Source organism: Nocardia sp. 348MFTsu5.1 (assembly GCF_000383535.1).
Taxonomy (GTDB): Bacteria; Actinomycetota; Actinomycetes; order Mycobacteriales; family Mycobacteriaceae; genus Williamsia; species Williamsia faeni.
The window spans coordinates 57,210-114,880 of sequence record NZ_KB911523.1 but is presented as its reverse complement, the minus strand read 5'-3'; the positions used below and the strand labels follow the sequence as shown (position 1 = coordinate 114,880).

Sequence of the window (57,671 nt, the reverse complement as noted above, 5' to 3'; positions counted from 1 at the left end):
GTCGGTGATCTCGGTCGGTGGAGAGCTGGTCGACATCGATCGCACTGCCGGTGGCGGGCAGGTCTATGACGTCAACAGTTATGCGATCGCAGCTGCCGCACGTGATGCCGGCGCCGACGTGAACCGCGTCGGTATCGCCGACAAAGAACCGACCCAGCTGCGCGAAATCGTTGAAGGACAACTCATTCGGTCCGAGATCGTGGTGATCACCGGTCCCGTCGGCGGGGCTGCGTCCGAAACGATCAAGGAAGCGCTCGCCGAACTCGGTGACCTCGAGATCACCCGAATCGCGATGTACCCGGCGTCCGTTCAGGGTTTCGGACAGCTCGGCCGTGATGAGGTGCCGACATTCTTGTTGCCGTCGAATCCGGTCAGCGCCCTTGTTGCCTTCGAGGTGATGGTGCGCCCGCTCATCCGGATCGCGATGGGCAAACGCCAGCCGATGCGCCGAGTGGTGCGCGCGCGGACCGTCGGTGCGATCACGTCGGTCGAAGGTCGTCGGGGATATCTCCGCGGACAGTTGATGCGCGACGAGCAGACCGGCGAGTATCTCGCACAAGTGATTTCAGCCCCTGACGGTGGCTCACATCTGCTGGCCGGCTTGGCCGAGGCCAACTGTCTGGTGATCATCGAACCCGAGGACGTGGAGTTGCGGCCCGGCGACGAGGTTGATGTGGCGTTCCTGGCGCAGCGCGGGTAAGACTGCAACTGTGCGTGCCTGGAGCAGAGGGGATACGTCTCGGCGGGGGTGGCCCGCGAAGTTGGGTCCGATCGGTGTCGAGGGTGGCACACTCACGGTTCGGGCTGTTCGGTTGCGTGATGCGCGCGCGTGGAGTCGACTGCGGATCGAGAACCAGAACTCGCTGATGCCATGGGAACCGACCGGTTCGGGATTGTGGTCGGCCCGGCACAATCCCGCGGCCTGGCCCGGATTGCACTCTGTGCTCCGCGCCGAGGCCAAGGCGGGGAACATGCTGCCGATGGTCATCGAACTCGACGGCGAATACTGCGGACAACTCACCGTCGGCAACATCCAGCGGGGTGCGCTGCGCAATGCGTGGATCGGCTACTGGGTCGATTCCGCGGTCACCGGTCGCGGAGTGGCCACCGGCGCACTGGCTCTCGGTGTCGACCACTGCTTCTCCACTGTCGGCCTCCATCGGCTCGAAGCGACAGTCCAGCCCGAGAACGCGGCGTCGTTGTCGGTGCTCCACAAAGTGGGGTTCCGCGACGAAGGGCTGCTCAAGTGGTACATGGATGTCAACGGAGCGTGGCGTGACCACCTGCTCCTGGCATTGACCGTCGAAGAAAATTCCGGGACCGCCGTCGAAAGGCTTGTGCGAGCGGGCCGGGCAACGTTCTGAGTTCGGTTGGCTGCGAGTCGGGTCAGTCGAGAAAGTTGGTTGTTTCCTGGCTGTACGTGGACACAAGGTTGCCGCCCGAGAAGGTAAGGACATCCTCGAGAGTGAACGTAGTGGGGTTGAAAGTCATGTCGAACGCGGGCCGTCCGCTGCCGGCAACCACCGGATAGGTCTTGACCACCAATAGGTCTATCTGCGGAATCAGCTGGCCGGCGAGGTTTCCGCCCCCGGCGAGGTAGATGTCGAGGTCGGAGTCCTCGTGTTTGAGCCTGTCGACAGCAGCGGCGGGATCGTCTCGGATCACCGTGATCGCCGGATCATCGACACTTAGCTCCCGGGACACCACGTATTGGTCGAGATGTGGGTACGGACTCGTGATGTCCTGGGCCAACGCCGGTTCGTAGGTCCGGCGACCCATCACGATGCTGTCGAACTTTGACAGCGGTGCATCAGCGATTCCGGCCTGTGCACGAACATGACCCGGTAGAGCGTCGCCGAACTCGTCCATCATCCACTGCATGTAGTCGTCGGAGATCGGGTAGAAATCCACCTCATCAGCGGGCCCGGCAATGTAGCCATCGATCGTAATTCCGATGTAGTACACAAGTTTTCGCATCAGCTCCGCCTATGTTTGGTCCGGTCGCTGCCGAGGGTAGCGGGTGAAGGGGTGGTGAACGAGGCGATTGTCGCGCGTGGCGTGGACCGTGCGCGGTGTGTCCGGGTCGACAAATCGCCGACTTGTCGGCGCGTCTGCGCTGTTGGGGCGGGCTCTGGCAATAGCCTGGCTTGGAGCGCTTGTTACGGGAGTGACGAACGCGCACTCGGCTGAACGGTCGAGCGAGGTTGCCGAAGGGAAGGAGCTGCCCATGCCGAATTCGCTGTTGTGGGTGTGTCTGGTGGCGATCTGGCTTTTTGTTTTGGTGCCGATGGTCGTGAAGTCGCGACCGACCGTGCGCAAGACAAGTGACGCAGCGCTGTCGACGCGTGTGCTCCACCGTGGCGGACGGAACATTGCAAAGACCAAACGACGCATGGCCTCTGGCCGGCACCCACACGACGCCGAGTGGGAACCGCCGGTCCGCGAGTACCGCAAGGTTGTTGTGACCGGTGGAACCGCAACGGCGGTCAAGGAAGCCGACGTTGATGTTGATGAGGTCGACGACGTTGATGTCGTGGACGCCGAGACGACGGATGCACCAGAGGCCGACAAGACTCCCGTGATGAAAAAGGTTGCAGTCGAAGCAGACTCCGCAGCTGATGACGACTCCGACGAGGTCGAGGGCGACAGCGACACTGACATCGAGGCAGAGGCGGACGACAAGGCAGACGTTGACGTTGTCGACGGCGCTGATGATCTCGAAGACGCCGAATCAGACGATGACGACGCCGTCGCCGAGAGCGAAGACGAACTCGACGAAGACTCCGAAGATGCTGAACTCGAAGATGCTGAGTACGACGACGACCTCGAAGACGACGACTACGAGGATGACGCCGAATACGACGACCTCGAAGACGATGCTGACGAAGACGACGCCGACGAGGAAGTGGTCGAAGACAATTCGGCCCGACGCACCCGTCGTGGCGGCTTCGATCCCGAGGCCGAACGCGAACGCAGCGACAAGCGCTACCGGTTCCGCCAGCGTGTGATGGTCCTGCTGGGTGTGCTCGCACTGCTCAGCGTTGGAGCGGGCGTCCTGCTCGGTACGGTCGGGTGGATCGCCACTGCGGTGTTGGTCGTCGGACTGGTCGGCTACATGTTCTTCCTGCGCCGCGCAGTACGCAATGAGCAGCGGATCTTCCAGCAGCGGATGCGTCGTCTCGCCCGTGCACGCCGTGAGGAAGAAGAGCGTCGCGCGCATCCGGAAGTCGACCCCCGCGCCGACATCCCGGCCCGCCTGCGCCGCCCCGGAGCGATCGTTCTGGAGATCGACGACGAAGACCCGATCTTCGATCATCTGCCCAGCTACGAGCACGTTGCACGCATCGACGACATCGATCGCGAACATTCCTACCGACGGGTTGTGGGCCAATAACCGGCCAGTGTTAACCTGTTCAAGTTGCTCGCGAGGGCAACGAAGGGGCTATAGCGCAGTTGGTAGCGCGTCTCGTTCGCATCGAGAAGGTCAGGGGTTCGATTCCCCTTAGCTCCACTCCAAATTCCCGGTCAGAGGCATATTTGCCTACTGGTGTTACTTCATCCTTTGGCTTACTGTCCGCAGGAATTGTGTCAGCACCCTTTTGGTCTCATTTGGCATCAAGCACATGCTGACCTCTTGGCGGTGGATGTCGGCGGACGCCTACGCGATTGCCGGTTGTCAGAGATCGTGTGGTGCGCCCAGCGGAACCGGCGTTGACCCCTCTCGTGTTCCGCTGAGGGGTCGGCACAGCACCGAACGCCATCAGTGATGTTAACCGCGTAGCAGTCCGTCGCGGCTGTTGGTGAACACGAACTCGCCCCCCGCCACTTGGGTGAACCTTCGTCGTAGAGCTTGTCGGTGGGCCGCGTTATCCTGGGAACATACTTTCGAAGAGTTGATCCGGGGGGGTCGATGTCGGATACACCAGCAGCCACGTCGGTTCCGGACGCGGTCAGTGCGGCCGCCGAGGTCGAGGCGGCGATCGAGCGGCTCCTGGCTGCCGATCTGTCGGTGTTGTCCGATGAGCAGAGCGCCCGGCTGGTGGAGAAGATTGAGGTCGGATCACGGAAGTTGTCGTATGCCGGGCTGACTGCCGCGGCCGGGATCGATGCCCGCCGGGCGTACGCGAAAGCCGGGTATCCCTCGACGTACGGGTTTTTGAAAGGTCAACTGCGCCTGGGTGATGGTGCTGTCAAACGCCGGATCGCGGCGATGAACAATCTCGTTACCCGGATCACTCCGACTGGTGATGTTCTCGATCCGGTGTGTCCGGCCACCTCAGAGTTGCTGCGGCGGGGGGTGATTGATCTCGACCACATCCACGCAGTCTTGGGCACTCTCGACGAGATCCCGTCGAATATTGCGGCTGAGGAACGCGAGAGCGCGGAGCGGACGATGGCAGGGTTTGCTGCCGACTTCACCCCGACCCGGCTGTCTGCGCTGGGTGATCGGCTGATCGCGCATCTCAATCCGGACGGGTCGTTGACCGACGAGGGTGATCGGGTCCGCAAACGCAGCCTGCACCGTGGGCGGCAGGATAAAGATCTGATGGGCAAGATCACTGGTCGTCTCGATCCCACGACGCTGGCGTTGTTCGATGTGTTGCTGGCTATTTGGGCTGCGCCCGGTATGAACGATCCGGGCAACCCTGACTCGCCGTCGGGTGCTGCTGATGATCCGGGGATCGATGCCGAGGTGCTGCGGGCGGCGGCGCAACTGGACTGCCGTAGCCAGGATCAGCGCAACCACGATGCCCTCTCGGCGATGCTGAAGTATCTGATTTCCTCTGGTCAGCTCGGTAACACTCACAATGGTCTGCCGGCGCAGTTGATCATCTCGTTGAGCAAGGCTGACCTGGAGGCCGCAGCGGGTGTGGCGCACACCGCGACAGGGGTGGACATTCCGGTCGAGGACTTGGTGGATCTGGCCGCTGACTGCGATCCGAATCTGGCGGTGTTCAAAGACGGTTCCAGTGAGGTCCTTTATTACGGGCGGGCGCGCCGGGGTGCTTCGATGTGGCAGCGGATGGCGATGGTCGCCGCCCAGCGCGGTTGTACCCACCCGGGTTGTGATCAACCTGCGGCGTGGTCTCAGGCCCACCATGGCGCACAGGATTGGGCTGATGGCGGGTTGACCGATATCGACAGTCTGGCCTGGGCGTGTGGGCCGCACAACCGGATGGTCGGGGACGGACCCGGTCAATGGCGAACGTTTGTTGTTCCTGATGGACCCGATGCGGGCAAGATCGCTTGGGTTCCACCGGAATACATCGACCCTGAACGTAAACCCAGAATCAACCGAGTCCACCATCCCGATGAAGCATTGCAGCGGGCGCGCGAGGCGATCCTGGCCGAACGCCGCGAGGCGGCTGCCGCGCGAGAACGAGAGCTCCGCGGAGAAGCGCCCGGCGAGTGCGACTCCGATCCCGACCCACCCGAGGTGGATGATCCATCGCCACACTAGGTACCGCGAATGGTCACTCGGCATCGTCGCGCTGGTGGGTGCGACGCCAGGAGGTTGTCGGCGGTGCAGGGTGCACACGTGTCCTGCGCGAATATGGTGTCCCAGTCAAACTCGAACTGACACCATTCGATTTTGAACTCGTGGTCGCTGATGGCTGCCGATCGTTGGCGCTGTTGAGGGGCTACGGATCATGTAGTGGAGGAGCATGATTCGTGTTTGCGGCGTTGCGCCAGATTGGGCGGTTGCGGTGCAACTGCGTACCCCCTACGTACCCAAATGGTCACTGAGCAGTCCGGCCGTCAAGCCGGTCAGCCGGGGTTGCGGGTCTTGGTAGGGCCAGTTGTTCTTCCCCCGGACGTTGTGAACAGTGACGTGTCCGAGGCTGCACGAGTTCGGCCAGACCGATCAGGCTGGATCTGGTGAGGGCCGCGATAGGCTGGGGATGCAGTTGATATCCGCGCTCTTAGTCGATCGAGGCAGGCCATGGCCGAGAACGATCCACAGACGACCCAGCGCGATGTCGTCGTCGACATTGCTGGGGAGCTGGTCGCTGCGGGTTTCGGTGACCCGGATCTGATCGGTCAGGGTGGCTTCGGCGCGGTCTATCGCTGTTCGCAGCCGGGGCTGGATCGGGTGGTGGCGGTGAAGGTTCTTGCCGATCATCTGGATGAGGGCAATCTTGAGCGGTTCGTGCGCGAGCAGCGCGCGATGGGCCGGCTGTCCGGGCATCCCAATATCGTCAACGTACTCGAGGTGGGCAGCACCCCGGGAGGCCATCCGTTCATCGTGATGCAGTATCACCCGCACGATTCCCTTGATGCGCTTATCCGCAATCACGGGCCCCTGAACTGGCCAGAGGTGCTGCGTCTGGGCGTCAAGGTGGCCGGCGCCCTGGAGACAGCGCACCGCACCGGCACGCTGCATCGTGATGTGAAACCGGGAAACATCCTGCTCACCGAGTACGGCGAGCCGCAGCTGACGGACTTCGGTATCGCCCGCATCATCGATGGTTTCGAAACCAGTGCTGACATCGTCACCGGATCTCCGGCGTTCACCGCTCCGGAGTTGCTGACCGGCGCAGACCCGTCGGTCGCCTCAGATATCTATGGCCTGGGTGCCACGTTGTTCTGCGCTCTGACCGGTCACGCGGCGTTCGAGCGGCGCAGTGGGGAGCAGGTGGTCGCCCATTTCCTGCGGATCGCCGCCGAACCACTTCCCGACTTGAAGGAAACCGGTATCCCGCACCAGGTGGCCAGGGCCATCGAACAGGCGATGGCCCGCGAGCCCGACGACCGCCCGGCGTCGGTCGCCGCATACGGCGAACTGTTGCGCGAGGCGCAGCGAGAGCTGGGAGTCGCAGTGGATGAGATGGCGCTGCCGTCGGGCCGCTCGGCGGATCCGATCGCGGTGGGGACCGGTATGGGGACAGAGCGGCGGGTGCGTTCGGGGATCATCACCTCGCCGCCGACACCGTCGACGAAGTTTCGTCCGCCGCTGCGACTGCGTGCTCAGGTTCCCCGAGTGCATCTGATGGAGACCCTGCGTGCCGGAGCGTGGCGACGATTGGTTTTGATCCATGCGCCCGTGGGTTATGGGAAAACAACGGTCGCCGTTCAGTGGGCGGAGGAACTCGCAGGTTCCGGTGTCCCGGTGGCGTGGTTGACGGTCGACGACGATGACAACGATCCGGGTCGATTCCTGGCCAACCTCGTGGAAGCGCTGCGGCGCGCGAAACCCGAGATCGTGGGTGATCTCGCCGAGGTCGTAGAGGAGCACGGCGGAGAGGCCGAGCAATATGTGCTGACCTCGCTGATCAACGAGATTCATGAGCGTGGTGAGCGGATCTCGGTCATCGTCGATGACTGGCATCGGGTCACCGACTCGCGGTCCATCGGTGCGTTGGCTTTTTTGCTCGAACACAGTTGTCATCACCTGCAGGTGATCATCACCAGCCGTACTCGATCTGGCCTACCGATCAGCCGGATGCGGGTCAACGACGAACTCGTCGAGCTCGACATCGCCGGGTTGTGTTTCGACGCCGACGAAGCGCGATCCTTTCTGTTGGATGTGTCCGGGTTGGATCTTCGCAACGATGAGGTGGCGCAGCTGTGCGATTCGACGGACGGGTGGGCGGCGGCACTGCAGCTTGCAACGTTGTCCCTGCGTGGCTCGAAGACGCCGTCGGATCTGATCAGTCGTATTTCGGGCCGGCATCACGCAATCGGCGACTTCCTCGCTGAGAATGTGTTGTCCACCTTGGAACCGGAGATGGTGGACTTTCTTCTCGCGGTGTCGGTACCGGAACGCATCTGCGCGGGTTTGGCGTCTGCGTTGAGTGCGCAACCATCTGGGCAGGCGTTGCTGGAGGACGTCGAGGCGCGAGATCTGTTCCTGCAGAGGCTGGATGAGGACGGGGACTGGTTCCGGTTCCATCCGTTGTTCGGTGAGTTCCTGCGCCGTCGTCTCGAACGCGATCGACCGGATTCGGTCTCGTCGTTGCACCGCAAGGCATCTGAGTGGTTTGCCGAGCACGCGATGGTGGTCGAGGCCGTCGAGCATGCGCTGGCCGCCGGCGACACCGAGCGTGCCATCACGCTGCTGGAGGTCGACGGTCGAACGTTGATCGAGCAGTCGCATATGGTGACGGTGCTCGCGATGGTGGACAAGCTGCCGCCCGCTGCGGTCGCCGCGAGTCCGCGGATTCAGTTGTGGCTCGGCTGGGCCCGCACGCTGCTCCGCCATTCCGATCTCGCCGACGCGGCACTGGCACGAGTGGACACCGCGCTCGCGCAGATGCCCGAGTCAGATAGCGCGGTGACCGAGATGAGGTGGGAAGCGGCCGTCATCGCAGCGTGCAACGGCGCCAACGCCGATCGCTTCGAGCGCTTCGACCGCCTCGATGACCTGATTGCCGATCCGGCCTCGGAACCGGAAAACTTGCCACCGTTTGTGGCTTCCCTCATGGCGAACATCCGGACAATGAGCGCGACACTTCGGTTCGACTTCGACGAAGCGCACCGATGGCAGCAGTGGGCGACCCCGTATCACGAACAGCTCGCTGGCCGTTCCACAGTGATGTACGGCTCGGCACTCGACGGAATCGTCTACTCCGAACAGCTCGACCTGGCCGGGGCGGAGCGATGTTTCCGGCGAGCGTTCCAGATTGCCTCGAGAAACGGGCTGTCCACACAGTCACACTTGGCCCGCATTGCGAGCGCACTCCTCGCGCAGGTTCGGTACGAACGCGGAGATACGGCGGAGGCCGGTGCACTGCTCGATGCGAGCTTCAAACTCGACTCCGAAGAAGGCGTGGTCGACATGATCCAGGCGCGGTACGTGATCGGCGCGAAGGTGGCGCTGATACGCGGAGACAAAGGTGCGGCAGTGGAGCTTCTCGATCAGGCGGTGGATATCGCCGAACGCCTCGATGTGCCACGGTTGCGGGCGTTTGTCGAGGCTGAGCAAGTCACGCTCAATCTCCCGTCCCGGCGCGGGATCAGGTCTCGTGTGGATCATGCCCGCCGTGCCGGATCACCGGCGGGTGTGGCCGCCATCGTTGCGCAGCTCGACGAGGAGGTCGCTATTCGGTTGTTACTCAACGAGTCCGGCGATCACGGCGTGACCGACGACCGCGCCCTGGCGTGCACGTGGGCGCAAGAATGGGTCGATCGGCTAGATGGAAGCGGCCGGCAGCGCGCGGCGTTGCGTGCCGAGCGGCTGTTGGCCACCTGCCTGTCGGTGGCAGGTCGATCCGACGAGGCACAGCGTCATTCCACCGCGGTACTGGCGACCTGTGCCCAGGCCGGGATGATCCGATTTCCGCTCGACGGTGGTGAGACGTTTCGCAGGCTGGTACTGCAGATCAAATCGGATCTGGACGAAGACCGTCAGGCGACCACGCCCGAAGTGCCGCTGTCGTTCCTGGAGACCGTCCTTGCGCACTCAGAACCCGCGCCCTAGGACCGCCTGCAACGGGCATTCCTCATAGGGGTTCCGCTTCATAGGGGTCCGCTTCAACGTCTGCTTCCGGTGCGTGGGCGAGGAGGTGTAACGCGACTGCGCAACGGTTACTCAGTTGGCGGAAGTTGGGTGTGTGGATGATGCATGGTAGCAGCGGTTTTGTCCGCAGTTTGTCCGCAGGATTTTCACGCGAGAGCTGGATTGCGACGTCTAGGGCACCTGCTACAGCGTCGAGATCTGAGTCAAACAGGTCGCTGTAGACGTCCAAAGTCATGGACGCTTTCGCGTGCTCGAGCATGCGTTGGACGCCGAGGACGTTGGCGCCGGCGGACACCGCCAGGCTTGCTGCAGTGTGTCGGAGATCGTGCGGAGTGATTGTCGGAAATGTCGGGTCGTCCTTCTGGCACGCGGCGACAGCGACTGCGAAGTAGCGGGGGCGGTAGTTCGAGACGCGTAGAAGTCCGCCTCGGCTGTTGGTGAACACGAGGTCGTCTCGGCCCTTGTGGGCCATGAGCGCCTCCAGATCGTCGATGAGGGCGACGGGGAAGGGCACTGAGCGGCGTTCATGATCCTTCGGGTTGCCCCACACCAAGCCGTTGGCCTCGGTCACCGCACGGTTGATGTCGACTCGTCGACGGGGCATATCGAAGTCGCGTGGGCGTAGTGCGGCCATCTCGCCCCATCGGAGTCCGGTGTAGGAGAGGAACCACGATGGGCATCCACTCGATGGCGTCGGCGAGTTGCTGCACCTTTTCATGGCTGAGGTAGCTGCGGTTGGAATGTGTGCGTCGGGGGGAGCTTGACACCTTCACAGGGGTTGCTCGGCAGGCGGCGTGCTTCGACTGCGGAGGCTAGGACCATGCGAAGTACGCCGTAGCCTGGGCGTCGATCTTCCGGTCGCAGTTTTCCGGCGGATCTCTCAACGCCATCTGCATCGACATACCTTGCGCGCCAGCGCTTTCCCTGGCCATAGAGCGTCGAGGGAGTCTTGTCGGTCCTGAGCCAGCGATCCTCGACACCTGCCCGTCGGTTGCGCCGCGCACCGCTTCGGTTCGTCGTCACGTATCCCACGATATGGGAATTGGTGCAAACGCTCGGCAGCGTTTCGTCCGAATACCGGGCCATCCAGCGCGTTGATGTTGGCCAATGAGGCGGAAGCCTCGGAAGGCGCGGCGCAGATGCTTTAGATCCGCTGTGCTGGTTACGAGTTCAGGTCCCTCCGAACATTCCTGGTGACCAGGGCGCGGCGTTGGCATCACCCCCAGCGTCCGCACTCAGAACGCCATTGGCTATAGCTGCTGTCTTCCTACTGCGTACCGCTTGTTCCGTGCATCGCATATTCCGCTCTGGGTGCGATTCTGTGCCGGTCAGACTCGAACTGACACACCGGTCGGGTTGGTCCATTCGGAGGTGATGTCGACGGGTTGATCGGCCTTCAGACCCAGCGCTGCAATGTCTTCGGGGGTTGATCAGGATGACCCGGCGGCCTCCGTTGACGGCGACAGGCGCGAATGTCACCGTCGCGTAGGCGGTGGTGCCGTCGGCGCTGATCTGCGACGACGCCGAAGGCTGATAAGCGTCGACGACCGAGGTCACGTCGCGCTCCTGACCGATTTCGTCGAGCAACGGGCGGAGCTGACGCTCCACCGGCCGACTGGTGACGGTCGGGTTGTCGGTGTGCCAGGCGATGATTCCGGACTTGGCCTGCGAGCTTCGATGTCGTTCTGCAGTGGATGAAGTTCGACTTACTTCGCTCGCAGTAGGTGGTGTTCGGCCTTGTCGAACCCTGCGCCGCGCATCGCATTGGTGAAGGGTGGTGGACAGCCTCCCTGTGAGTGGGAGACGTTCTGCCGATGGCACGCCGCCGACTACTACTTTCGTCTTGGCGCCGACTGCGTCACGACGGTGTCGCGATCAAAGAAGGGACTGGCTGGTGATTACTGACAGCAGAGACGAGCGAGATATCTACCGCAACATTGTGCTCATCGCGCGGGCCATGGACGAAAGGAATTGGGGTGCAATCGAAAACCTTGCCGTTCTCGATGCGACCGGTGATTTCGGTGACGGAGCGGTGTCCTCAGCGGCAGAGATAGTCGAGCTTCTCCGCCGCTACCTCGACGACTGTGGACCCACTCAGCACCTCATCGGGAATGTCGTGATCGACGTGTCCGGTGCCACCGCAACCAGTCGCGCCTATGTTGCCGACATACATCTCGGAGTCGGCGATCTGGAAGGCCAGTATTTCCGGACACTTGGTGACTACCACGACACCTGGGTGCGGACTGCCGGCGGATGGAAGTTGACCGATCGCACGAAACACCACAGCGGGATGATGGGCAACATCGCAATCCTTGCCCACGCAAATGAGTTGACGAACTGAAGGAGCACGACATGGGCAGGCTAGAGAGAAAAATTGCGATCGTCACCTGGTACCGCCCGACTGTGAACTGACCGCACCCCAGTTAGCGAGCGTTATTGCGCTCTCGCCCTCGGAACCGTCGGCGCACTTCGATCGAAAAGGACGTGACCTGTGAGCAACTCGGCAGTGGATGAACTCGACGTGGTCCGCGTACGAGACTGGCTGCGCGGAGTCGAAACCGGCGCTGTCGGAGACCTGAGCGCCACCCTCATCGAGGGCGGTCGCTCGAACCCGACCTACGCGCTGACCGACGGCGACCGCAGCTGGATTCTTCGGCGTCCCCCCCAGGGACACGTGCTCCCCACCGCGCACGATATGGGCCGCGAATACCGCGCGTTGTCGTCCTTGAAAGACAGCGCCGTACCGGTTCCGAGAACCGTAGGACTGTGCACCGATCCGTCGGTCATCGGAGCGTCGTTCTACGTCATGGACAAGCTCGACGGGATCACGCTACGTACGCAGAACGACACCGTGCAGCTCACCGAAGCCCAGCGCGCGGGTCTGGCGGGTTCGATGTTGACCACCCTTGCTGAGTTGCACGCTATCGATCCCGCCGATGTCGGGCTCGCAGACTGGGGTAAGCCCGATGGCTATCTCGAACGGCAGCTCCGACGCTGGCAACGCCAGTGGGACGCGTCGGCCACGTCTGAACGACCGGAGGTCGCCGAGGTGTTTCGACGCCTTCAGGTGGGACTACCCTCGCGCAGCTATCCAGGAATCGTGCACGGCGACTTCAAGATCGACAACATGATGGTCGATCGCGACGATCCCACTCGTATCCTCGGCGTCCTCGACTGGGAGATGTCCACGCTGGGTGACTCGATCACCGACCTCGGCATCTTGTGCTCGTTCTGGGACCACGAAGGCGAGTTCTTCAATCCCATAACCGCGGGTGCGACAGCACTGCCGGGCTTCCCCACCCGCGATGAGCTGGTCGAGCGGTACGTGAGCGCTCGCGGGATCGATGTACCGGACATCGACTGGTATCTGGTGTTCGCCGATTTCAAGATTGCGATCATCCTCGAGGGCATCCATGCCCGTCACGCTCAGGGACACACTGAGGGTGAGGACTTCGCCGGCGTCGGCGAGATGGTCGGTCCGCTCTTTGGACGCGCGCTCGAGCGTGCATCTGCTTCGTCCGTCACCGGCTTGGCCGGTTGAATTCACCGAAGGACACCTGCATGACTTACTCGGTCAACACGTCGGCCATGCCCGCAATTGTCGACGTCGCCTCGCTCGATCTCAGGCCGTCGGCCAGGGCGCTCGAGCTCCGCGAAACACTCGTCGATTTCATGCACACGCACGTCTTTCCCGCCGAGCACGAATACGACGCTTACCGTGCGCAGGTCGGACCGGGCGACAGCACACTGCCGCCTGTTGTCGAGGCCCTGAAGCAGGAAGCCCGCTCACGTGGATTGTGGAATCTGTTCCTCCCTGCGTACTCGGGAATCAGCCAGCTCGACTACGCAGGTCTGGCCGAAATCACCGGCTGGAGCTTGCATTTGGCTCCCGAGGCGACAAACGGACAGGCGCCCGACACCGGCAACATGGAACTGCTGCATCTATTCGGGACCGAAGAGCAGCAGACTCGGTGGCTGGAACCGTTGAAGGACGGCGACATTCGATCCGCGTTCTCGATGACCGAAGTCGAGGTCGCCAGTTCCGATGCCACCAACATTCAGACGACCATCCAGCGCGACGGTGACGAATACGTCATCAACGGGCGCAAGTGGTGGACCAGCGGTGCATCCGACCCCCGCTGCAAACTCCTTATTGTGATGGGTAAGACGGACCCCGATGCCGCGACTCATCGGCAGCAGTCGATGGTGTTGGTGCCGATCGAGACCCCGGGTGTGACGGTGGTCCGCGACGTTCCGGTTTTCGGTCGATACGACCAGCACGGGCACTGCGAAGTGGTATACGACAACGTGCGAGTACCGGTGAGCAACATCCTCGGCGAGGAAGGCGCGGGCTTCGCGATTGCGCAGGCACGCCTCGGCCCCGGCCGTATCCACCACTGCATGCGCGCTCTCGGCGCCGCGGAACGTGCTCTCGGCCTGATGGTCTCGCGCGCCCAGTCCCGGATCGCGTTTGGCAAGCCGCTTGCAGAGCAGGGCGTCGTGCAGGCGCAGATCGCCGAATCCCGGATCGCGATCGATCAGGCACGGCTGCTGTGTCAGTACGCGTCGAGAATCACCGACGAGCACGGCAACAAGGCTGCTGCTCCTTACGTTTCGGCCGCCAAGGTGGCCGTTCCGCGCGTTGCCCTCGAAGTGATCGATCGAGCAATTCAGGTCCACGGTGGAGCGGGCGTCAGCGACGACGTGCCCCTCGCAGCGATGTACGGGTGGCATCGAGCGATGCGAATCTTCGACGGCCCGGACGAAGTCCATGTACGCACCGTCGCAAAGGCAGAGCTGAGAAAGTCTGCATAGTGAAGGAACCGTGTGGGGCCACGGCACCCACATCGACCTTCCATCCAGTGGGAGCGGGGATGACCTCTCAACTCCATTGACCGGCATCATGGGTTCTTTCAGTGCGCTCGGTGGCTCGAAAGGGGTCACCGCTGACTAAGGCAGATCATTGCAGGTGAGGAGCGAGATATGAATCGATTCGAGGGTCGGCGGGTTCTGGTGACGGGCGCCGCTTCGGGAATCGGGAGGGCAACGGTGCTGCGCTTGCTCACCGAGGGAGCTGCAGTTGTCGCTGCGGACGTGGTGGAGGCCGGTCTGGTCGATACCAATTCGGCTGCCGCCGAACTGGGGTACGAGGATCGGTTGACGACGCACGTGATCGATATCGGCCACGAACAGTCGGTCAGCCAAGGTGTCGCTTTCGCGACGAAGAGTCTTGGCGGGCTTGACGTTCTCGTGAACGCGGCGGGTATTTTACGCAGCGCGCACACCGATGCGATGCCGCTCGAGGACTGGGACAGGATCATTCGAATCAACCTCACTGGTACGTTCCTGATGATCCGCGAATCCCTGCCGGCTCTCATTGAATCGGGTCACGGTGTGATTGTGAACTTCACGTCCACATCGGCGACTTTCGCGCATCCCTACATGGCAGCTTATGCGGCTAGTAAGGGTGGAATCTGGTCGCTCACCCACGCAGTTGCGCTCGAATATGCCAGCAGGGGAATTCGTGCTGTTTCAGTCGCGCCAGGCAGCATCACCTCGGGAATGACTGCGGCACCGGGCATTCCTGACGACGCTGACTTCTCGTTGTTCGCGAAACTGCAGCCGGTCCTGGTAGGTACACCTACTGGCGACGACGTAGATCAAGCGCCGGGGATGGCGGGCCCAGACAAAGTCGCAAGTGTGGTCGCGATGCTGGCGTCGGACGATGGCGCGTTCATCACCGGTACGGAGGTTCGGATCGACGGTGGCACACACATGTAAGGGGCGTCCGTTGGGAACCGGAGCGGAGATCGCCGCGCTCTACGCGCCAGATGGACGGGTCGAGGATCCGGTCGGTACTCCAGCGCATGTGGGTACCAATGCTATTGCGGTGTTCTATGATTCGGTTCGGGGTGGGGAGCGCACGATCGAGTTGCTGACGCTACGGGTCGCTGCAGACACGGCAGCCTTCCACTTCCGCGTGACGACGGTCGTCGAGAACACGACGATCGTGGTCGAGCCCATTGATGTGATGACGTTCGACGACCAATCGCGAATTACAACCATGCGGGCGATCTGGTCGCCGGCCGATCTGATCACCTCGACCGAGTAGTGGACGTACGGCGAAACTCGGTGGCCGTCGTGTTCAGCACGTATCAGGGCCCGTGAGAGCAGAGTAGTCACCGAACTTGCGTTGTTTCGCTTTTCGGTGGTGTGGTGTCTAGACCCGGGTGTTCATCACCCGGGTCTTTTCTGTTGTGTGGGTGCAGAATTCGGTGGCTTCCGGCCGCAGTCCGCGGCCGGTGGGCAGCTTGTGGGCACCGAGTCACTGGCGGCTTCAGAAAAGGTGGCATCAGTCTCCCGGTGGACGGGAACACGTATAACCGCTCGTCGCTGTCGTCCGCACATAATCAACCGCCGGCGTCGGAAAGTGAGGCCGGTCACGCGAGTGGCTCAATGTGTCGGGTACCCCATCCGGTGTCGCCCTCGCTGATCTTGCAAAGGAGTCTTAGACATGAAACTCGGCGGTTCGGTTCGCTCTCGGCGAACCCTTGCAGGAGTCAGTGCGGTGCTGCTGGCCGCAACGTTAGGCGCCACGGCGTGCAGTAGCAGTGATGACGACAGCACCAGCACTGCGGCCGGGTCCACCTCGGCACTTCCTGAGAATGCCGCTACCGGAGCACCGGTGAAGATCGGGTTCATCTCCACCGAAGGCGGAGGCGTCGTGTCCATCCCCGAGTGGCGAGAGGGGGCCGAGGCTGCTGTCGAGTATGTGAACAAGAACGGCGGAGGTTTCGCAGGCGGTCACTCGATCGACCTGGTGGTGTGCAAGCAGGCGGAGGAGCCGACCTCGGCCACCAACTGTGCCAACCAGATGGTCGAACAGAAGGTTGCTGCGGTATTGACGGCGGGAACTTCGCAGGGAACGGCCATCGTGCCGATCGTCGGGGGTGCCGGAATTCCCTACATCACCCTCAATGGTGTCTCCCAGCTAGATGTCACTTCGCCCGACTCCTTTGCTTTGTCGTCTGGTATTTCGGGAAGCCTGGTTGCAACCGCCACAGCCGCCAAAGCCGAAGGCATGAAGTCGATGACGATCTTTGCCAGTGACGGCGGCGGCACCGCCGGCATTATCGAGATGCTCGGTAAGCCGATCTTCGACGGATTCGACATCGATCTCAAGGTCGTTGCGATTGCTCTTGGCGTGCCCGACCCCACGCCATTGGTTGCCTCTGGTCTGGCAAGCAATCCGGACGGTATCAGCATCATTTCTGATGCGGCGCTCTGCACATCGGTACTGAAGGCGATTCAGACCAGCGCTCCGGACGCCAAGAAGGTCTTGAACACCGTGTGCCTCGACAAGAGTGTCCTAGACGTCGTCGGGGTAGAGGCCGTCGAGGGCAACCAGGGAATCACCGGGATCGACGTGTTCTCAGACCGGCCGGACTCCGTTCTCTATCGTTCGGTTTTGGGTCAATACGCTCCTGACCTATCGCTCACGGGCCCAGGTGCCCAGGGCTACCAGGTTCTGATGGCAACGGTCAACGCGAACGCCAACGTCACCGGGGATGTCGATGCCGCGACAATCAAGCAGGCGATGCAGGCCACCGACAAGGTAGAGATGCCAGCCGGTGGTGGAATCATCTTCAGCTGCAACGGAACTGCCGTCCCGATGATGACCTCGATCTGCTCCACTCAGACCCTTTACGGCTTGATCGACGATCAGGGAGTTCCGCGGGACCTCCAAGTGGCCGGTTAGTCCCAAGGTCGACCAGGAAAACAGCAGAAGGAAACATCATGACCGATCATTTGGCTTATCTCGTCCTCGGCCTCGGGAACGGCGCCGTGTATGCGGCAATCGGGCTAGCTCTCGTTCTGACATTCAAGAGCTCGGGTGTCGTGAACTTTGCAACAGGCGCTATCGCCCTCTATGCCGCCTACACCTACGCCTTGCTGCGGACAGGTGAGCTGATGATCCCCATCCCGGGGCTCCCCAAGACGGTTGACCTGGGTCAACCTCTTGGGGTGTTCCCGGCGATGGCAATCTCCCTGGTGATCTCCGCTCTGTTGGGAGTGTTGTTCTACGCTCTGATCTTCCGACCGATGCGCAACGCATCTGTCGTGGCCAAAGCTGTTGCATCCATTGGTTTGATGATCACCTTGCAAGCGTTGATTGCTCAGCGGGCCGGGACCAGCATCGTCCCGGTTGCGCCGATCTTCGATCTCGACACCATCAGGATTGGCTCGAGTACGGCACCGACCGACCGGATCTGGCTGGCGGCCACGATCGTGGTCATCGGGATTGCGGCGACGCTGATGTTCCGATTCACCCGTTTCGGAGTTGCGACAGAAGCCGCGGCGGAGTCCGAGAAGGGCGCGTATCTGACCGGTTTGTCACCCGACAAGATCGCTTTCAGCAACTGGGCGCTGTCATCGGTTGTGGCCGGCCTGAGCGGTATTCTGATCGCGCCACTGGTTGCGCTGAATCCGGTGGCGTACGCGCTGTTCATCGTTCCGGCTCTTGCTGCGACGTTGGTCGGAAACTTTTCCTCAATCGGGCTCACGGTCGTAGCGGGGCTCGTTATCGGTTCGCTTCAGGCCGAAACGATCAACTTGCAGGCAACGTACGACTGGTTCCCCAAAACCGGTATGTCAGAGGCCATTCCACTTATCTTGATACTTGGATTCCTGGTAGTGAAAGGACGGCCGCTGCCTGACCGGGGGGCCATTGTGCGCCAAGCGCTGGGACGCGCACCCAGACCTGAACACATCCTGCTCCCTGCTGTTCTGGCCGTTGGCGTCACTGTCGTGGCACTTCTCGCGACATCGGGAAGTTATCGGTCCGCGATCGTCACGAGCATCATCCTGGCAGTCCTCGCACTGTCCCAGGTGGTGGTCACCGGGTACGCCGGCCAAGTCTCGTTGGCTCAGCTCACCCTCGCTGGGGTCGGTGCGTACGCAGTCAGCGTTCTGAACGTTCATCTCGGCATATCCTTTCCGTTTGCCCCGATCATCGCCGCACTGGTCGCGACCATGATCGGAGTAGTTGTCGGGTTGCCTGCGCTACGCGTGCGTGGTCTGCCGTTCACTGTGGTCACGCTTGCGCTTGCTGTATTCGTGGACGCGTTCTGGTTCCGAAACCCGTCCCTGAACGGCGGCATCAACGGCGCACCCATCGACAACCCTGAGCTGTTCGGCTTCAGTCTCGGCATCGGCGCCGGCGAAGACTATCCGCGAATGGCTTTTGCCGTCATGTGTTTGGCTGTTCTCACAGTCGTTGGACTGGGCGTCGCCTGGTTGCGTCGCAGTAGCCTCGGTACCGACATGCTCGCACTTCGGGCCAACGAGAGATCCGCCGCTGCAGCGGGAATCAATGTTCCGCGAACCAAGCTGATCGCCTTTGCAATCGGCGCGTTCATTGCGGGCATCGCGGGATCATTGATGGGCTACCAGCAAACACTTGCCAGCCCTGAGCCGTATGCGGTCTTCCTCGGGATCTCACTCTTTGCAGTGATGTACATAGCGGGCATCACATCGATCACCGGCGCCGTTCTGGCCGGGATCATGGCACCCGGTGGCCTGCTGTACCTGTTCATGGACAGGTACGTGCACATCGGCGACTACTACGCAGTGATCAGCGGCATCCTGCTGATCGTCACAGTGATGGCCAACCCCGATGGCATCGCAAGTACATTTCCCAGAATCCCTTGGCCCAAGCTGCGTCTCGCCCGGGGTGCGGTCGCAGACAAGCCGACTGAACAGGAAGCCGTTGTCCCCAGAACCCGCCAGTCCTCGGACGAACCGCTTCTCGTAATCCGAGAAGTCGGCGTCAAGTACGGTGCCGTCCAGGCCGCGAAAGACGTCTCGTTCGAGGTGTTCCCGGGCGAGATAGTCGGTCTGATCGGGCCGAATGGCGCGGGAAAGACAACCGTCATCGATGCGATCACCGGCTTCGCGCCGGCAACCGGAACGGTCACGCTCAGCGGTACCGATCTTTCCGACGCCGCCCCACATAATCGCAGCCGAGCGGGTCTGGGCCGGAGTTTTCAGGATGTCGAACTGTACGACGATCTTTCGGTAGCCGAGAACGTGACTGTGGGTGCGACTCGTTCTCGGTCGAAAGATGATGTATCGCAACGTGTCCAGCGAGTCCTGGCGATGGTCGGCCTGACCGACGAAGCCGACACGGAGGTTGCGACTCTGTCGCAGGGGCGGCGCCAACTCGTATCTGTTGGCCGAGTTCTGGCGGCAGATCCGATCGTCGCTCTACTCGACGAGCCGGCAGCTGGACTCGACAGCACCGAGAGCCGCTGGTTGGGTGACCGACTCCGTAATGCCTGTGACGCAGGCACATCCATATTGTTGGTCGACCACGACATGGAGCTGGTGCTGAGGATCTGCGACCGGATCATCGTGTTGGATCTCGGCGAGGTCATCGCCAGTGGTACCCCCGACATGATCAGGAATGACGACGCCGTGATCCGGGCATACCTGGGTGTCCCGTCAACCGAAGACATCGATGTCACACCGGAAGACATCCCGGAGCTGCACATCCCGAAGCACATCCAGCAGGAGGTCATGCCGTGAGCGTCTTGGAAGTTCGGAACTTCGCGACCGGGTACGTGAAAGCACGCCCATGTGTCCGTGACGTCGACCTCACGGTCGAGCGCGGCGAAATAACCTGCCTGCTTGGACCGAACGGTGCCGGAAAGACCACGCTGTTGATGGCACTCGCCGGCCTGTTGCCCAGGTTTGCCGGCGAGGTCGTCGTGGACGGACACGAGGTGCGCAGCGGCCGACCGCGAGATGCGGTCCGGTCCGGAATGGTCCTCGTGGCGGACGATCGCGCGCTGTTTCGTCAACTGTCCGTCACACAGAACCTCCGCCTCGCAGTGCGTGAGCGTTCTCGACGCAGTAGCGCCATCGAGGAAGCGATCGGCTACTTCCCGTCCCTGGAGAAGCGTCTCAAAATTGATGCCGGGCGCCTGTCAGGTGGTGAACAACAGATGTTGGCCATCGGTCGGGCAATTCTGCAACGACCCAAGGTGTTGCTGATCGATGAGCTCAGCATGGGATTGGCGCCGGTGATCGTCGATGAAATTCTTGCCGTTCTGCGCAAGTTGGCGAGGGAGAACGACATGGCCGTGGTGTTGGTGGAACAACACGTCCACCTCGCGCTCGGTATCGCCGATCAGGCCGCCGTATTGGTTCACGGCAGTGTAGCGATGAAAGAGTCTGCAGCGGTTTTGAAGGCAGACCCCTCGCGCATCGAGAGCGCATACCTGGGTGGTGACGCTGCGACCGTGTAGATGATCTGTCCTAAACCTGCAGGCAACAAAGTGATTTCGCATTGCACTGCTCAGGCAAACCAACGATCAGCCATGCTCAGAAAGGTATACCGATGACGTCGACAGTCGAGCGACATCCCATGACACCGGTGGCTCCACCGTCGGTTGTTCCGAACTTCTACACACCTGAAGAAATCGCCGCGATCATGTCGGTGATCCGTGACAACGGGCCTTGGCGGCTGATACTTGCGCACCATTTCGCGTCGACGGAGGAGTATCTGGCCGTCTCGGGTGGCAAGGACCGGGACCCGAACGCGCAACTGTCGGATTTCGTGGCGCCTGTCTTCAGAGGGTTCCTCGCCAAAGACGGTGTGGTGTTCTATCCAGAATTGAACGACCTCTATTTCGGCCGGAAGCACCTGGACACCGCGAAAGAGCTACACGGGTCGAAATACGGTATGGCGCATGATCTCATCTTCAACATCTGTGGACCGTCACACAGCTTCGATGCCGGCCATTTCGACACCGGCAGTTTTCGCGGAATCGGATTGCACAATTCTCCGCTCTGGCTTCTTGCCGTCATGGCCAAGTCCGGACTCTTCGCCGACTGGGAGGTCAAGACGGCACAGGTGATCACCTACTTCTACAACTCCGAGATCGATGGCGGCTTCACCTACTGGCCGGACGGTCCGGACCGGGCGCCCAGCCGTCTGGCGGCACCGTTCTGGAATGACGCGCTGCTGACCGACAATTCACGGATGTACCACCGCCGTGAGTCGAATGGACCTGTGGACCGACGCGATTGTCCCGGACTCGATCTCGGGTCGAAGTTGCACAGCTCCTCTGATGGAATGTGGTCGATCCGCAACGGCGACGAGGAGATCGACCGCTTCGACGACTCCGAGATGCGCATGTTGGTGCATTACACGGCGCTGCTGTTCGACGACCTGGCCGATGTGGCGCGTTTCCAGGACCACACCGACGACCTGACGTTCGACAAGGTCTTCGGAATGCTCGTCGATGATATGCACGCGAATGGCGTCAAGTTCAATGAGCCCGGTGAACCGATGACCGACCCGACATTCATCGCGCTACTCACCGACTTCTACAAAATGGCGCCGAGTCAGTACCCCGCGGAGGCACCCCTCGAGGTTCGTCGCTGAGTCCGGTCACGGACCCAGCGTTGTGCCGGGTGTCAGGTTCTGTACCCCCAGTGCGCGGTAGAGATGTTCCTCTACCAACGCACTGGGGGTTCGAACTTTGCGGTCAATGCTGCTTGCTGCCCAAGCCTTTCAATGCCGTGGCGTCTGCTTTGAAGCGCTGATCCCCGCGCGGCGGCCGAAGAAGCTGCCGTCACCCAGACTCGCGCCGCTGGCATAACCGCCGGCGCACACACCTGAGGTGCACCGTCCAGCGGCATAGAGTCCGGGTATGGGTTCGCCCGAGACATGCAGCACTTCTGAATCAACGGATGTCTTCAATCCTCCGAGGGTGAACCCGCCCACCATTCCGCGCAGGTCGTATGCACCGATCGGAGTCTTGAGGGGCCGCACCCACTCGGCCTTCTTGTGTAGGAACGGATCCGACGAGCTCTCTGCGTATCTGTTGTACAGATCGACGGTGGATCGTAGTCCGCCGGCAGGGATACCCATTTCCGCCTCCAACTCTTCGACACTCTCGCATACCCAGGCCGGTGTCCCACGCATCACGGCGCTTGTCGAGACCGACTGCAGCGCTGCTTCATAGGCCTCGTCGTCGATGACCAGAAACGCATCGCCGCCCTGACGTAACAGTGTCTCCTGCGCGATTCGGCTCGCGTAGGTGTCTTCGGGGATATAGCGCTGACCACGCATGTTGACCAGAATTCCACGGGCCAAGAGTTGCGGATCACAGAAGATCGCGACCTCGGCAGCGTCCATGTGCGCGGTGGCCGCTCCAATCGCCTGGCTCATCTCGATGGCGCGGCCATCATGACTCTCGATGGAAGCCGCCGGCCTTCCGAGAATCCGTGGGACGTGGTCGCGGAGCATGGCGTCGTTGTAGGCAAAGCTTCCCGTGGCCAAGACGACTCCCTGCCTGGCGCGGACCGCTACACGTTTCCCGTACTGCTTGGCGATCACCCCGACCACGCTGCCGTCGTCGTCGACAATGAGCGACTGAACGCGAACATCGTATTCGGCTCTGACGCCTAACCTTTCAGCTGTGTCGACCAACGGTTTCATCAGCATGAATCCGCCGGCCTGTTCGGCGTCGGCAGCGATGGCCCTTCTGGGCAGATGGCCTCGCGGCGACGGCGCTACCAACGTATTGAACGGCGCCGAGTTTTCCCCGCCTGAGAACATCAATCCCTCGCCGTGCGGGGGCTCCCACCCCGGTTCGCCCCAGAATGATTCGTCGAACTCGACCCCTGCATCGACGAGCCAGTTGAAATGCTCGACACTGCCCTCGCAATAGAGATCGATTTTTGCCTCATCGACGCCTGGGCCGAGCGCAGCCTTCATGAAAGTCTTCATGTTCTCGACCGAGTCGTCGAAGCCAAGGGCGTGCTGGAGCGCGGTGCCGCCACCGAGGTAGATGAAGCCTCCGGACATGGCGGCTGCGCCGCCCCAGCCGCCCAGTCGTTCCAGCACGAGGACGTCCGCGCCCATCCGTGCTGCTTCGATGGATGCGGCCACCCCCGCGATCCCGAATCCGGCTACCACGACGTCCGCTTCGTGGTCCCAGACGTCGATCGTGTCAGCTTTCACCGGCTTGAGTGTTGGATCTGCCATTGGTCGGTCCTCTCCATACGTACCGCGGAAGTCTTGTGCCGTCGCGGTTCTCGTGTATCACTAGGCCATCCGAATCGGTGAGATGCCAGCTGTCGTCCCCGTGGGTGGGAGCCCGGATCCTGAACTCCGGGTATGACTGCCGCGCGGACCCCCAAGTCAGGCGGTCACGCGTGCGGCGTTGCCGGCATCGACCGGGATCACCGTTCCGCTGATGTGGCTGCTTCCTCGCGCAGCGAGGAACAAGACCACTCGCGTGATCTCCTCCGCTTCGAGCCACGGCACGGGTTGAGCGTGCAGGGATTGGAAAACTGGTGCCACGTCTTCCGCGGTCGGGTGGTCGAGGTCCGGGCGCATTGCCGAGTACAGCGCGTCGTTGTGAATCATCGGTGTCGAGATATTGCCTGGTGCAACGGCATTGACGGTGATCCCGAACGGGGCCAGATCTAGGGAGGCGCTCTTGGTCAATCCGATGACACCCCATTTCGATGCGGCGTAACCAGACATACTCGTATTCCCGGCTCGGCCAAGCATCGACGAGATCGTGACGATCCGCCCGTAACCCCGTTGCATCATGCCTCCGGAGACCGCGGCGACGGTATTGAAGACGCCGGTCAGGTTCGATCCGATGACCTCCGCCCATTGGTCGTCGGTCATGGACTGAATCGGGGCGGCCACCGCCACGCCGGCATTGGCAACTGCAATATCGACGCGGCCGAACTCTGACTCGGCGCGCTCGACCAATGCGTTCATCGCCGAGCGATCAGCCGTGTCTGCCCTGACACCGATGCAGCGTCGTCCGGTGCTTCTCACCAGTCGAACGGTCTCATCGAGGTCCGCTTCAGTGGCAAGGGGATAGCCCACAGCCGGGCGGTCCTCGCATCTGTCGCACACGACGATATCGGCGCCGAGTTCGGCGAAGGCGAGGGCGTGGCTGCGGCCCTGGCCGCGAGCAGCTCCGGTGATCAGAGCGACTTGACCGTCATGATCAGCCGGCATGGAGTGCTCCTTCTGTGTCAGCTTTGCGGATAGATCGTGGCCGAGCGGCGTTGGATAGGGGAGAGGGGAGGTTCTGCGATCGGAGTACGCACCGGGTTCCGGTGAATATTGTTGTCATGCACTTGTTGTTGTGATTGCACAACGACCGAATCGATGGGTCATCGCTCAGCTTGTTGATCAGGTCGGGGTCGCGTAGCAGTGCACGTCCCATCGCGACGAATTCAAATCCGTTGCTCATGGCTGAATCCATCGTCAGCCGGTTCGTCACTCCACCCAGCAGAATCATCGGCATGGATACCGCGGATCTGATCTGGAGAGCGTCGTCGAGCAGATAGCCGTCGGAGTAAGGATATTCACGCAGAACGTGCTTGCCGACGAGTTTCACTCCCGTGCGTATCGGCTCGGGAATTACAGCTGCAAACTCGGCGATCGGCGAGTCGCCCTTGAACAGGTACATCGGATTCAGGAGCGAACTGCCTGCGGTCATCTCCAGAGCGTCGGCGTTACCTGACTGCTCAATCCACTGTGCGACCTGAATCGCTTCTTCGAGCCAGAAGCCACCAGGGACGCCATCGTCCATGTTGAGCTTGACCACGATGGCGATCTTGTCCTGAACCGCATCTCGGACCGCGCCGAGGATTTCGAGTGCGAACCGAGCACGATTTGCCAGACTTCCACCGTATTCGTCCTTCCGGCGGTTGAGTTTCGGACTGAGGAATGAGCTGGCGAGGTAGTTGTGCCCGAGGTGGACCTCGACCGCGTCGAAGCCGGTGTCCAGCGCCATCTGCGCGGCCGACCCGTGTGCTGCGATGACCCGAGTGATGTCGTCTCGGCCGGCAGGACCGACTGTTCGCAGAAATTGTTTGTTGAAGTGGCGGCTCGGAGCGATTGCCCGCGTGCCGGTCGCTTTGGCGTTGTTCACCGGGCCGGAGTGACCGATTTGCGCCGATATTGCTGCGCCGGCGTCGTGCACGGCATCGGTGAGGGTCCGTAAACCTGGCAATGCTTCTGGGCGCCAAACAATTTGGTGTCCATCGGTTCGCCCGTCCGGGGCGACGGCGCAGTACGCGACTGTCGTCATCCCGACACCGCCACGGGCATGTTCGACATGGAAATCGATGAGCGCATCGGTCACCAAACCGTCGCGCGCCATGTTCTCGTACGTGGCCGCCTTGAGGACGCGGTTCCGAAGGCGAACCGGTCCGAGTGTGGCGGGTTGCAATACATCTGGGTGGTCTTGGCTGGTCATGGTACGTCCTGTATTCCTGAGGGGATGTGTGGCAGATTCTGCCATAGTGGCAGAATCTGCCACACAGGTTCGTGATCTTCGGGAGATTGGTGATCAGGACGCGCCACGTTCTCGGCTACCCTTACCTACTTGTATCGACCTAGGAGTGGCGGATGGCGCGCGCACGACAGACCTTGGCCGAGCGCCGCGCTGATGAGCTCCGTTCCGCTATCGCCGAAGTGGCGTTTGCGCTTTTTGTCGAAGACGGCAACACGTCGGCAACTGTCGAGCGGATCGCTCACGCCGCAGGCGTGGCGCCGCGTACCTTCTATCGTCACTTCGAGGTCAAGGAAGACGTTGTTCGGCCGATCTTTGCCAAGAGCTCGAACGTGATCGTCGAAGCGCTGATCTCGACACCCGACGAGGTCGACCTCCTCGACGGTCTCGTGAAGTCGTTCCTCACCCAGATGGACGGGTCAGCGATGACTGCCGAATCACGAACCTTTCTTGGTCTGATGTTGACCACGCCGGCGTACCGGGTCCGCTGGTTCGAGATCGATCCGCCGTTGCGGGCGGCCGTCGCAGATCTGTTGGGTCGGCGATTGGACCTGGCCGGCGAATCATATATTCACCACCTCGCGGCCGATCTCATCGTGCACGCGGCGCGAGATGCATTCCAGCACTGGGTGACATCGCAGGAGCTGGAACCGACAGAAGTGCTTTTGCGGCGCAGTTTTGCGCTGGTGCTTCACGGTTTGAGGTACTCGCTCACAAGCGAATAGTTCCGCGGGACGACGCGTTGTGTGCGTCTGCCGGATCCTTATTCAAGATCCCGCCCATTGGAATGCCTTCTGTTCGGATTGCGGTCGGCGCGATGAGGTTGTCACGACTCGTCGTCACCCATGGGAGATGCAATGACACCACCGGTACAGATCGAACTTGCCCGCGCGCATTCGCTCGGGATGCTCCCGCACCGCACTGCTCAGCGGTATCCGGGCAAACGCGCGATCGTTGACGGAAACGTGGAGCTGTCGTTCGCCGAGTTTTCGGAGGCGGTGGATCGGACGGCTGCCGCGATGAACGATGCCGGACTGTCGAAGGGAGATCGCCTCGCTTTGTTGTCCCGCAATTGCTGGCAGTTCGCGGTGATCGACTTCGCTGCAGCACGAGCGGGGGTGATCCTTGTCCCGATCAACTTCATGTTGAACGCGGCGGAGGTCGCCTACATCCTCGACTTCAGCGCAGCAACGGCTTTCATCGTGCAGGACAATCTGGTGCAGACGGCCGTCGACGCGCTCGCCCAGGCTTCCGGAACTGTGACGAAGCGTGTGGCCATCCGCACCTCGGCTGATGCCACCCTACCCGGCTGGGAAGACCTTCAGGACTGGATCGACTGCACGTCAGAAGCGCCCGAAATCGTTGTGCATGATGATGATCCGGTCAGGATGATGTTCACGTCCGGGACCGAGTCGCGGCCCAAGGGTGTCCTGCTCTCAAGTCGCGCGTTGCTGTGGCAGTACGTGTCATGTGCGATCGATGGTGGGATGTCGGCGGACGACGTCGAACTGCATGCGTTGCCGCTCTACCACTGCGCACAACTCGACTGTTTCCTCGGTCCGGACATCTACCTGGGAGCAACCAGCATCATCGTCCCCGCGCCTGATCCGGCCACACTTCTGACGATGATCGAAACGCACGGTGTCACAAAGTTCTTCGCTCCGCCCACAGTTTGGATCGGTCTACTTCGAGCACCTGAGTTCGACGATTCCGATCTGTCTTCACTCCGCAAGGGTTACTACGGAGCGTCCGCCATGCCAGCAGAGATCCTGAGAGAGATCCAGACGCGGCTGCCGCAGGTCCGGCTGTGGAACTTCTACGGCCAGACCGAAATGTCCCCGGTGGCGACCATTCTCGGACCTGAGTACCAGCTGTCGCACCCGGGCGCGGCCGGCCGGCCGGTTCTCAATGTGGAGACGAGGGTCCACGATGTCGACGATAATCCGGTCGGCCCAGGCGAAGTCGGGGAGATCGTTCACAGATCGCCGCACGCTACGCTCGGCTATTTCCGTGATGACGAAAAGACTGCCGAGGCCTTTCGGGCCGGATGGTTTCATTCGGGGGATCTCGGTTATTTCGACAACAACGGGATTCTCTACGTCGTGGACCGCAAGAAGGACATGATCAAAACCGGTGGCGAAAACGTGGCGAGTCGCGAAGTCGAGGAGGCGATCTACTTACTCGACGGAGTCTCGGAGGTCGCGGTTTTCGGTGCCAGTCATCCCGTCTGGGTGGAGGCTGTGGTCGCGGTTGTGGTGCCCAAAGCTGGTATCACACTGACTGAATCAGAGATCATCGATCACGCACGTTCAGTTTTGGCCGGGTACAAGACCCCTAAGCGGGTCGTGATCACGCAGGAGCTACCGAAGAACCCATCAGGAAAGATTCTCAAACGATCTCTGCGCGATGCATACGGCCTCGGTCCGGCGCGGTAAGCCCGGGCGGGCCAACCCCCGTTGACTGGGCCGTTGTTTGCGTCGAGTGGGCCGAAAGCCGAGGGGGCACGAGCAACATTGGCCCACTCGAATGTAACGAGGGCACGGTCGACGGTAACAAGGGCACGCTCGGCGGAGTGGAGACTGTACGGTTGGGTGGAAGGAGTTGTCAGAGCGCCTTGGCGATAATGCTTTTCATGACTTCGTTTGCGCCGGCGTAGATGCGTTGGACCCGTGCGTCCTCGTACATCCGAGCGATCAGGTACTCGCGCATGTATCCATACCCGCCGTGCAGCTGCACAAGTCGATCGACCACTTCGCATTGCGTGTCGGTGAGCCAGTACTTCACCATCGCGGCCTCCGCGGCGTCGAGTTCTCCCCGTAGGTGCGACCGGATGCAATGGTCGAGGAAGACCTCACAGGTTCGGGCAATGGTTTGGCATTCGGCGAGTTCGAACGCCGTATTCTGAAACTCGAAGAGGCTGTGTCCAAATGCTTCTCGTGACCTCGTGTATCGGATAGTCTCTTCAACTGCGCGCTTCATTGCCCCCGCGGCCTGGGCGCCGATGATCAGCCGCTCCTGGACAAGCTGTGTCATCATCTGACCGAAACCTTCGCCTGGCCGTCCAAGCACGTTGCCGGCCGGCACGACTACGTCCGTAAAGGACAATTCAGAGGTGTCGGCGCCATGTTGGCCTACCTTGTCGAGCACCCGTCCGACCGCGAATCCGTCGCAGTCGCGCAAGTCGACGATCAACAGAGATACTCCACGAGCGCCGGCACGTGGATCTGTCTTTACAGCCAGGAGAATCATGTCGGCAGAGGATCCGTTGGTGATGAACGTTTTTGAGCCGTTCACCACGTACTCGCCACCGCGTTCAGTTGCAGTGGTCTTGATCGCCTTCAAGTCAGAACCCGCGCCGGGTTCCGTCATTCCGATTGCTGCGAGCACCTCGCCGGAAGCCATTGCCGGAAGCCACTGCCGCTTCTGCTGCTCGGATCCGTATTCGGCGATGTAGTGCGCAACGATGCCACTGTGTACGGCAATGCCGAGTGATAGATCGCCAGAATATCCTTGTGCCTCAAACACAGCCAGATCATGAGCAAAGGTTCCGCCGCCTCCGCCATATTCTTCCGGAATCGAGCAGAGAAGTAGCCCGAGATTCCCTGCGGCGAGCCAGACCGACCGATCGATGCGACGCTGGGCATCCCACTTTGGATTGTTGGCGATGACCTCTCGTTCAAAGAAGCCGGTCGCCAGTTCGGACAATGCAGATACTTCAGAGTCGTGCCATGACGGCACATAGGGTTTCACGATGATTGGTCCTCAGGTTGGTGCGCTGCCGGCCGAGGTTTGTCTCAACCAGGGAATCCTCAGGCGCTGCGAAAGTCCGACGTGCGTGGGCGCCAGTTCTCGAACTGGTGGGTTGGCAGGTGAGACGCCGTGCACCTGTCCCATATCTCGACGGCCGCGATGCGGAGTGGTCCAGCGAGTTTTGCGAGATCGATCCGGTCGGACGAACCGAACACCGAGATCGCGGCGCGGTTGCCGTAGTAGTGGTCGGGGGGGCCCAGTGACACCGCGACGCAGCTGATGCCGACGGCAAACTCTTGTCGGTCGTAGGCGACGCGTTGATCGCGGATCCGGGCGAGCTCGGCATCGAGTTGCGCGTGGGTCCCGATGCTGTGCGGAGTGTTTCGCCGCAGCGGAGTGGAGCGCATCTCAGCACGGCGGTCTTCAGGGTAGTTGGCGATGACCGCCTTGCCGACGGCTGTCAGGTAGGCGGGGGCGCGAGTACCGATCACGGTAGTCATCGCGGGCGAGTGTTGCCCGGGCACGCTGGCCAGATAGAGAACGTCACCGCCGTCGATCATGCCAAGGTGCACTGTGAACCCAACGGACTGCGCCAACCGACGCATAACCGGCGCAGCCTGCTGTAACAATCGATTTTGGTTGAAGGCCGACCGCCCGATCTCGTAGGCCTTGGTGCCCAATTCGTAGGTCTGCTCTTCGCGTGCCAACCATCCGGTGGCAGTGAGCTGCTCCAGGAGACGATGCACCGAGGATCGAGGAAGACCTGTTCGCTTGGTGACTTCCACCAGCGTCAGTGGAGGGGTTCCGATGAAAGTTTCGAGTATCAACGAGATGCGTTCGACAACTGATATCGGCGCTTGCGAAGGAGTGCCTGCGGCGCTCACGGAACCTCCCGGGACGGCGTGACCGGCCTTGGAAGCTGTGATGGCGGTCACTGTGGCGCCGAGTCTACCGGGGGATATCGGAGCGGTCCACGGCCGCCCGTGGTTGATGGTCGAGGCTCGGCCGCCGGCCGCTTCGGGCTGGTCATCAGCTCGATTGTGTTGCATGGATCCTCCCCAGTCTGTTGTGTTCATCCAGATTTGCGCCGATGTGACGAGGCCACTCGTCTCCAGGGTCGAAACATCAGTCGGTGCGACCTACGACACCTTCTGGCTTGACCGAACGCTATGAGGATCTGTGCCCGGAGCGCGACCACTCCTCCCACAGGGCGGACATTTGCCGCGGATCGATCTCCCAACCAGCGAGAGCTGTCCTCGTCACTCGCACCGGACGGGACCTACTCTTCGGTCTCGTTGTTCGCCGGCTGATCTGTAGAGGACGTGGAAATGAAGCCACCGGTTGTATCGAAGTGGGTGGTGCCGCGGCGTGATGTCTGTGGCGTTGGGCTCCGTTGGGTAGCGCTGTGAGCGCAACGTGTGCGGCCGGAGTGCGCAGGATGCGGGTCATAGACGTGGTGGAGGAGACCCACGATGCCCGCTCGATTCTGGTGGAACCACACCCGGATCACGCGGATGCATTCGACTACACCGCCGGACAGTTTCTGACTGTTCGTATCCCGGACTCGGGGCGCGGCAGCGCGAGATGCTACTCATTATCGAGCTCACCGCACGTTGACGCGACGATGAAATTCACCGTCAAACGGGTAGTAGGTGGGCATGGGTCCAATTGGTTGTGTGAGCAGGTGGGCATCGGAGACGAACTCGAAGTACTCCCTCCCGCAGGCACATTCAAGGTGCGCGAGCTCAGCCAGTCTGTGGTGATGATCGCGGGAGGTAGCGGAATCACGCCGGTGATCGCCATCGCGAAATCGATCTTGTTCGGCGGTGATGGAAACGTGCTTCTGATCTACGCCAATCGAGACGAGGGTTCGGTGATCTTCGCGGAAGAACTACGAGCGCTCAGCGAGCAGTTCGCCACCCGTCTGACAGTGGTCCATGTGCTGGAATCAGTCCAGGGGTATCTCACGGCCCCGGCTTTGTCTGCGTTGGTCAGACCTTTTGCCGAGCGGGCGGTGTACGTCTGTGGTCCGGTGCCGCTGATGGCCTTGACCAAGGACGTCTGTTCAGCTCTCGGAATCGAATCCTCTCGCGTGATGGCTGAGCGCTTCGTCTCTCTATCCACCGACCCGTTCAAACAGGCTCAAGAAATTCCGAAGGATGTGCAGGACAGTGATCCCGCCCTGGGAACCGAGTGCACGGTGAACGTGGCGATAGATGGTGATCGCCGGACTATTTCGTGGCCGCGAAACAAGCGACTTCTCGACGCACTTCTCGACGCAGATGTCGACGCTCCCTTTTCGTGTCGGGAAGGTGCCTGCAGCGCCTGCGTCTGCCGGCTGACCGATGGCGAGGTTCGTCTCGCTCGCAATGAGGTACTGGAATCGGCGGATCTGCAAGACGGCTACATCTTGGCCTGCCAGGCAGAGCCGGTCACCGGCACCATCTCGATCGAGTACTGAGCGCGGCGACCGAGATTTCGTCTCCCATTGTGTGGGAGACGCTGATCACACCGGGGCGTCTGAATTGAGAAGCTCATCCACAGCCCAGCCAGAGCCCCCCGCAGCCCCACCGGTCCGGCCGAGCCGAAACGACGAGGAGAGCAAGATGACCACAACACATGACAGGGTCGACGAAGTACGAGTCATCGACACGGGTACCCCGCCGAGCCGCTTTGCGCGCGGGTGGCATTGCCTGGGCCTGGCACGAGACTATTCCGACGGAAAGCCCCATCAGATTTCTGCCTTCGGTACCGAGCTGGTCATTTTTGCCGGCGAAGACGGAAAGCTCAACGTACTCAATGCATTCTGTCCTCACATGGGCGGAAATCTGGCCCACGGGACTGTCAAAGGAAACACCATCGCCTGCCCGTTCCATGATTGGAGGTGGCAGGGGAACGGCAAGTGCGCCGACATTCCCTACGCCCGCCGGGTCCCGCCATTGGCACGGACGAAGTCGTGGCAGACGCTCGAGCGCAATGGGCAGCTCTATGTCTGGAACGACCCGCAGAACCGTAAACCCCCCGCAGACATCACAATTCCGGTCATCGAGGGCTACGGAGAAGATGGATGGACTGATTGGGTCTGGAACAAGCTCGAAGTCCGCGGGTCGCATTGCCGCGAAATTGTCGACAACATCGTTGATATGGCGCACTTCTTTTACGTGCACTACGGTATGCCGACCTACTTCAAGAACGTCTTCGAGGGCCACGTCGCCACACAGGTGATGAGGTCGCGGCCCCGGGCTGATGCAGTCGATGCGAGTATCGGCACGAACTATGACCAGGAAGGTCAGTCTGACGCTTCATATTTCGGCCCGTCCTACATGATCGACAGACTGTGGACCGGCGTTCCACACGACGCTGAACCGAATGTCATGCTGGTCAACTGCCACTACCCGATCGACAACGATGCGTTCGTGTTGCAGTACGGCGTCATCGTCAAGAAGCCAGAGGGGTTCTCGGACGAGGACGCCGACGCGATGGCCTCGGCGATCGCCTCCGGTGTCGCGATCGGCTTCGAGCAGGACGTTGAAATCTGGAAAAACAAGTCGCGCATCGACAATCCGCTGCTTTCAGAGGAAGACGGTCCGGTCTATCAGCTTCGCCGTTGGTATCAGCAGTTCTATGTGGACGTCGAAGACATCGACCCCGAGATGACCAACCGTTTCGAGTTCGAGATCGATACAGAGCGCGCGCTCAAGAGTTGGCAGACTGAAGTCGACGAAAACGTCGCTGCCGGACGCAGCCCCATCCCCGCACCGGTCTCGTGACCAACCGCCGGTTTGAACTGAAGGAGAAACCATGAGCAACCAGGTGTTGGACAACATTGTCGCCATCGCCGACGACATCAGGGCACAGGCCGATGAGGCGGAATCCATTGGCAGACTTCCCGACGCGATGGCCAAGAGCCTGAAACATACCGGAATAATCCGCATGCTGGCTCGCAAGAAGTACGACGGATTCGAGGCGCATCCCCGGGACTTCGCTGAGACTGTCATGAAGACCGCGAGCATCTATGGATCTGCCGGATGGGTGGGCGGCATCGTGGGTGTGCACCCGTGGCAGCTGGCAATGGCGGACCCGAAGGTCCAGGAAGAAGTTCTCGGAACCGACTCCGACACGTGGCAGGCGTCCCCGTACATGCCCGGCGGCATCGCGGTGAAAGTCGATGGCGGCTACATCATGTCGGGGCGGTGGCAGTTCTCGTCGGGTACTGACCACTGCGACTGGATCTTCTTGGGTGCGATGGTTGGTGACACCGAAGGTATACCATTCATGCCGCCTCAGTCGCTGCATGTGATCCTGCCGCGGGCAGACTACGAGATCGTCGCTGACAGTTGGGATGTCGTAGGTCTTCGTGGAACGGGTAGCAAGGACATCATCGTCAAAGACGCCTTCGTACCGGATTACCGCGTGATGGACGGCGGCGGGGTCATCGACGGAACCGTAGCCAAGGAATACGGCGTCACCGAGACCCTCTACAAGATGCCGTGGTCGACGATGTTCCCACTGGGAATCACCGCGGCGACCATCGGGATTGCCGAAGGTGTGCTCGCGGCAGGCATTGCGTACCAGCGAGAGAGGGTGGGGGCCACGGGAACCGCGATCAAGGACGATCCGTACACCCTTTACGCGCTGGGCGAGGCGGCGGCCGAGATCGATGCCGCACGCCAGCAACTGCTGGGCAACGTGGATCGCATCTACGACATGGTGGACGCGGGCAAGGAGATCACATTCGAGGAGAGGGCGCTCGGGCGTCGTAACCAGACGCGCGCGGCGTGGCGAGCAGTTCGGGCTGCAGACGAGATCTTTGATCGCTCTGGTGGCAACGCTTTGCGAATGGACAACCCGCTACAGCGGTTCTGGCGTGATGCACATGCCGGGCTGCACCATGCAATTCACGTGACCAGCACCGTCTATCACGCGTCCGCTCTGAGTTCGCTCGGCGCGGATCCGCAGGGTCCGCTTCGCGTCATGATCTGACGGAGTTGAGCTGATGCCATGCAGATCAACAGAATTGAGGATATATGAGTGAGGTCAGAGGTCTCGGCTATGTGCGAGTCGAGGCGACCGACATCGACCGGTGGAGGGAGTTGGCCTTCGAGGTCCTGGGCTTCCATGAAGGCGACGGATCCGACGACAAAGTCATTCATCTGCGTATGGACGAACGTGGCGCCCGATTGGTTGTCGAAGCAAGCTCGCATGATCGTGTGACTGCAGTTGGCTGGGAAGTACGAGACCAGTTCGCTCTGGAGCGTCTTCGTGAGCAGCTGGAAAAGGCCGGCCATGTCATCAAGCCGATGTCACCGGAAGATGCCGATGCTCGTCGCGTCGAGGCGGCCTTCTCGATGGATGATCCAGGTGGCACGCCACTCGAGTTCTTTCACGGGCCGGTGCTCGATCACAGTCCGGTGATCACCCGCTACGGACAGAAGTTCGTCACCGGCGATCAAGGTCTCGGTCACGTTGTGTTGCCGAGCACCAACTTCGACGAGACGTATCGGTTCTACGCCGAGACCCTGGGCTTCCTACCGCGCGGCGCCATGCGCCTTCCGATGCCGCCTGAGTTCGGTATTCACCGAATCCGCTTCCTCGGGGTCAACCAACGTCACCACAGTCTGGCCCTGATGCCCGTGCCCGAAGGCAAGGACCCTGGCTTGGTGCATGTCATGGTCGAAGTCGACAACCTCGACGCGGTGGGGCAGGCGCTCGATGAGGTGATGAGGCGTGAGTTCCCGGTGTCCTCGACACTCGGTCGCCACACAAACGACAAGATGATCTCCTTCTACGTCCGGGTTCCGGGTGGCTGGGATATCGAATTCGGTACCCAAGGTGCTCTCGTCGACGAGAGTTACTACACCTCGGAGGAGATCACGCAGGACAGCTACTGGGGTCACGAGTGGTTGTGGGCCAAAGAGATGGCGGAGGCACAGAAAGTCGCTGCCGGCGACTGATTGCCCCTAACAGACAAACCCCTGCAGGGCCATCCGGCCTTGCGGGGGTTTCTGTCGTGAGACCTGTGTCAGCTCTCGACCTCATCGTGACCCTCAACCTCACGGCGCCCGAAACGACTTCGGCCGAGACGATTCCCGAATCAGGGGAGGCGTCTCGGCCGAAGATCTCGCTTTCGGGCCCGCAGGTCAGCGGGGGGTAGGCACGTCCAAGGGCGCTTCGGCCGGGTATTCCGCCGGAGCCATGGCATAGGCAGTGCTGAGCGCTGCGATGAAAGCTTTGTCGTTCATGGGGTCTGACGAATCCGGGACGCTTAGGCCGCGGCGCTTCAGATCGTCGAGGATCATGACGATGGCCTTCTCGACGCTCAGGTCATCGGTATGCTCCACGTATCGTTTCACGTCGGCCAGGTCGTCAAAGACGTGCGCGCTGTAGTGGAACAGGAAACGCATTTCGTCGTCGTGATATCGGGCGATCTCGGTGCCTTCGTTGCGAATCACCCACTCATCGTCGCCCTCGCCACTGATCAACGAATTCAGTTGCAGATCAGGGATGTTGCGCCTGTCCCGCGGTCCGCTCGCTTCGCCACGATGAAACATCTTCTCGTTGTTGGTGAGGAAGCCGTTGTTCCAGAAGGGAGCCTGGACCCGCTTGGGTGGCAGGTCGGGTCCATCCGGCCAGTAGGTGAAGCCACCGTCCACGTCGGATTTGTAGTAGTAGGCAATGACCTGACCGGACTTGACTTCCCACTCATCAAAGAGGCCAGATTTCGCCATTATGCTGATCAGCCACAGTGGTGCATTGTTGGAGTTGATGCCACGCCAGCTCGAGCCGTCGAAATGGCCGGCGTCGTAGCTGTGGGCAGGTGCCCTGACGTTGAACAGGAACGACTGGGGTGCTGCGTACTTTGCACCATGGATCGACTTGATCATGTCGAGCATCTTGCGGTTGAAGTAGAGGTCATGGACCTCGTCTTCATACGCGATTCCGAAGTTTCCGAGGTAGCTGCGGAACGTCGGTGTCAGTAGATCCGACAGTGCGAGCCTCGACTTGAGATCGGGGTTCTTGGGTCCGGCCACGGCCAGGTACTCCTCGGCAGTCGAGAAGTGCTGGGCCGCGATGAGCCGCCAGGGGCCCTTTCGACGAACAACGTCGAACAGCAAAGCGATCTCGTCGGGTGAGTAAATGTCCTGGATGACCTCTGGCGGTACGAGGGGCGTCATCGGGTGTCGTGCAACAACTGTCACAGCGAAGGGCCTTTCACATTGTTACGGGCGTGCGGTGCCGCGATTCGCGGGTGTCGAGTGGATGGTGGTGGTTCGATGAGAGTGTGACCAGACCCGTTCCCACTCGGCGGAAGGTGGCGGATGGCGGTCGATCAGAGGTACTGCACAACTTCGAGGACATGGCCTTCCGGGTCTGTGATGAATGCCATCTCCACACCTGCCTCGGGTATGGTTTTCGGCGGCTGGATGATTGATCCGCCGCCGACCTCAGCTCTGCGTACGATCTCCGCCACGTTGCTGACAGTGAATCCGAGCGTCGCTTCTCCGGCCGGCGGAGTCGGCCGCTCGAGGTAGCGCCACAAGATGACGTTCGAATCGTCGTCTCGAGCGGTGGTGAGGATGATCTCCTCGAGTGCGTCCTTTCCTTCACCGAATTTGAGTCGTGCCTTCTCGCCCATGCCGAAAGTTATTGTGTAGAAGTGCGCCTCGGCATCGAGGTCGTCGACAAAGATCTTGGTGAAGGCAAAGCGGGGTTCGTTTCCCATGCTGGTCCGCTTTCATCTGTGTGGAGCGCTCGAATCAACTGCGCGAAGTGGGCACTATGAGCTACCCATCGCTCTGCCGGAGACACAATTTGTTCTCCCGCTGGACGGAAGCCGGGGGTGCTTTCTCTGTGAAGACCAAGGAAGCTGTGGCACAGACAATTTCGGATCTGACAATTGTTGCGATGACGAACTGAGGGGCTGCATGAGCCAAGTGTTGGCCGGTAAGACTGCATTGGTCACCGGTAGTAGCAGGGGGATTGGGCGGGCGATCGCGCAACGGCTGGCAGCCGAGGGTGCGACGGTTGCAGTCACGGCGCGATCCCTCACCCCGTCACCCTCGACGCGGGCCGGCCAACAGGTCGTTGTGCCCGGGTCGGTTGACGAGACCCTGGCGCTCATCGAATCTGCTGGAGGGAGCGCGTTTGCCATCGCTGCGGATCTGGAAGACACCTCAGCGCGCGACGGTCTCGTCGATGAAGTCGTCCGGCATACGGGGGCAATCGACATCCTCGTCAACAACGCTGGATTCGCAGACTATTCGCCTGTCGAGCAGATGGATCTCAGCACTTTCGAGCGCACCGTGGACCACTACCTGAGAATTCCGTTCGCTTTGTCGCAGGCCGCGATCCCGCACATGCGCAAGCAGGGGGCCGGCTGGATCGTCAATATCGGGTCTTCGACAGGGCTGAGCCCGATCAGACCGTTCCGGGAGTACAACAAGACGTCGGGTGACGTGGTTTACGCATCGATGAAGGCGGCGCAACACAGGTTCACTCAGGGCCTTGCTGCCGAACTTGTGGACGAAAACATTGCGGTCAACGCCGTCGGACCATCCACGGCGATCATGACGCCGGGCGCGGAAGCGCTCTTGCCCGACGGGTACGAGGCCGAGCCGGTCGAGTATCTGGCAGCCACCGTATTCGAGATGTGTCGACTTCCGGCCGCCGAACGTACTGGTCTGGTGAGCTTCAGCCTGCATTTCCCATGGAGCGAGAATGTGGTCGTCAAGAGTCTGGACGGTAAGTCTGAGCTTCCGCCACTTCAACCGCCGACATGGGCGAACCCCAATATTCGACCCAGCGGTATCTGACAACTGTGCCGAAGCTCGACACATCGACAAAGGAGATTGACATGGCCTCGACCACCCTGCCTTCGGATCGCTGGAACGCGGCCGCTGAGCTCACCGCGCTCATGGGGACGTGGTGGTTCAACTACGACGAGTGGAACCCCGAGCTTCTTCGTGGGCTCGTTGCCGAAGATGTGACCTTCAGTAGCCGTAGTGACAGTGGGGCGACCGACTATGAAGAGTTCGTCACGGCGAACCTGACAGGTGTCGATGAAGTCATGGCCTGGCAGGAAAGTCATCGCATTGACAGTCCGTATCCGCTGCGACACAACGGATCCAATGTGCACATCACCGATATCGAGGGAGACGTTGCGCGCTTTTCATCGTATATTTTCGTCACCAAGATCGTCGATGGGCGACCGCTGTCTCTGTCGAGTGGGACCGCCTGCGGTGCGGTTCGAGTCACAGACCGCGGATTACGACTGCTGCGACTCGAGGTTGTCCTCGACACGACTGACTCTGTACCGCTGGGGGCAGCATCGTGATGTGGCCGCCCAGCTCCACTGAAAACGTGTCGCCGGCAAGAGTACGAACAGAAAGGCAGTGACGCAGTGGTATTGGCACCTGCGGCCCAAGCGATAGTCGATGTGGCGGCGAGTCGATTTCCGAACTCGATGAGCGGCACGTCAGTCCAAGAGCTGCGTGCAATGCTCGCAGCGAACACGATCCCTCCGACGACCGAGATATACGAGCGGTTCGATCTTCGCGTTCCCTCGGCAGAGGGTGGGGTGCCGGTACGGGTGTACCGTCCCGGGCCCGAGACGAATCTGCCGGTGGTGCAATGGCAGCACAGTGGCGGATTCGTGGTGGGCGGACTGGACCAAAATGACGAGTACCTGCGCAAGCTCAGTAATGCCGCTCGCGTAGTTGTGGTTTCCGTTGATTACCGGCTTGCGCCAGAACACCGATATCCCGCAGCGCTGGAAGACGCGCGCACCGTCTGGGACTGGTTGAGGGCGGGGCCACCTGAAGTGACTGCCGATACGAGCATCGCCGCGCTCGCCGGCGAAAGTGCGGGCGGAACTCTCACCTTGTCGTTGAGCCAGCAGCTCAAAGACACGGGAGGGATCCTCCCGGACGCCCAGATCTCGTTCTACGGGACAGCCGAGACGAGGGTCTCCAACCCCGAATACTCTACTAGCCTGCTCACACCCGAAGACTGCGAGTGGTTTTGGGACCAATACGTCCCCGATGTCGACAGCAGGACGGGTCCGTACGTGAGTCCTGCGCGTGCAGTTGATCTCACCGGGCTGCCACCCACGATGATTGCCACTGCAGAGGTGGATCCCACGCGTGATGCGACCGAGGCTTACGCATCACGACTGGGCGCTGCCGGAGTTCCGGTGGAAATGCGCCGATACGACGGGATGATGCATGGTTTTGCCACCATGACGGGTGCACTGCCACCCGCCGCCGCACTGTTTGAACGAACAGTCGATTTCATCGTCCGGACGCTGCATCAGCGTGATCACAATGAGTCGGAGAAGGTTTGATGTCGTTTGCACAGGAGCGCTTTTCGGCTGGGACTGCATTGGTCACCGGCGGTGCGGCCGGAATCGGTGAAGGATTGGTACGTCACCTCGCGGATCTCGGAATGACGGTTGTCATCGCCGACGTGGACGGCGAGCGGGCGGTGGAGCTCGCCGGCGATATCACTGCTTCCGGTGGCTCGGCATATCCGTACACGGTCGATGTGACCGATGCGCGGGCTGTGGATCGGATGGCTGAAGAGGTGTTCAACCGGCACGGAAGCCTCGAACTGCTGATCAACAATGCGGGTATCGAGACTGCTGGATTGATCTGGGAGATCGACGTTGATCGATGGAAACGGTTGATGGACATAAATCTTCACGGGGTCTTCTACTGTGTGCGCTCGTTTGTTCCTCGGATGATCCAGGCCGGTAGGCCGACGTGCATCGCCAACCTTTCATCCGTCGGTGGGCTCAATAGTGTTGCGGTGCAGGCACCGTACATAGTCAGCAAACATGCGGTGCAGGCATTGACGGAATGCTTGTATCAGGACTTGTCCTTGATCGATGTGCCGATCCAGGTGTCTACAGTCGTTCCGCATTCGATACGTAGCCAGATCTTCTTAACTGCGCAACGCGACGCACCGAGTACGAATGAGATCGCCAATGCCGTCTTCGCGTCGATGCAGCGGGACAACGAGAAGACTGGACTGGACGCGGTCTCCGCCGCCGAGTACATGGTGGAGCGCCTTGCGCGAGGCGACTTCTGGGTCTTCTCTGACGACGACATCTGCGCGCAGTCGGCCGCGAGGAGAGCCACCCAGCTGTCGCAGCTCTCGCCGCCCGCCGATCCGCAGGTGATGCTGGACCGGATGGGTGTCAGACAGTCGAACGTGGGCGCATAAGGACGGCTCCCGTCCAACGGGAAGCACTGAAGTGTAGAAACTTTGAGCTCGATAACATTGGGCAACGGCCTCAGCGTGGCCGGCATAGAGGCCGAAGGCGGTCGCGTCGGACATCGACGAAACGATCGGCCGAATAGATCGACCGTGGGAGGTTGAAATTGTGGACGATCAAATGATGAATGATCCCATTGGGGCGGCGACATTCGACGGCCGTTCAATGCGTGATGTACTGGGGCACTTCGCAACCGGGGTGGTTGCGATAACGGGTATCGATCCGGAGACGGATAAGCCCACCGGCCTGGCCGCCAACTCGTTCACCTCGGTGTCGCTCGAACCGCCGCTGGTTGCGTTCTGTGTCGCAGAGACCAGTTCGTCATGGCCCAGAGTTCGATTGGCCGGCAGTTATGTCATCAATATTCTTTCTGAGGCGCAAGAGGGCGTGTGCCGCCAGATGGCAGTACGCGGCAGTGACAAGTTTGCAGGTCTGTCTTGGTCACCGTCACCATCCGGTGCACCTGTCCTCGACAGCGGGTTGGCGTGGATGGAAGCCGAATTGGAGGCCGAACACGTCGCCGGCGACCACGTCATAGTGGTCTCTCGCGTCCGTCACATCTACGCTGCGGACCAGACACCTCTGGTCTTCTACAGAGGTAAGTACGGGCGGGTCGAGCCGTTTCCCATCGATGAGAGTATCGCCGGGCTGGCGCAGTGATGGCGTCGGCGGTCAGTATCGTGCCAGAAGGCAGCTCAGAGGTCACCAAATGACAATGCAGCCCTTCAAATGTCAGACGTGCGACCTCGAGGTACTCGTCGAGAAGTTCAGTACGGCCCACACGTCGATCCAGTGGCCGGCCGATATCACTCGATGTCGCTGGATAGGCGACGGCGGCCGCGCGCGCGGAGACGAACCGGGGTGCCGTGAGCTGCGAGCCGGTATCGACCAGGCGGCGCTCGAACACCTGCTACCAGAGACCGAGATTGATATTCCCGTGGGTGACTCGATACCGCGCCTTTAGGCACCGGGGATGAATGTTCGACTCAGACAGCGGTTTTCGGTACTGCATCGCTGCCCACTGGGCGGGAGCTGCGGTGTAGGGCAGCCGTCGATTCTGTCAGCCTTGATGAATGACCACTATCGAAACCGCTTCGCCGGAAACCGCCAAGGAACTTCAGACTGACCTGGGTACCCTTCGTTATTACGAGCGGGGTGATGGGCCGCCTTTGTTGCTTCTGCACGGTTCGGGTCCCGGCGTCACAGGATGGCGCAACTTCTCCGGAAACTTTGACGTTTTCGCGGCGCACTACCGGACCCTCATCCTGGAATTCCCGGGCTACGGAGTGAGCGACGATTTCGGCGGTCATCCGATGCTGACCGCCCAGGTCGCGGTCACGAAATTCCTCGATGGACTCGGCCTCGAAAGCGCCGCGGTGATCGGTAACTCCATGGGTGGCATCGTGGGCGCCTCACTTGCCATCAACGAGCCCAGCCGCGTCAGCAAGCTGGTGACCATCGGAGGTATTGGTCCAAATCTGTACAGCCCGGCGCCGGGCGAGGGAATCAAGTTACTGATGGAGTTCACGGAAAACCCCACCAAAGAGCGATTGATTCAGTGGTTGCACTCGATGGTGTATGACCAGTCATTGGTGACTGACGAGATGATCGAGGCTCGTTGGAGCCAAGCAACTGAGCCGGCGACCCTGGCGAGCGCGCGAATGATGTACAGCAAGGAAGCTTTCGCTCAGATGGGCAAAGCGGCCGCCGCATCGACGGAACCCCCGTTGTGGGCCAAGTTCAATCGTCTCCAGGCGCCCACCTTGGTGACCTGGGGGCGTGATGACAGGGTTAGTCCCGTGGACATGTCCATCATCCCCATGCGCATGCTGCCTCGTGGCGAACTGCACGTCTTTCCCAATTGTGGTCACTGGGTGATGATCGAGCAGAAGGCCGCATTCGAATCTGCGGTACTGGCGTTCCTCGGTCGGGACACCTAGACGATGCCGTGCTCACCAGGCCGGTATCCGCCAGGTATTGATGTGGCGATGCGGGTCTGGTGAGCTTGGCGATACGGGAACCGGTGACCGCCCCTCTCAGAGCAGTCAGGCGGTCATCTCGGGGACCAGGCGCTCGATCACCGAACTGTCGAGCCGGCAAAAGCTGTGACAGACCCGATCCCGGATTATCACCTCGGGACATTCGGGATCGAACCACTTGTCGATGTACGCCCAATGGACGGGATGGGCAAGGTATGGGCCCATCAAGCCGTCGAGGTCGGTGAACTCTTGCTCCCACACGTGCGTGTACTGGGATGCGCCCCGGGCACTCACCACCCGACTGAGCTGCCAACTGGTGATGGAGTCGATAAATCCCGGCATCCGCAGGGTTTCGTCCTCGAATTGGCGGATCACCTGGTGGCTGACATCGTCTTCCACCCGCAAGAGCAGCGTCCGATATACCTTTGCTGAGTTCGCGCTCCGTGTGCCGGATTCGCCCGAGAAATATTCAACCTCGTCGATGTGCTCTACCTCGGGGGCATCCACTACCGCGTTGAACGCCGCGCGCACAACTTGCCAGCTATCGGGCTTCTCGAACTGAAGGTGAACAAGCAGATCTCCTCCGTTGCGGACGCCGGGAAGTGTCGGTTCAATCAGGGACCGCACTGCACCGGACGACGCTGCGAACTCACGCAACCGCGCCATGATCGGCCTGAGTGCCCCTTCGTCGATGCCTTCGGCGAAATGGAGCAGGCTCGTCACCTTATACATCGCACAACCCGTCTACGTCCTCGACCGTCCCAGCCATAGACCGGGATCGCTCGACGATCATGTAATCCATCTTGGTCCACCAGGCTGCGAGCCCGGGATCGTGTCGCCCCTCGATGGCCGCCTTCCACCACGCAGCCTGCCCTGGGAGAGTCCACAACACTGTCACCGTGTTCGACTCGTCTTCGAACCAGATTGGTGGACTGACCAATATCCGATCCAGGGTCATCCCTCTGTCGCGTGCGGTGGGGGCGTACTCACGGCCATATGCTTCGACGAAGTCTTTGGCGTAGCCAGGCTGGAGTACCACTCGATCCACTACGTAAATGATTTGCCCGGTCATGGCCGCACGCTAGCACCGGTGAATCACGTTGAAATGCAGCTTCTCCCGGTGGTTGGGATGTATTGAGTTATTGTTTTGCCAACCGGGATTCGACCGATGGGAATCGTTGTCTCCAGCCTCGTCGATACGTGTCGTTGATAAGCTCGGAAGATGTCGACCCTCGGCCCCAGTGGTCATCTCGATCTTCCCGCGACCAGTTGGGCAGTCCTGGGAATGCTTTCGTTCGGTGAAGAGCTGACCGGCAACGATCTGAAGAAGTGGGCGGATTGGAGTATTGGGTTCTTTTACTGGAGCCCGTCGGTGAGCCAGGTCTACGCAGAGCTCAAGAAGCTCGAGAACCTGGACCTCGTACGTTCTCGGAGTGTCGTCGAGGCCGGCGCGCGTGGTCGTCGGTTGTACGCGATCACAGATCCCGGCATCGAGGCATTGCGCGAGTGGTCGCGCGATTCCGTCGTGGAGATGCCGGTACTCAAACACGGTGTGATGCTTCGGTTGTGGATGGGTCACCTGCTGGACCCGGAGCGACTCAAGGAGATCGTGCGTACACATATCGCCAATCTGGAAGAGACCGCGCGCGAGGCGAGGCGGCACGCGGAGCACTCGAACGACGAACCGGCGTGGGCTTTTTCGCGGATGAGTCTGAGGTGGGCAGATAGACACTTCCGGGCGGAGATCACCCTGGCAGAACAACTGCTGGAAGATATCGATGAAGCCGCCCAATGGTTCCGTGACGAGTCGGAGATCGATCCGAGTGGTGCGCCGCGCCCCCGGCATCCTGGCCGATGGCGTGATGCAGAAGACAACGACAACGGTGCGGCGGACCACACCTCCCGTTAAGCGGGAATTGATATCGAACGGTAACGCCGACGGTGCAAGTCTTGCCCCATGGAACCCATCCCTGCGGTCCAGAGCCCGAACCCCGGGAACTCATCACCAACCAGTAAAGCCGGCTACGGTCGGTCAATTGTTGTTCTCAGGAGTTGTGAAAAATGAATTGGAACGAGACCTTCGACGTCGTCGTCATTGGTTCCGGCGCTGCCGCACTCACCGGAGCGTTGACAAGTGGCCTCAGTGGGCAACGCACAGTGGTGATCGAGAAGACGCAGTACTTCGGTGGTACATCGGCATACTCCGGTGGGTGTATCTGGGTCCCCGGCAACGCGGTCGCGGAAGACGCGGGCGTGATCGACTCGATTGCCCTTGGCCTCGAGTACTTCTCGGCCGTTGTCGGTGACCGCACCGACTCCGAGTTGCAGCGGGCCTACCTGGAGACCGGCCCCCAGGTGATCTCCCTTCTGACGCACCAGGCGGGATTTGAGTTCGACTACTTGCCCTTTCCCGACTACTTTGATGCGCCCGGCCGGGTTCCGAACGGTCGCGGAATCATGGCAAAACCATTGGCCGCAGATGAACTCGGAGACCGATTGCATCAACTGCGGCCGACGGTCGCGGCAGACCAATTCGGGAAGCCGGTTGACCGCTCGACACTTGTCGGAGGTCAGGCCTTGATCGCACGCCTCCTCAAGGCGCTCGATGGCCTTGCAAACGTCACTCTGCTGACCAATACGGCAATGACATCGCTTGTGGAAGAAGATGATCGGGTCGTCGGTGTAGTGGTTCAGCGCGACGACGAAGAATTATCCTTCAGAGCCGGTCGAGGGGTTCTCGTCGCCGCCGGTGGATTTGAGGGAGACGCTGCGATGCGCAAGGAGTATCAGGGAGTGCCCACCGCCCAGTGGACGTCGTCCTCTCTGGACGCGAGCACCGGGGATGCGCTGAGGGCCCTACAGCAAGTGAACGCTGCGACCGATCTGCTGACCGATTCCTGGTGGTGTCCCGGGATGTTGTTCCCCAACGGGCGAGCTGTGTTCACACTCGGGCTCAATGGGGGCATCTTCGTCGACGAAACCGGCAAACGTTTCGCGAACGAGTCGCTGCCATACGATCAGATGGGCCGCAAATTGCTGCCAAAACTGTTGGCAGACGGTGCGCTCAATGTGTGGTTCGTCTTTGACGATCGCTTCGACGCACCGCCGGCCATCGTCGACCCGGCGCCGGAGCGTGAGCAGTTCATCGAAGCCGGCCTTTGGCACTCGGCATCCACGCTTCGCGAACTCGCGAAACTAATTGATGTCGAACCGGATTCGCTGTACGAGACAGTTTCCCGATTCAATGAGTTCGCCGACACGGGCGATGACGTCGACTTCGGTCGTGGGACCGATCCGTTCGACCTCTTCTTCGCTTACGGAAATGACGGACCGAACCCGGCGCTGGTTCCGATTCGCGATGCCCCTTTCCACGCGGTCAAGATCGTTCTGGGTGATCTGGGTACCAAGGGCGGAGCGAAGTTTGACGCGGATGGAAGGGTTTTGAAGGCGTCAGGTGAGCCGATCGCCGGATTGTACGCAGCAGGAAACAGCACGGCATCGGTCTCGGGATCGGTATATCCGTCGGGCGGCGTGCCGCTGGGTTCGGGAATGAGTTTCGCGTACCGCGCGGCCAAGGCGATGGCTGCGGAGGGCATCACGTCGGCCGAGGGTGTCACGTCAGTAGTTGGATCCGCCGGCGACCTCTAGTGGAGGTTCCGGAACGACCAGGCCGGCCAGGACGGGTTACATGCGTAACGCGTCCTGGCCGGCCGATTTGGTGATGGCAGCTCCCTGGATCGCTGTCATGCAGGTGTGCAAATCCGTTCATGGGCAGGCGACATCATCCGAACCGAGCTTGTCCGCTGCAGAACTGGCGCAACGTGTTTGTCGAGGCCGCGCCAGATGGTGGCCGCGGTCATTCGCACCTGTCCACCGAGACGATGGTCGAACGTCATCTGACTGACGGGTCCACATACCGACACCGCCGCGATCGTGGAATCGAGGGGGCCGACAGGTACTGCAATGCAACCGACTCCGGAGACGGATTCCTCGCGCTCATAGGCAATTCCGTCATTTCGTATCGCGTCGTACTCGGGACCCTCGTAGCCGCTGAACGCCAGCAGCGCCTTTCCCACTGCCGTGGGTGCCGCGGGGCGCCTGGCGCCCACGCGGGTTGGAACCATTCCACCGAAACGGCCGCCGAGCTTCTCCCGGTAGACGATGTCATCGCCATCGAGGACTGCCAGATGGACGACGAGACCGGTACTGCGGTGCAATTGGAGAAGGGGCGGGAGGGCTACGGCGTGAAGCTGATCCTGGTGAATCGCCAAAGAGCCGAGCTCGACCAAACGCAACCCGAGTGTGTAATGGCGGCCCTCGCGTTGCAGCCATCGCAGCTGCACCAGATGGTCGAGCATCCGGTGCGCGGACGACCGGGGGAGGCCGGTTCGCCGGACAATCTGAACGAGGGTCAGGCTGCCGGGTCCATCGAACGTGTCGAGCAGGAGTGACAAGCGGTCGAGGAACGCGCTGGGCGCTGACTGGTCAAAATCTGCCTGAATGGTCATCGGACCTCCTTGAACCCTCGCACCTGCGGCAGGGCTATGACGTGGCTATTTCTATTAGGAATAGTGCCACACGACGCTCGGTTTGTGAAGCGGGTCACTCGCCAGACCTGCCACCAGCGGTGTTGCTGCGAGGTGAACTTCGCGACCAGAGGTGGGAGACCACTGGGCGGGAGGACTCGTTTTGATCGCTCCACCACTGCCTTAGCGTCGTCGTCACAGCCAGATCAGATACCGGCGAATCACGCGAAGGATCAATACGAATGGGCACCACAGTCGAGCAGCTGGACGCAGTCGTCGTAGGTGGCGGGATCGCGGGGATGTATGCGATCTACGCCCTTCGGGAACAGGGCGCACGCGTCCACGGTTTCGAGGTGGCGTCGGGCTTTGGGGGAACCTGGTTCCACAACCGCTATCCCGGTGCCCGATGCGACATAGAGAGTGTCGACTACTCGTACTCATTTTCCGAAGAGCTGCAACAAGATTGGGACTGGAGCGAACGCTTCGCCACGCAGCCGGAGATTTTGTCGTATCTGGAACACGTCGCAGACCGGTTTGATCTCGCACGCGACTTCTCGTTCGACACCAAAGTGACGACTGCTGTGTTCGATGAGGCAAAGTCGAGGTGGCAGGTCACCACAGATACCGGCCGCGAGGTTGTCGCGCGTTTCTGCATCTTCGCCACCGGTCCACTGTCGGCAACAAATCTGCCTGCCATTCCGGGCCGTGAGGCCTTCGCCGGCGAGAGTTACCACACCGGGGCATGGCCTCACGGGGGCGTCAGTTTCTCTGGCAAGAGGGTCGGCGTCATCGGTACGGGATCCTCAGGAATCCAGTCGATTCCGGAGATCGCGCGGGACGCGGACCACCTGTACGTATTCCAGCGAAGTGCGAACTACACCATCCCTGCCGGCAATCGGCCGCTCAGCGAAGAACTGAAGCGGGACATCAAAGCGAATTACGTGGAGCGTCGCAGGCAGGCCAGGGCAAGTGGCGGAGGGTCTCCTTTCACCCCGTATGCCAAAGGTGCGCTCGAAGTGGATGACGCCGAGCGTCGCAGGGTGTACGACGAGTGGTGGAATCGTGGCGGTGTCCTGTTCTCGAAGGCCTTCCCCGATCAGCTCATCGATCGCGCCGCAAACGACACTGCACGCGAATACGCCGAGGCGAAGATCCGCGACCTGGTCGTCGATCCAGATGTCGCTCGGGCGTTGACCCCTACCGACCATCCCATCGGCACCAAGCGAATCGTGACCGATAGTGGCTTCTACGAGACGTTCAACCGCGACAATGTCTCACTCGTGGATCTCCGTGAGGCTGCGATCGAGCGCATTACAGAGACCGGTATCGAGACTGCGGGCCAGCACTATGAACTGGACATGATCGTCTATGCGACCGGCTTCGACGCGATGACCGGGTCACTCAATCGAATCGATATCCGAGGCCGCGACGGACGCACCTTGCGAGATGAATGGGCGGAAGGGCCACGAACGTATCTGGGGCTCGAAGTCGACGGGTTTCCGAATATGTTCATTGTCAACGGGCCCGGAAGCCCCAGCGTGTTGGCAAACATGGTGCTGACTGCCGAACAGCACGTTGATTGGATCGTGGACTGCATCGACCACATGGACGTAAACGGCGCGGCAACCGTGGAAGCAAGTGCGGATGCAGTCGATGCCTGGGTTGCGGAATGTAACGAGCGGGCAAGCAAAACGCTCTTTCTGCAAGCGAATTCGTGGTATTTGGGGGCGAACATCCCGGACAAACCGAGAGTGTTCATGCCCTTTCTGGGAGGATTCTCGGTGTATGGAGCCATCCTCGATGAAGTTGCGGCAGCAGGTTATAAGGGCTTCCTGATGAACTCTGCAGACAAGGAAGTCGTCGCTCGCTCAGTCGGATCTTCGGCTTCGCAGTCGGACGTGGGTGCGCGATGACCACGTTGGAGCCGGAAGTTGCGGCCATGCTCGAGGTACTCAACAACTCCTTCCCGGACGTGACCACCATGGACCCGGCGGAAGTTCGCGAGGTGATTCGTGGTCGGCGGGCACCTCTGACTCGTCAACCGGATATGCAGACTGTGACCGACCTGGTGATCGATGGGCCGGGCGGCGATCTCGCCCTGCGCGTTTTTCGTCCGCACGACCCGGTGTCTGACCTTCCCGTCGTCGTTTTTGCACACGGCGGCGGTTTCGTCTTCTGCGATCTCGACAGTCATGACGAGTTCTGTCGATCGATGGCAGAAGGTGTTGGAGTCCTGGTTGTTTCAGTCGACTACCGACTTGCGCCCGAGCATCCAGGTCCGGCGGCCTTTGACGATGTGTATGCCGCTCTGGAGTGGAGTGCCGAGCACGCAGCTGAATTCGGCGGCGACGGTGCGCGGCTGATCGTCGCCGGCGATAGCGCCGGGGGAAACCTTGCCGCCACGGTGGCAATTGCAGCACGCGACCGAAGCGGGCCGTCCGTGGCCGGTCAGGTGCTCATCTATCCGGTCATCGACGACGATTTCGAGACCGAATCGTATCGACGTTTTGGCGCCGGCTATTACAACACCACGTCATCGATGAAGTGGTACTGGCAGCAGTACGCACCACACGGTACCGACGACGCGAGACTTGTGCCAACCCGTACGAAAACCCTTGCAGGACTGCCTGATGCGATCATCCTGACCGCGGAATTGGATCCTCCGTGCTCAGCCGGAGATGACTATGCGGCGCGTCTTGCCTCGAGTGGGGTTCCGGTGACCCACCATCGGTTCGACGGACTCTTCCATGGATTCCTGACGTTTCCATCGCTACCGCAGACCGAGCCGGCGCGTCGCAAGATCTGGGCGCTGATGGAGCGGATGATTCACCACCCCCACAGCGCCTGATGCTTTGTATCACCTTCCACTGGATGGGAACTGGCATCCAGAAACGATCTGTCGATGACATAGATTGCGACCGATAAGTCGCCAAACTCGAGAGTGATGTCCAGCATGGTTAACAAGCAGTTGCCTCCCACCGTCTCCGCCCACGACCTGACCGTCGACCTACTGATCGTCGGGTCGGGTACCGGTATGGCTGCCGCGCTGGCCGGTGATGAGCTTGGATTGTCGACGCTCATCATCGAGAAGACCGCCTACGTGGGTGGTTCAACAGCGCGCTCCGGTGGCGCATTCTGGATCCCAGGTAGTTCCGTTCTGACCCAGTTCGGAGGAAAGAGATCCGATCCGCTGGTCGCTGCACGACGCTACATCCGTTCGCTCGTCGGCGATTCAGCACCGGCAGAACGTGGCGATGCATTTCTCGAGAGCGGAGCCGCAACAGTCGAAATGCTAGGTCGGACAACGCCAATGCGGTTCTTCTGGGCCAAAGGTTACTCTGACTATCACCCTGAGCAGCCCGGCGGGCGAGCAGAAGGGCGGACGTGCGAATGCCGTCCGTTTGACGCCTCGGTTCTCGGTTCCGAACGCGGCCGGCTCCGTCCCGGCGTGATGGAAGCTCCGGTACCGATGCCGGTCACCGGGGCGGACTACAAATGGATGAACCTGCTGGCAAAAATGCCGGCCAAGGCGCTGCCCCGGGTACTTCGGCGCGTTGTACAGGGCATCGGTGGCATGGCGCTGGGTCGTGAGTACGTCGCGGGTGGCCAGGCCTTGGCCGCGGGGATGTACACCGGGATTCTGGAGGCCGGCATCCCCGTCTGGACTGAGACCAGTCTTGTTCGACTGGTGCAGGATTCGACCGGACGGGTCACCGGGGCGGTGGTCAGTCAATCGGATCAAGAGTTTACTGTCTCTGTTCGCTGTGGTGTGGTCCTGGCCGCCGGTGGGTTCGATCACAACGTCGAGTGGCGGCGCAAGTATCAATCCGAGCGACTGGCCGATCATGCAAGCTTCGGCTGCGAAGGCGACACAGGCGACGCCATTGCGATCGCCCAAGATCTCGGGGCGGGACTTTCGTCGATGGACCAGTCGTGGTGGTTTCCCGCCTTCGCGGCGCTTCCAGACGCCGACCCATTGGTCATGCTCGCCGAGCGATCCCTTCCGGGCTCCCTGATCGTCGATGACAGCGGACGCCGTTTCGTCAACGAGGCGATCGACTACATGTCGTTCGGCCAAGAGGTGTTACGTCGTGAGAGTGCGGGCCTGCCGATAGGCGAGATGTGGATCGTATTCGATCAGGAGTACCGCAACAGCTACGTGATGGCGGGCGGACTCTTTCCGCGACAACCGATCCCGAAGGATTGGTATGACGCCGGCATTGCCCATCAGGCGGGTAGCGCGGACGAACTGGCGCGACTCATCGGAGTTCCTGTAGATGCCTTCGTAGAGACCTTCAACAATTTCAATACCGATGCGGAGTGCGGATCGGATGCTGAGTTCGGTCGTGGCGAGAGTGCCTACGATCGCTACTACGGGGATCCGACGGTGCAACCCAACCCCAACCTCCGCCCACTTCGGGACGGTCCTTTTTACGCCGTGAAGATGGTTCTCAGTGACCTCGGGACATGCGGTGGTGTCGTGGCCGACCGGAACGCGCGCGTCGTCCGCGAGGACGGAAGCATCATCGAAGGCCTCTACGCCATCGGCAACACCGCCGCGAACGCCTTCGGCGATACCTACCCCGGAGCGGGAGCGACCATCGGCCAGGGTCTGGTCTACGGATACATCGCAGCGCGCCATGCCGCGTCACATATGGATGCCGAGAAGGTCAATTCGTAACTTCATCACGACATGGCCCGCGACCAGTGGTCGCGGGCCATGTGCGTTCGGGTCGGCGATCGCCCGTCAATTACCTGCGAACTCGGGTTTCCGCTTCTCGCGGAATGCTGCCAGCGCTTCCCGCATGTCTGCTGTCCTGGCGGCCAGCACCTGATTGCGATTTTCGAGGGCTATGGCTGCGTCGAGCGACGGTGCATCGACGTTCTGCTGTATCACCTGCTTGGTCAAGGTCATACCGAACGGACTATTGGATGCGATCATCTCGCCGATCTCAAAGGCTTTGTCCAACAGCGAATCGGTGGACGTCACATCGGTGACCAGTCCGATCCGTAGCGCCTCGTCGGCCGCAACGAAACGCCCGGTCAACAATATTTCAGTCGCACGTGCCAATCCGACCAGCCGGGGTAATGCCCACGACGTACCCACATCCCCGCCCGAGAGCCCGACCTTCACGAACGCGGCATTGAATCGCGCGGTGTCAGATGCGATGCGGATGTCGGCTGCGAGTGCCAGTCCCATCCCCGCTCCTGCCGCGGGGCCATTCACCGCGGCGATGACAGGCGTCGACATATGACGAAATCCGGCGACGGCGACGCCCCACTGTTGCTGGCCGCGCATCATTTCCGTGGTGGTCATGTCGGGGAGCTGGGCTGCGCAGTCGAGGTCCAGGCCTGCGCAGAATCCTCGTCCGCTCCCGGTAACGACGAGCGTTCGGATGTCCTGATCGGCATCGATCTGTTGTTGCAGGGCGATGAACTCGTCGAACATCTCGAATGTGATCGCGTTCAGACGCTGTGGGCGGTTGAGTGTCGCGAGCGCGATTCCTGTTCGCGGATAACTGATTTCGATCGTCTTGAACTCTGTCATGAGGTGCTTTCGTTTGTAGGAGGGGGTCGACTGCTCGTAGTGGTAGGTGTCAGGTGAGGCGCTCGAGGATCATTGCCATGCCCTGTCCGCCACCGACGCACATGGTCTAGACACCGAAGGTCTTGTCGTAGGTCCTCAGGCTGTTGAGCAGTTGTGAACGCATCGCGGTCCCTTGATCGAAACTAGCAAATGCTTGCTTGTTGGTTCTCGTAGTGGAGCTGTAACGAATATGACTCCCGCCAGGTGGGCACCCCCCTGTGCTCATGGCCACCGCGGTGCGACCATCCAATGAATCCGAGGAGGACACAGTGAGATTCACCTTCGCTGAGGCAATGACAGATCTCAGCTTCTATGCACCGCTTGCCAAAGCCGCGGAAGCCGCCGGCTACGAGGGATTCGTCATCCCCGACTCGATCGCCTACCCCGAAGAGTCGGACTCGACTTATCCGTACACCGCCGATGGCGGGCGGGAGTTCCTCGAAGACAAGGCGTTCGTCGAGACTTTTGTAATGGCGGCGGCGCTCGGTGCGGTGACGGAGAAGATCCGGTTCATTCCGTTTGTTCTCAAACTCCCTGTGCGTCCTCCGGCTTTGGTTGCCAAGCAAGCGATGTCGGTTGCGGTACTGACCTGCAATCGTTTCGCCTTGGGGGTCGGGACCAGTCCATGGCCGGAGGACTATGACATTCTTGGTGTCGACTTCAAGCGTCGGGGCAGGAGGATGGACGAGTGCATGGACATCGTCCGTGGCCTGAGTACTGGAGAGTATTTCGAGTTCCACGGCGACTTCTACGACATACCCAAGATCAAGATGAATCCCGCGCCAACAAAGCCGATTCCCTTGTTGGTCGGCGGTCACGCCGACCAGGCGCTCGAACGTGCGGTGATCCGCGGTGACGGCTGGATGCACGGTGGTGGACCACCCGAGGAACTCGATGCGCTGCTGGACAAGATCTATGACATCCGCAAGGCTGAGGGAAAGCTCAACGACCCCTTCGAGATTCACGCTGGATCACCTGACGCCTATACTGCGGAAGGCTGTAAGAGGCTGGAAGAAAAGGGTATTACCGACGTGATCGTGGGTTTCCGTTCTCCCTACATCCGTGGCCGCGACACCGAATCGTTACAGAAGAAGGTTGACAGCCTCGAAATGTTCGCCGAGTCGGTCATCAGCAAGGTCAACCGCTGATCGCTGATTACCTGACCTCAGGCACCGGCAAAGCGTTCGCTCCCAGCCGAAAAGTGTGCCACTGCATCGTTCAAGACCGCGCCACGGGAAGTCGAGACTGCAAACCGGATGGCGTCGAAATGTGAACTGGTGCGTATCGCCAGCTCGTCGCCGGGCAGGACTGAACCTGCAAATCTGGCTGACACCTGGTCCAATGACCATGGCGCGTACGCGTTTTCGCGCGAAATGGCCAGAACAGATGCCCCCAGAGTGCATAGCCCGTGCAGGATCGGGCCGGGTTGTCCGATCTTCTCAGCGGCGACTGGATCGATGTGGATCCGGTGCATATCACCGCAAAGGCGGTAGAGCGCGGCCTGCTCCGACCAGGTTGAAACCCTGAACTCCGAGTCGTCGAAGTTTGGTTCGACAGCTCGTCCCGGCCCGCGTTCGCCACCGAAACCTCCTGCACCAGGGACAAATAGTGCCCAGGTCGCCGTGAAGTAGTTGCTACGGACCGCGATATCGAACACTGCGGCCGAGCCTTTGTCCCAAACCGCTGCGACGGAGGCTGACATCTCGATAGTGCCCGCCGATGGCAGTTCGCGTAGCACCGTCAGTGTTTGTGCGCCATGCAGTGCGATCGTGGGGTCGAATCCACCCAGCTTGCCGAGCTCGTCCGGTGCCCACTGACCCAGCGTCAGCGCAAATGTTGGCAAAACACGCAGTTGACTTTCGTCGATGAGCGCCAACTCTGACACGCGGGCGCCGACCGCCAGCGCATAGAGAATCGCGTCATTTTCGCGATAAGTGACGGCTCTGGAGCCGAGATCGATTCCAGCCCAATCGCCGGCGGATGGTTGGTCGCGATCAGGCGCGGACGTGACGTTTTGGGTCATTGGCCTTTTCCTTAGAGGTCTGATGAATTACTCTTCGTGTGCCGGGCGCAGATCACCGGTGGACCTGGCAGGATGCCCAAGCGCTTACTTGACGTCCGCTCGGCGTGATCCCATCGATTCTGATGTCCCGTTGCCTGCGATCGGCAATGTCGTACTCGCTGAGGTGTCCCATCGAGAACTCGAAAGTTGCCGATGGTGAGACGGGTTCGCTGATCCTGGTGCGGAACCGTCGAAGGTTCAGTGGTCCCATACGTTCTGCGATATAGCTCATCAGAGCTGCCGCGGCGGCTGATGTTCCCGATGGTAAGACGCCCGGAAAATCGCTGTCAGATCTGACGATGCCGTCGATCCCGATCCGTCCGAGAAGGTCTCCCTCGCGGTCGAAGAGGTTCCGAATGACGGAGACGCCCACTACCTCAGAGCTGCAATCGGAGGCCAGTACTTGATGGTCCCGCACGAAGAACTGCTGGCTGTAAACAATCTCACCTTCGGCTGGTGGAGTTCGACAGAAGTCGATGGTGTGCTGAACATACGGTTCCCACTTCGACGACGGCGATGAATTCGCATCTCGCAGATCCAGCCAGCATCGATCCTTCTCGAAGAGCGACTGGAGCCTGAAGGCGTGAGTCGTGAAGTCCCGGCTCGTGTCAAGGAAACCCGGTACCTCGAAGGAGGCGACGGGTGCCGACGTGTGTTCTGTCGAGGCATTCAACTTCGGCGCTTCGGGGGTGTATGTAAGCATTTATGCCCTCCAGGATCGTTGCGCCCAACGTAGCCGAGGGCGAGAACCACAAGCATCACCCGGTCCCGGCCAACGGGAGTCGGCAGAAATCGTTGACCCGGGATGGAGGTTTCTCCCGTTGTGCGGGAGATAGATCTGTGCGATGGCCATTGGGAGTCATAGGGTTTGGCAGTCAAGTCGTTCGAAGAAGGGTGTCCACATGTCGTCCAAAATCAACTCGTGTGTCGTTCGGTACCTGGAGGCAATCGCCTCGAGAGATAGCGCGGAAATAGCTGCGCTCTACGCGGCTGACGCGACTGTCGAAGATCCTGCCGGCGGTCCCGTACGTACGGGGATTGGCGAGATCGAGGACTTCTACAAGGCTCTTGAGTCCGTCGACGGTATCAAGGCCGAATTGATCACCGTCCGTTCGACGCAGGATACGGCGGTGTTTCACTTCACGGTGACCACCACCTTCGGCGGACAGCAGACCGTGATCGACCCGATCGACGTGATGACGTTTGATTCCGACTTGAAGATCACGAGCATGAAGGCTTACTGGTCCGAGGAGAACGTCGTTCAGGTGGACTGACTGTGGCCACTGCGTAGTCAATTCCAGCACAGTGCCTTTCGGTTGACGAGAAGAAAGCGGTCACACCAAAAGGTAAGTTGCCAGGTTGATGACCTGTATCGAGAGCGGTGTCGTCGGAAGGCATGAATCTCGAGCATGCACCACCACACCCCCTGACATCGTTCTGTGGTTCGGGGGTGTGGTGCGTCCGTCAGTTTCGCTGCTTGCTACTGAAGATGAAATCCTGAGCCTTGGGTTCACGAAGCATTGTCCAGTAATCGACTATCCGCCACGGGCAGGAAACTATGACTCGACCCGCCTTGTTGCGGTAGTAACCGGTATTGGGTCCCTCGCCGGGATGCGCCCACACAGTCTGGTCCAGCGATTCTTCAACTTGACGATTGTATGTGTCGTGGGCTTCCTGTCGAACATCCATCGAGCTGTAGTCATTTTCTACGAGATATTGGAGACACTCGATGATGTAGTGGACATGTTCCTCACTTGTAACATTGTGTCCAGCACCGTGGTTCGGGGCGGCGTTTGGTCCAGCGGTCACAAAAAGGTTCGGAAATCCCGGAACCTGTATCCCTAAGTACGCCCGGGGGTCCTCGCCATTTTTCCACAGGTCAGCCAGTTTGTTGCCGCCACGGCCGACAACGTTGATTGACGACACGTACTCCAGCCGGAATCCGGTCGCCAGAAGTATTACGTCCGCCTTTACAAACGTGCCGTCATCCAGGGTCACGCCGTCGGGATGCACTTCCACCGGTGAGGCTCGGTGCAGGGTGACGTGGTCGCGCTTGAGGGCCTCGAGATAGCCGGGATCTTTGACGATTCTCTTGGCATAGGGCCTGATCGTCGGCGTGAGTTTGGACTTGAGGTCTGGACGATCGGCGAACGTACGTTCAAGGTACTGCATGGAAGTCTGCAAGAGGAGGTCATTGGTCGGCGACGCCGAAAGGTGAGTGGCCGCCCATTCTGGATCGATCCGCGGCATCACCCAGAGGTTGTCAGAGGCGAGCCAGTAGGCCTTGAAACGGAACCACTCCTGGAAGAACGGCAGATGCCGCATCGCCCATTTCTCGCCTTCAGGTACGTGGCGAACTACTGCTTTCTCGGGAACGATCCAGTGCGGGCTACGCACCACCGCGTCAAGGGAAGCAACGGTGTCGACGATATTGGCGACGACTTGCACGGCCGTGCAACCAGTTCCGACAACCACAACGCGTTTGTCGGCCAGGTCAACGGTGGGGTCCCATTCGGCCGTATGGACGACGCGCCCGTTGAAACTGCCCAGTCCAGGGATGTCTGGGATGTTTGCTGAGTTGAGCACTCCGAGGGCGGTGATGACTGATGTGGCGGTGTGGCGTTCCACGCCACCGCGGCCGTCGCGGGTGACCACAGTCCATTTCTGGTCGGAATCGCTCCACTCAGCGGAT

The 57,671-nt window shown here is 60.9% G+C and carries 48 protein-coding genes and 1 tRNA gene (2 of these 49 cut by a window edge); 34 read left to right on the top strand and 15 right to left on the bottom strand.

All coding sequences use genetic code 11. From position 1 onward, the window contains the following. Together glp and H290_RS0123255 are read left to right on the top strand one after the other, a co-directional pair. A protein-coding gene (glp, locus tag H290_RS0123260) for a gephyrin-like molybdotransferase Glp (RefSeq protein WP_020109250.1) crosses the window boundary here: on the top strand, positions 1–700 show its 3' portion. It extends 566 nt beyond the left edge of the window; only the last 700 of its 1,266 coding nucleotides appear in the window; its start codon lies beyond the left edge, outside the window; it ends in the stop codon at positions 698–700. Between the two features lie 61 nt (positions 701–761). Then, complete coding sequence (locus H290_RS0123255) at positions 762–1,364, top strand: GNAT family N-acetyltransferase (protein ID WP_020109249.1); 603 nt, start codon at positions 762–764, stop codon at positions 1,362–1,364. 22 nt (positions 1,365–1,386) lie between these two features. Here H290_RS0123255 and H290_RS0123250 read toward each other — a convergent pair whose 3' ends face one another. Continuing rightward, positions 1,387–1,977 carry a dihydrofolate reductase family protein gene (locus tag H290_RS0123250; RefSeq protein ID WP_020109248.1) on the bottom strand — a complete coding sequence of 197 codons (591 nt, stop codon included), beginning with the start codon at positions 1,975–1,977 and terminating at the stop codon, positions 1,387–1,389. A gap of 250 nt (positions 1,978–2,227) precedes the next feature. Here H290_RS0123250 and glpR point away from each other — a divergent pair, with 250 nt between their 5' ends. From glpR to H290_RS0123230, 4 genes are all read left to right on the top strand, one after another. After that, positions 2,228–3,394: a gephyrin-like molybdotransferase receptor GlpR gene (glpR, locus tag H290_RS0123245; RefSeq protein ID WP_028463591.1), complete on the top strand. Its 1,167-nt coding sequence runs from the start codon at positions 2,228–2,230 to the stop codon at positions 3,392–3,394. 44 nt (positions 3,395–3,438) lie between these two features. After that, positions 3,439–3,511, top strand: a tRNA-Ala gene (locus H290_RS0123240). A gap of 399 nt (positions 3,512–3,910) precedes the next feature. Next, positions 3,911–5,461 (top strand): HNH endonuclease signature motif containing protein, encoded by a 1,551-nt coding sequence (locus H290_RS29545; protein ID WP_020109246.1) that lies wholly within the window; start codon positions 3,911–3,913, stop codon positions 5,459–5,461. A gap of 483 nt (positions 5,462–5,944) precedes the next feature. Further along, on the top strand, positions 5,945–9,421 hold the full coding sequence (locus H290_RS0123230; protein ID WP_020109245.1) for a serine/threonine-protein kinase: 3,477 nt from the start codon (positions 5,945–5,947) through the stop codon (positions 9,419–9,421). A gap of 22 nt (positions 9,422–9,443) precedes the next feature. On the opposite strand, the gene H290_RS31830 is transcribed toward H290_RS0123230, so the two are convergent. Further along, entirely contained in the window at positions 9,444–10,094 is a 651-nt protein-coding gene (locus tag H290_RS31830; RefSeq protein WP_231373813.1) for a tyrosine-type recombinase/integrase, read from the bottom strand. A 1,260-nt stretch (positions 10,095–11,354) separates the two neighbouring features. Between H290_RS31830 and H290_RS0123220 the strand changes: the two genes are divergently transcribed. The 9 genes from H290_RS0123220 (at position 11,355) to H290_RS0123180 (ending at position 21,911) form a co-directional block, all read left to right on the top strand. Next, positions 11,355–11,801: a nuclear transport factor 2 family protein gene (locus H290_RS0123220; RefSeq protein WP_081631692.1), complete on the top strand. Its 447-nt coding sequence runs from the start codon at positions 11,355–11,357 to the stop codon at positions 11,799–11,801. Between the two features lie 150 nt (positions 11,802–11,951). Next, the gene (locus H290_RS0123215; protein ID WP_020109241.1) at positions 11,952–13,001 is read left to right on the top strand and encodes a phosphotransferase family protein; all 1,050 of its coding nucleotides are present in this window, start codon (positions 11,952–11,954) and stop codon (positions 12,999–13,001) included. 20 nt (positions 13,002–13,021) lie between these two features. Continuing rightward, positions 13,022–14,275: an acyl-CoA dehydrogenase family protein gene (locus tag H290_RS0123210; protein ID WP_020109240.1), complete on the top strand. Its 1,254-nt coding sequence runs from the start codon at positions 13,022–13,024 to the stop codon at positions 14,273–14,275. 168 nt (positions 14,276–14,443) lie between these two features. Then, positions 14,444–15,241 carry an SDR family NAD(P)-dependent oxidoreductase gene (locus tag H290_RS0123205; protein ID WP_020109239.1) on the top strand — a complete coding sequence of 266 codons (798 nt, stop codon included), beginning with the start codon at positions 14,444–14,446 and terminating at the stop codon, positions 15,239–15,241. A 10-nt stretch (positions 15,242–15,251) separates the two neighbouring features. Beyond that, positions 15,252–15,572 carry a nuclear transport factor 2 family protein gene (locus H290_RS0123200; protein WP_020109238.1) on the top strand — a complete coding sequence of 107 codons (321 nt, stop codon included), beginning with the start codon at positions 15,252–15,254 and terminating at the stop codon, positions 15,570–15,572. Between the two features lie 402 nt (positions 15,573–15,974). Then, positions 15,975–17,219, top strand: a complete 1,245-nt coding sequence (locus H290_RS0123195; protein WP_020109237.1) for an ABC transporter substrate-binding protein — start codon at positions 15,975–15,977, stop codon at positions 17,217–17,219. Positions 17,220–17,257: 38 nt separating this feature from the next. Then, positions 17,258–20,047, top strand: a complete 2,790-nt coding sequence (locus H290_RS0123190) for a branched-chain amino acid ABC transporter permease/ATP-binding protein (RefSeq protein WP_020109236.1) — start codon at positions 17,258–17,260, stop codon at positions 20,045–20,047. Continuing rightward, positions 20,044–20,769 (top strand): ABC transporter ATP-binding protein, encoded by a 726-nt coding sequence (locus tag H290_RS0123185; protein WP_020109235.1) that lies wholly within the window; start codon positions 20,044–20,046, stop codon positions 20,767–20,769. The genes H290_RS0123190 and H290_RS0123185 overlap by 4 nt, the downstream gene beginning before the upstream one ends. Positions 20,770–20,861: 92 nt before the next feature. Continuing rightward, positions 20,862–21,911 (top strand): hypothetical protein, encoded by a 1,050-nt coding sequence (locus tag H290_RS0123180; protein ID WP_155977002.1) that lies wholly within the window; start codon positions 20,862–20,864, stop codon positions 21,909–21,911. A 129-nt stretch (positions 21,912–22,040) separates the two neighbouring features. On the opposite strand, the gene H290_RS0123175 is transcribed toward H290_RS0123180, so the two are convergent. The 3 genes from H290_RS0123175 to H290_RS29535 form a co-directional block, all read right to left on the bottom strand. Next, positions 22,041–23,519, bottom strand: a complete 1,479-nt coding sequence (locus H290_RS0123175; RefSeq protein ID WP_020109233.1) for an FAD-dependent oxidoreductase — start codon at positions 23,517–23,519, stop codon at positions 22,041–22,043. Between the two features lie 156 nt (positions 23,520–23,675). Then, positions 23,676–24,515, bottom strand: coding sequence for a mycofactocin-coupled SDR family oxidoreductase (locus H290_RS0123170; RefSeq protein ID WP_020109232.1), 840 nt, complete (start codon positions 24,513–24,515; stop codon positions 23,676–23,678). Next, the gene (locus H290_RS29535; protein WP_020109231.1) at positions 24,505–25,764 is read right to left on the bottom strand and encodes an NADH:flavin oxidoreductase; all 1,260 of its coding nucleotides are present in this window, start codon (positions 25,762–25,764) and stop codon (positions 24,505–24,507) included. Before H290_RS29535 ends, H290_RS0123170 begins: the two co-directional genes overlap by 11 nt. A 152-nt stretch (positions 25,765–25,916) precedes the next feature. On the opposite strand from H290_RS29535, the gene H290_RS0123160 reads away from it, so the two are divergent. Beyond that, positions 25,917–26,525, top strand: coding sequence for a TetR/AcrR family transcriptional regulator (locus H290_RS0123160; RefSeq protein WP_020109230.1), 609 nt, complete (start codon positions 25,917–25,919; stop codon positions 26,523–26,525). Between the two features lie 132 nt (positions 26,526–26,657). After that, positions 26,658–28,235: a fatty acyl-CoA synthetase gene (locus tag H290_RS0123155; RefSeq protein ID WP_028463589.1), complete on the top strand. Its 1,578-nt coding sequence runs from the start codon at positions 26,658–26,660 to the stop codon at positions 28,233–28,235. Positions 28,236–28,404: 169 nt separating this feature from the next. Here H290_RS0123155 and H290_RS0123150 read toward each other — a convergent pair whose 3' ends face one another. Together H290_RS0123150 and H290_RS0123145 are read right to left on the bottom strand one after the other, a co-directional pair. Next, on the bottom strand, positions 28,405–29,550 hold the full coding sequence (locus H290_RS0123150; RefSeq protein WP_028463588.1) for an acyl-CoA dehydrogenase family protein: 1,146 nt from the start codon (positions 29,548–29,550) through the stop codon (positions 28,405–28,407). A gap of 59 nt (positions 29,551–29,609) precedes the next feature. Continuing rightward, complete coding sequence (locus H290_RS0123145) at positions 29,610–30,434, bottom strand: IclR family transcriptional regulator (protein WP_051122186.1); 825 nt, start codon at positions 30,432–30,434, stop codon at positions 29,610–29,612. Positions 30,435–30,988: 554 nt separating this feature from the next. Here H290_RS0123145 and H290_RS0123140 point away from each other — a divergent pair. The 4 genes from H290_RS0123140 to H290_RS0123125 all read left to right on the top strand — a co-directional run bounded on the left by H290_RS0123140 (position 30,989) and on the right by H290_RS0123125 (position 35,504). Continuing rightward, the gene (locus tag H290_RS0123140; protein ID WP_051122182.1) at positions 30,989–32,011 is read left to right on the top strand and encodes a ferredoxin--NADP reductase; all 1,023 of its coding nucleotides are present in this window, start codon (positions 30,989–30,991) and stop codon (positions 32,009–32,011) included. Positions 32,012–32,156: 145 nt separating this feature from the next. Then, positions 32,157–33,320: a Rieske 2Fe-2S domain-containing protein gene (locus H290_RS0123135; RefSeq protein WP_020109225.1), complete on the top strand. Its 1,164-nt coding sequence runs from the start codon at positions 32,157–32,159 to the stop codon at positions 33,318–33,320. Positions 33,321–33,351: 31 nt separating this feature from the next. Continuing rightward, positions 33,352–34,533 (top strand): acyl-CoA dehydrogenase family protein, encoded by a 1,182-nt coding sequence (locus H290_RS0123130; RefSeq protein WP_020109224.1) that lies wholly within the window; start codon positions 33,352–33,354, stop codon positions 34,531–34,533. A 44-nt stretch (positions 34,534–34,577) separates the two neighbouring features. Next, complete coding sequence (locus H290_RS0123125) at positions 34,578–35,504, top strand: VOC family protein (protein WP_020109223.1); 927 nt, start codon at positions 34,578–34,580, stop codon at positions 35,502–35,504. Positions 35,505–35,690: 186 nt separating this feature from the next. Here H290_RS0123125 and H290_RS0123120 read toward each other — a convergent pair whose 3' ends face one another. Next, positions 35,691–36,725: a hypothetical protein gene (locus H290_RS0123120; RefSeq protein WP_020109222.1), complete on the bottom strand. Its 1,035-nt coding sequence runs from the start codon at positions 36,723–36,725 to the stop codon at positions 35,691–35,693. Between the two features lie 155 nt (positions 36,726–36,880). Then, a complete protein-coding gene (locus tag H290_RS0123115; protein ID WP_020109221.1) occupies positions 36,881–37,273 on the bottom strand; it encodes a VOC family protein in 393 nt (130 codons plus the stop codon). A gap of 202 nt (positions 37,274–37,475) precedes the next feature. Here H290_RS0123115 and H290_RS0123110 point away from each other — a divergent pair, with 202 nt between their 5' ends. The 6 genes from H290_RS0123110 (at position 37,476) to H290_RS0123080 (ending at position 42,765) form a co-directional block, all read left to right on the top strand. Continuing rightward, on the top strand, positions 37,476–38,363 hold the full coding sequence (locus tag H290_RS0123110) for an SDR family NAD(P)-dependent oxidoreductase (RefSeq protein ID WP_020109220.1): 888 nt from the start codon (positions 37,476–37,478) through the stop codon (positions 38,361–38,363). Between the two features lie 41 nt (positions 38,364–38,404). Then, positions 38,405–38,884: a nuclear transport factor 2 family protein gene (locus H290_RS0123105; RefSeq protein WP_028463585.1), complete on the top strand. Its 480-nt coding sequence runs from the start codon at positions 38,405–38,407 to the stop codon at positions 38,882–38,884. A 162-nt stretch (positions 38,885–39,046) separates the two neighbouring features. After that, positions 39,047–39,892: an alpha/beta hydrolase gene (locus tag H290_RS0123100; protein WP_231373812.1), complete on the top strand. Its 846-nt coding sequence runs from the start codon at positions 39,047–39,049 to the stop codon at positions 39,890–39,892. After that, positions 39,892–40,773 carry an SDR family oxidoreductase gene (locus H290_RS0123095; protein ID WP_020109217.1) on the top strand — a complete coding sequence of 294 codons (882 nt, stop codon included), beginning with the start codon at positions 39,892–39,894 and terminating at the stop codon, positions 40,771–40,773. The genes H290_RS0123100 and H290_RS0123095 overlap by 1 nt, the downstream gene beginning before the upstream one ends. 175 nt (positions 40,774–40,948) lie before the next feature. Beyond that, positions 40,949–41,485, top strand: coding sequence for a flavin reductase family protein (locus H290_RS0123090; RefSeq protein WP_155977000.1), 537 nt, complete (start codon positions 40,949–40,951; stop codon positions 41,483–41,485). A 413-nt stretch (positions 41,486–41,898) separates the two neighbouring features. Further along, complete coding sequence (locus H290_RS0123080; RefSeq protein ID WP_020109214.1) at positions 41,899–42,765, top strand: alpha/beta fold hydrolase; 867 nt, start codon at positions 41,899–41,901, stop codon at positions 42,763–42,765. A 105-nt stretch (positions 42,766–42,870) separates the two neighbouring features. Here H290_RS0123080 and H290_RS0123075 read toward each other — a convergent pair whose 3' ends face one another. Together H290_RS0123075 and H290_RS0123070 are read right to left on the bottom strand one after the other, a co-directional pair. Further along, positions 42,871–43,536 (bottom strand): Dabb family protein, encoded by a 666-nt coding sequence (locus H290_RS0123075; protein ID WP_028463584.1) that lies wholly within the window; start codon positions 43,534–43,536, stop codon positions 42,871–42,873. Further along, complete coding sequence (locus tag H290_RS0123070; protein WP_020109212.1) at positions 43,529–43,876, bottom strand: hypothetical protein; 348 nt, start codon at positions 43,874–43,876, stop codon at positions 43,529–43,531. Before H290_RS0123070 ends, H290_RS0123075 begins: the two co-directional genes overlap by 8 nt. 150 nt (positions 43,877–44,026) lie before the next feature. Between H290_RS0123070 and H290_RS0123065 the strand changes: the two genes are divergently transcribed. After that, on the top strand, positions 44,027–44,713 hold the full coding sequence (locus H290_RS0123065) for a PadR family transcriptional regulator (protein WP_020109211.1): 687 nt from the start codon (positions 44,027–44,029) through the stop codon (positions 44,711–44,713). A 152-nt stretch (positions 44,714–44,865) separates the two neighbouring features. Further along, a complete protein-coding gene (locus tag H290_RS0123060) occupies positions 44,866–46,452 on the top strand; it encodes an FAD-dependent oxidoreductase (protein ID WP_020109210.1) in 1,587 nt (528 codons plus the stop codon). Between the two features lie 95 nt (positions 46,453–46,547). Here H290_RS0123060 and H290_RS29530 read toward each other — a convergent pair whose 3' ends face one another. Next, complete coding sequence (locus H290_RS29530) at positions 46,548–47,312, bottom strand: IclR family transcriptional regulator (protein WP_020109209.1); 765 nt, start codon at positions 47,310–47,312, stop codon at positions 46,548–46,550. A 260-nt stretch (positions 47,313–47,572) separates the two neighbouring features. Between H290_RS29530 and H290_RS0123050 the strand changes: the two genes are divergently transcribed. The 3 genes from H290_RS0123050 (at position 47,573) to H290_RS0123040 (ending at position 52,011) form a co-directional block, all read left to right on the top strand. Beyond that, a complete protein-coding gene (locus tag H290_RS0123050; RefSeq protein ID WP_020109208.1) occupies positions 47,573–49,243 on the top strand; it encodes an NAD(P)/FAD-dependent oxidoreductase in 1,671 nt (556 codons plus the stop codon). Then, positions 49,240–50,178 carry an alpha/beta hydrolase gene (locus H290_RS0123045; RefSeq protein ID WP_020109207.1) on the top strand — a complete coding sequence of 313 codons (939 nt, stop codon included), beginning with the start codon at positions 49,240–49,242 and terminating at the stop codon, positions 50,176–50,178. The genes H290_RS0123050 and H290_RS0123045 overlap by 4 nt, the downstream gene beginning before the upstream one ends. Before the next feature lie 105 nt (positions 50,179–50,283). Then, a complete protein-coding gene (locus H290_RS0123040) occupies positions 50,284–52,011 on the top strand; it encodes a 3-ketosteroid-delta-1-dehydrogenase (protein ID WP_028463583.1) in 1,728 nt (575 codons plus the stop codon). Between the two features lie 66 nt (positions 52,012–52,077). Here H290_RS0123040 and H290_RS0123035 read toward each other — a convergent pair whose 3' ends face one another. Further along, positions 52,078–52,878 (bottom strand): enoyl-CoA hydratase/isomerase family protein, encoded by an 801-nt coding sequence (locus H290_RS0123035; RefSeq protein ID WP_020109205.1) that lies wholly within the window; start codon positions 52,876–52,878, stop codon positions 52,078–52,080. 308 nt (positions 52,879–53,186) lie between these two features. On the opposite strand from H290_RS0123035, the gene H290_RS0123030 reads away from it, so the two are divergent. Then, positions 53,187–54,065 (top strand): TIGR03619 family F420-dependent LLM class oxidoreductase, encoded by an 879-nt coding sequence (locus H290_RS0123030; RefSeq protein ID WP_028463582.1) that lies wholly within the window; start codon positions 53,187–53,189, stop codon positions 54,063–54,065. A 17-nt stretch (positions 54,066–54,082) separates the two neighbouring features. Here the strand turns inward: H290_RS0123030 and H290_RS0123025 are convergent, their stop codons facing one another. Next, a complete protein-coding gene (locus tag H290_RS0123025) occupies positions 54,083–54,940 on the bottom strand; it encodes a MaoC/PaaZ C-terminal domain-containing protein (RefSeq protein ID WP_020109203.1) in 858 nt (285 codons plus the stop codon). A 941-nt stretch (positions 54,941–55,881) separates the two neighbouring features. Between H290_RS0123025 and H290_RS0123015 the strand changes: the two genes are divergently transcribed. Next, a complete protein-coding gene (locus H290_RS0123015) occupies positions 55,882–56,253 on the top strand; it encodes a nuclear transport factor 2 family protein (protein ID WP_020109201.1) in 372 nt (123 codons plus the stop codon). Between the two features lie 190 nt (positions 56,254–56,443). Here the strand turns inward: H290_RS0123015 and H290_RS0123010 are convergent, their stop codons facing one another. Continuing rightward, positions 56,444–57,671, bottom strand: the 3' portion of a protein-coding gene (locus H290_RS0123010) for an NAD(P)/FAD-dependent oxidoreductase (protein ID WP_020109200.1). Its footprint extends 779 nt past the window's final position; only the last 1,228 of its 2,007 coding nucleotides appear in the window; its start codon lies beyond the right edge, outside the window; it ends in the stop codon at positions 56,444–56,446.

What these genes read in the sequence shown, in the direction of transcription:
- H290_RS0123075 (WP_028463584.1), bottom strand. Translation starts at nt 43,536, where the DNA reads ATGTATAAGGTGACGAGCCTGCTCCATTTCGCCGAAGGCATCGACGAA.
- H290_RS0123180 (WP_155977002.1), top strand. Translation starts at nt 20,862, where the DNA reads ATGACGTCGACAGTCGAGCGACATCCCATGACACCGGTGGCTCCACCG.
- H290_RS0123110 (WP_020109220.1), top strand. Translation starts at nt 37,476, where the DNA reads ATGAGCCAAGTGTTGGCCGGTAAGACTGCATTGGTCACCGGTAGTAGC.
- H290_RS0123130 (WP_020109224.1), top strand. Translation starts at nt 33,352, where the DNA reads ATGAGCAACCAGGTGTTGGACAACATTGTCGCCATCGCCGACGACATC.
- H290_RS0123190 (WP_020109236.1), top strand. Translation starts at nt 17,258, where the DNA reads ATGACCGATCATTTGGCTTATCTCGTCCTCGGCCTCGGGAACGGCGCC.
- H290_RS0123100 (WP_231373812.1), top strand. Translation starts at nt 39,047, where the DNA reads ATGCTCGCAGCGAACACGATCCCTCCGACGACCGAGATATACGAGCGG.
- H290_RS0123135 (WP_020109225.1), top strand. Translation starts at nt 32,157, where the DNA reads ATGACCACAACACATGACAGGGTCGACGAAGTACGAGTCATCGACACG.
- H290_RS0123170 (WP_020109232.1), bottom strand. Translation starts at nt 24,515, where the DNA reads ATGCCGGCTGATCATGACGGTCAAGTCGCTCTGATCACCGGAGCTGCT.
- H290_RS0123115 (WP_020109221.1), bottom strand. Translation starts at nt 37,273, where the DNA reads ATGGGAAACGAACCCCGCTTTGCCTTCACCAAGATCTTTGTCGACGAC.
- H290_RS0123045 (WP_020109207.1), top strand. Translation starts at nt 49,240, where the DNA reads ATGACCACGTTGGAGCCGGAAGTTGCGGCCATGCTCGAGGTACTCAAC.
- H290_RS29545 (WP_020109246.1), top strand. Translation starts at nt 3,911, where the DNA reads ATGTCGGATACACCAGCAGCCACGTCGGTTCCGGACGCGGTCAGTGCG.
- H290_RS29530 (WP_020109209.1), bottom strand. Translation starts at nt 47,312, where the DNA reads ATGACCATTCAGGCAGATTTTGACCAGTCAGCGCCCAGCGCGTTCCTC.
- H290_RS0123065 (WP_020109211.1), top strand. Translation starts at nt 44,027, where the DNA reads ATGTCGACCCTCGGCCCCAGTGGTCATCTCGATCTTCCCGCGACCAGT.
- H290_RS0123125 (WP_020109223.1), top strand. Translation starts at nt 34,578, where the DNA reads ATGAGTGAGGTCAGAGGTCTCGGCTATGTGCGAGTCGAGGCGACCGAC.
- H290_RS0123040 (WP_028463583.1), top strand. Translation starts at nt 50,284, where the DNA reads ATGGTTAACAAGCAGTTGCCTCCCACCGTCTCCGCCCACGACCTGACC.
- H290_RS31830 (WP_231373813.1), bottom strand. Translation starts at nt 10,094, where the DNA reads ATGGCCGCACTACGCCCACGCGACTTCGATATGCCCCGTCGACGAGTC.
- H290_RS0123070 (WP_020109212.1), bottom strand. Translation starts at nt 43,876, where the DNA reads ATGACCGGGCAAATCATTTACGTAGTGGATCGAGTGGTACTCCAGCCT.
- H290_RS0123230 (WP_020109245.1), top strand. Translation starts at nt 5,945, where the DNA reads ATGGCCGAGAACGATCCACAGACGACCCAGCGCGATGTCGTCGTCGAC.
- glpR (WP_028463591.1), top strand. Translation starts at nt 2,228, where the DNA reads ATGCCGAATTCGCTGTTGTGGGTGTGTCTGGTGGCGATCTGGCTTTTT.
- H290_RS0123175 (WP_020109233.1), bottom strand. Translation starts at nt 23,519, where the DNA reads ATGGCAGATCCAACACTCAAGCCGGTGAAAGCTGACACGATCGACGTC.
- H290_RS0123090 (WP_155977000.1), top strand. Translation starts at nt 40,949, where the DNA reads ATGAATGATCCCATTGGGGCGGCGACATTCGACGGCCGTTCAATGCGT.
- H290_RS0123250 (WP_020109248.1), bottom strand. Translation starts at nt 1,977, where the DNA reads ATGCGAAAACTTGTGTACTACATCGGAATTACGATCGATGGCTACATT.
- H290_RS0123015 (WP_020109201.1), top strand. Translation starts at nt 55,882, where the DNA reads ATGTCGTCCAAAATCAACTCGTGTGTCGTTCGGTACCTGGAGGCAATC.
- H290_RS0123155 (WP_028463589.1), top strand. Translation starts at nt 26,658, where the DNA reads ATGACACCACCGGTACAGATCGAACTTGCCCGCGCGCATTCGCTCGGG.
- H290_RS0123035 (WP_020109205.1), bottom strand. Translation starts at nt 52,878, where the DNA reads ATGACAGAGTTCAAGACGATCGAAATCAGTTATCCGCGAACAGGAATC.
- H290_RS0123210 (WP_020109240.1), top strand. Translation starts at nt 13,022, where the DNA reads ATGACTTACTCGGTCAACACGTCGGCCATGCCCGCAATTGTCGACGTC.
- H290_RS0123060 (WP_020109210.1), top strand. Translation starts at nt 44,866, where the DNA reads ATGAATTGGAACGAGACCTTCGACGTCGTCGTCATTGGTTCCGGCGCT.
- H290_RS0123080 (WP_020109214.1), top strand. Translation starts at nt 41,899, where the DNA reads ATGACCACTATCGAAACCGCTTCGCCGGAAACCGCCAAGGAACTTCAG.
- H290_RS29535 (WP_020109231.1), bottom strand. Translation starts at nt 25,764, where the DNA reads ATGACCAGCCAAGACCACCCAGATGTATTGCAACCCGCCACACTCGGA.
- H290_RS0123120 (WP_020109222.1), bottom strand. Translation starts at nt 36,725, where the DNA reads ATGACGCCCCTCGTACCGCCAGAGGTCATCCAGGACATTTACTCACCC.
- H290_RS0123160 (WP_020109230.1), top strand. Translation starts at nt 25,917, where the DNA reads ATGGCGCGCGCACGACAGACCTTGGCCGAGCGCCGCGCTGATGAGCTC.
- H290_RS0123025 (WP_020109203.1), bottom strand. Translation starts at nt 54,940, where the DNA reads ATGACCCAAAACGTCACGTCCGCGCCTGATCGCGACCAACCATCCGCC.
- H290_RS0123105 (WP_028463585.1), top strand. Translation starts at nt 38,405, where the DNA reads ATGGCCTCGACCACCCTGCCTTCGGATCGCTGGAACGCGGCCGCTGAG.
- H290_RS0123050 (WP_020109208.1), top strand. Translation starts at nt 47,573, where the DNA reads ATGGGCACCACAGTCGAGCAGCTGGACGCAGTCGTCGTAGGTGGCGGG.
- H290_RS0123095 (WP_020109217.1), top strand. Translation starts at nt 39,892, where the DNA reads ATGTCGTTTGCACAGGAGCGCTTTTCGGCTGGGACTGCATTGGTCACC.
- H290_RS0123205 (WP_020109239.1), top strand. Translation starts at nt 14,444, where the DNA reads ATGAATCGATTCGAGGGTCGGCGGGTTCTGGTGACGGGCGCCGCTTCG.
- H290_RS0123195 (WP_020109237.1), top strand. Translation starts at nt 15,975, where the DNA reads ATGAAACTCGGCGGTTCGGTTCGCTCTCGGCGAACCCTTGCAGGAGTC.
- H290_RS0123140 (WP_051122182.1), top strand. Translation starts at nt 30,989, where the DNA reads ATGCGGGTCATAGACGTGGTGGAGGAGACCCACGATGCCCGCTCGATT.